This is a genomic window from Myxococcales bacterium, assembly GCA_012517325.1.
In the GTDB taxonomy this organism is placed as follows: domain Bacteria; phylum Lernaellota; class Lernaellaia; order Lernaellales; family Lernaellaceae; genus JAAYVF01.
This window is the reverse complement of the sequence record JAAYVF010000018.1, coordinates 1-55,329: the sequence shown is the minus strand read 5'-3', so window position 1 is coordinate 55,329 and position 55,329 is coordinate 1. Positions and strand designations below refer to the sequence as shown.

Here is a 55,329-nt window from a genome sequence, read left to right as displayed (position 1 = left end):
AGCGGCCTGGAAACTGGCGAAGAATGCGCTCGGCGACGCGGTGATCCGCGCGCCGTACGACGGCCAGGTGACGATGCGAATGGTCAATCTGGGCGGTTACGTCGATGCGATGACGCATCCGGTGCTTTTGGTGATGGTCGACAATTCACGCCTGCGCCTGACGCTCAAGTTGTCGGAAGTGCGGGCGGCATTCCTGTCGCCGGGCGACGAGATCGAGGTTTACCTGCCGTCGAATGAAAAACACCTGACGACGAAAATCGAAGTGCTGACCGATTCCGTCGACGCCGCCACGCACACCCGCACGGCCATCGCCTGGCTGGATAACACCGGCCCCGATGCCGTGCCCGGCGGTGTCTTTTTCGAGGCGCGGATCATGCCCTCGGCGTTGAAGGGCAAAATCCTGCTGCCCGCCAGCTCGATCCGCACGGAAGCGGACGGCTCCTGGTCGGCCTATCTCGCCGAAGGAAACAAGGCGGCGCGGACCGAACTGACCGGAAAATTCCTCGCCGATCACAGCGAGTTCATCGTCGAAAACGGCGTCAAACCCGGCGACCGGGTGATCGCCGAGGCAAGCATGGTGCGTGACGGCCAGGCGATCATCGTCGGCGGCGCCAAGGAATCCGAGGCGACTCCTGAAGCCGGCAAATCCGCCGAGGAGACCAAATAATGAAACTGGCCAATGTCTCCATCGCCCGACCGGTTTTCGCGACGATGTTGATCGTGGCGATCCTGGTCTTCGGCCTCAATGCCTACAACAAGCTGCCGATCGAGATGATGCCGAATGTCGAGTTCCCCGTCGTCACGATCGTGACCGTCTATCCCGGCGCGGATCCGACCGCCGTCGAGGAAAAGGTCTCGCGCAAAATCGAGGAAGCGGTCAACTCGCTGCCCGATATCGACAAGCTGATCTCGTATTCGAGCGAAAGCGTCAGTCAGGTCGCCATTCAGTTCAAACTGGATGTGCCAGTGGACCGGGCCTTGCAAGATGTGCGCGACAAGGTAGCGTCGGTCCGTAACGACCTGCCCGACGACATCGAGGAACCGCTCGTTCAGAAGTTCGACATGGGCGCCATTCCGATCCTGTCCTACAGCATTTCGGGCCCGCCGGACATGAGCAACGTCGCCCTGACGCGGTTCGCCGACAAGGTGTTGAAAGACAACATCCAGAAAGTGTCGGGGGTCGGCCAGGTCAATTTGATCGGCGATCGGCCGCGTGAAATTCATTTGCAAATCGACCCCAACGCGCTGGCGGCCGCCAATCTGTCGATCGACGATCTGATGGGCGCGTTGGCCGCCGAAAACATCGAATTGCCCGGCGGCCGGGTCGACCGGCAGTCGCGCGAACTTTCGTTGCGCGTCGACAACCAGATCCGCGATCCGCGCGAGATCGGTGAAATCGAAATCGTGCGCATCAACGATGCGCCGATTTTCGTCCGCGACGTGGCGAAGGTCGTCGATACCGAAAAGGAAGCGCGCTCGGCGGCCACGACCGACGGCCATCCCGCGGTCCTGGTGCAGATCGTCAAGCAGTCGGGCACCAACCTGGTGGCGACAGCCGAAGGCGTAAAAAAAGCGGTCGCCGCCCTGGGGCCGCGCATTCCGCAAGGTGTTAAGGTGGATCTGGTCAGCGACAACTCGAAGTTCATCCGCGAAGCCATCAACGATTCAGTCTTCGATTTGTTGTACGGCGCGATTCTCGCCGTGTTGATCATCGGCTTGTTTCTGCGGAACCGGCAAATGACGATGATCTCCGCCGTCGCCATCCCGGTTTCGATCGTCGGCACCTTTGCGATCTTCCAGCTGTTCAAATTCTCCTTCAACTACATGACCATGCTGGGCTTGTCGCTCTCGGTCGGTATCGTCATCGACGACGCCATCGTCGTCATTGAAAATATTTTCCGGCACGTCGAGCAGGGCGAAAAAGCGATGACCGCCGCGCGGACGGCGACGGCGGAAATCGGCCTCGCGGTCATGGCTACCACCTTTACCCTCGTGGCGGTGTTCATCCCGGTTTCGTTCATGGAAGGCATCGTCGGCCGGATCATGTACCAATTCGGTGTCACGGTCGCCGCCGCGGTGATGATCTCCCTGTTCGTCAGCTTCACGCTGACCCCGATGCTTTCCTCACGGTTCGTGCGCCATACGGCCAGTCACGGAAAGTTTTTCCTGGCCATTGAACGGTTACTGGCCTGGTTGGATATGAGTTACCGGCGGTTGATCGGTTGGGCGTTGGACCATCGGCTCAAGGTCATGGGAATCGCCACCGTCCTGCTGATCCTGTCCTTTTTCGCCGCGAGTCTGGTGCCCGGCGAATTCATGCCGGATCAGGACGAGGAACGGTTTCAGATCGGGGTGGAAACGCCTCCCGGAAGCTCCCTGGAACACACCAGCATGATTTGCGCCATGGTCGAACAGATCGCGCGGCAACTGCCGGGCGTTGAACTGATTACGACCGCGGTCGGCGGCGGCGCCCAGGAAAAAGTGAATCAAGGAACAATGTACCTGAAATTGAAATCGGTCGATGAGCGCGATATCAGCCAGAAGGAAATCATGCGCTTGGCGCGGCAGCGCCTGGCCGGCTTCTCCGGTGCCATTATTTCCGTCACTCGCGCCGAGGAAATGGGCAGTGGCCGCGCCGAACCGATCCAATTCCAGATCCGGGGCGACGACTTGCCGCTGATGGAAGCGGCGGCGACTCGGATCATGGAGAAGCTCAAAACCAATCCGGGCTTCGTGGATATCGATTCGACGGTGCGCGCCGGCAAGGATGAGCTGCGCATTCGGGTGAATCGCGAAAAGGCCTCGCAACTGGGGGTCAAACCCGCGCAAGTGGCGCTGGTGGTGCGCAACCTGGTTTCCTCGGCCAAGGTGGGCGAGATGGCCCAGGGCGAGGACCGCTACGATATCCGCGTCTGGTTGGCGCCTGAAAAGCGGCAATCGATCGCCGACCTCGACCTGATCAAAGTGCGCAACGCAATGGGACAACTGATCGGCCTGGCCGACCTGGTGACTCTCGAACCGGGAAAAGGCCCGACCCAGATCAACCGCCAAGCGCGCCAACGCGAGGTGACCATCTACTCCAATCTGCAAAATCTCGCTCTGGGTAATGCCCAGAAAATCGTCGAGGAAATCGCCGCCAAGGAAGTGCCGGCGGGTTTTACCTCGGGTTTCGAGGGCGAAGTCGAATACATGCAGGACAGCATGAAAAGCATGCTCAATGCGTTGCTCCTGGCGATCATCCTGGTCTACATCATTTTGGCGATGCAATTCGAGAGCTTCATCCACCCGTTCACCATCATGTTCGCTCTGCCGTTCTCGGTGATCGGCGCGTTCAGCGCCCTGTTGATCAGTGGTTACACCTTGTCGATCATCTCGATGATCGGCGTGATCATGCTGATGGGCCTGGTGACGAAAAACGCGATTTTGCTCGTCGACCGCGCCAACCAGAACATCGCCGCGGGCATGGAACGCAAGGAAGCGCTCGTCGCCGCGGGCGGGGTGCGGTTGCGGCCGATTCTGATGACGACCTTCGCCATGATTTTCGGCATGATGCCCGTCGCCCTGGCGTTTTCAAAGGGCTCGGAAATCCGGGCGCCGATGGCCACGGCCGTGATCGGCGGCCTCATCACCTCGACCTTGCTGACCTTGGTGGTCATCCCGGTGGTCTATTCGTACCTCGATGATCTGCAAAATAAGCTGTTTGGCCATCGCCTGCCGGCCGGGGCGCAGGAAACGGAGTGAAAAAAAAATGACAGAAAACAATGGTTCGATCAGCACTCGTGAGCAGATTCTGAAAGTCGCGCTGCGCCTCTTCGCGGTCGAGGGATATCGCCAGACGAGCATGGAGGATATCGCGCGCGAGGTCGGCATCTCCAAACCGGCCATCTACCACTATTTCAACGGCAAGGAAACGTTGTTTCGGCAGATCGTCGACGACGCGCTGACGTTCCATCGCAAGACAGTCGAGGAGATTGCGAAACAGAGCCTGACCTTGCCCGAATTGATCGAGGAAAGCATCAAAAGCTCGATGACGGTGATTCGCGACACGCCGGATTTGATCCGCATGTTGGTCCGATTGATCTCGTCCAACGAAGGCGTGGAGGAATTCCTGGACGTGCACGGTATCGACTGCGAAATTCACCAAATGGAAGTCGAGATCTTTCGGCGGGCGTTCGGGGCGGAACAACTCCGCCCCGGTTTGAACTTGGAGACCTTCGTCGAGTTTTTCCACGGGGTGCTCTTCTCCTTCATGGCGCGCTGTTTGATGGAACCGACCTTTATCTCCCAGGAAAATATGCCGGCGATTTTGCGCGATCTGATCCTTTACGGCGCATTGGTGCAACCGGCGAAGTAACCCGGACGCGGCGGCGACGGGAAAGCCGCCGCCGATTGAAACCGGCCGCTCTCTCCATTAGATTAGGCGCAAACCCGACCTTGAATCGCGTGCAACCGACAGACAACATTGCCGCCTGCGTTCAGGCGAGGAGGAGAGGCCGATGCCCGTGATGGAATGGAAAAAAGACGGAACCGTGGCGATCGTCACCATGACCAACGGCGAAAACCGTCACAACCCGGACTTTCTCGCCGCAATCTTGCAGACGATGGATGAAATCGAAAAAGACTCCGCCGTCACCGCGATGGTCCTGACTTCCGGCGATCCGAAGAACTGGTCACTCGGCATCGACCTGGCCTGGATCATGGGCGTGGCAGCCCAGCAGGATTTCCCGGCCATCAAAACCTTCATGTACGACCTCAACCGCATGTTCACCCGCATCCTGCTCTTCCCCATGCCGGTGATTGCGGCGATCAACGGCCATACTTTCGGCGACGGTTCGATCATGGCGGCGGCCTGCGATTTCCGGTTCATGAAAGCCGATCGCGGTTTCTTCTGTATGCCCGAGGTGGACATCAACATCCCCTTGCTGCCCGCGATGCAGGCTATGCTGCAAAAAATCATGCCGGCGCACAAATTCATCGAACTGGTGTTGACCGGCAAACGGGCCGGCGCGGCGGAATTGGCGGCGGCGAACATCATCGTCAAGGCCTGCGCCGATAACGACGAGTTGCAAAAAGAGGCGCTGGCCTTCGCGCGGACTTTCACCAAACAGCGGCCGATTTTCGCCGAGATGAAACGGCGGATGAACAAGCACATCCTGGAACTCATGGAAAAAGAGGATGTCGTGTATATCGAAAGCGGCCAACTGATGATGTAGGTCGTCACGCGGATGAAAAAAAGGCGGAGGATGTTGCCCTCCGCCTTTGCTATTTAACGATTTCGCTCAGGCCAGAATATCGTTCAGCCGCGCTTGCGCCTGCTTGGCCTCGGCAATGATGCGCTCCATCAGTTCGGCGACCGTCGGGCAATCCTTGATCAAACCCATGGCCTGGCCGATCGGGTAGACGCCTTCGTCCGTGTCGCCTTCCACCATCGACAGCCGGAAGTTGCGGAACCCCTTGGCGAGGTACATCAGCACCAGGGTCTGCTTGAGGCCGGCTTTCATGGTTTGGAGCAGCAGCTTGTAGTAGGGGGTCTGCATTTCCTTGGCGATCGCGAAGGAATTGACGAACGCCGTCCACAGGCCGACCCGTTGCCGCAGGGCCTTACGCGCCCCCGGCGTGTCCATCACCCGGGCGTCCATGCCGTCGAAGCGGTCGGAATAAAGCGTGTCGGTGATGTCTTTTTGCACGGTCAGTTGCTTGGTTTTTTCGTGGACCGGGCTCTCGACGGTATTGCCGAAACGGCTGCCCATCGCGATGCCTTCCGCGCCCAGCGCCAGGGCCGCCGCCAGGCCGCGCCCGTTGGCGTAACCGCCGGCCGAGATGACCGGGATTTTCAGCTCGTTGACCAGGCGGGGAACCAGCACCAGGGAGGTCGGTTGCGCGCCGTGCGCGGCCGCCTCATGGCCCGTCGCGATTACCGCGTCGCAGCCGTAATCCTCGGCGCGTTTGGCATGCCGTGGATTGACTACCGTGGCAATAACCTTGCCGCCGTAACCGTGGGCTTCCTTGGCGATCCAGTCGCCTTTGCCCAGGGCGAAGTTGATCACCGGAACTTTGGCTTCCAACAGGATTTTCGCGTTTTCGATCGCGCCGGGAAACAACAGCGTGGCGTTGGCGCCGAACGGTTTGTCGGTCAGCTCGCGGATTTCGCGGATCGAGTCGCGGGTTTGTTGCGCGTTCAAGGTGCCGGTAGCCAGAATACCCAGCCCGCCCGCATTGGAAACGGCCGCCACCAGCTTGGGTACGCTGACGAAGCTCATTCCGGAAAGCAAGATCGGGTACCGGATGCCGAATAGTTCGGTAATTCTTGTTTTCATCGACCGCTCCCTTCAGTGTTGAATGGCGCAGTATACTTGAATTCCTTTTCATCTGAAAAGCGGCAATTTGGAAGGAAAACCGGTTTTAATTTCTCGGACTTTTTGTTATTGTTTTCCGCGAATCGCGGCCGGATAAAAGTATGTCCGACGATTTATAAAAAGAGTTGTTGTGAAGTGAAAACAGTCGCCTTATGTTACCCATTCAGGCTTATTCTCTCGGGAGATCGATGCGATGGCGAACCCGGACACCGTCAGCGAACGGCAGAAAGAATTGGCCGCGCTCCGGCGGGAAAATGAGGAATTGCAGGCCTTGCTGACCCGTTGCCGCGGGGAACTCGAATCCGTGCTGGCCAGCGAAATGAAATACCGCTCCCTGCTCGACGATTCCAGCGATCCGATGTTCGTGATCAACGCCGACGGCCGCTATTTCCACGTGAACAAGGCGTTTGCCGACGGCGTCCGCCGCCCCGTCGGGGAGATTGTCGGCCGGCGAATCTGGGACGTTTTCCCCGAAAAAGAAGCCGAACAACGTTTTTCGGCGGTCCGGGAAGTGCTGCAAACCGGCAAGACCAAGGTCATCGACGTGAAGGTGATCGCCGGCGATGAGGCGCACTTTTACATCACGACCGTCAAACCGTTGCGGAAGGAAGAAGGCGGGCCGGCCGATTCGGTCATCTGCATTTCCAAGGATATCACTCAACGAAAAAAGGCCGAAGATGAGCTGCGGTTGAGCGAGGCCCGTTATCGGTTGCTTTACAACCAAAGCCCGGTCATGTTGCATTCGATCGATCGCGACGGCCGCATCGTCAGCGTCAGCGACACCTGGTTGGCCAAAATGGGTTACACGCGCGAAGAAGTCATCGGCCGACCGTCGGTCGATTTTCTGACGGAAGCTTCTCGCCGTTATGCGACCAGCGAGGTCTTGCCGGAATTCCGCGAAAAAGGGTTTTGCGCGGATGTGCCCTATCAATTCGTAAAAAAAAACGGCGAGATTGTCGATATCCTGCTTTCGGCAATCGCCGAACGCGATGCGGAAGGGCGATACCTTCGTTCGCTGGCAGTGCTGATTGACGTCACCCAAACCAAGTTGTCGGAAAAGGCGCTTCGGGAAAAGACAGAGGAACTCAATCAATTCTTTTCCCTGACGCTGGATTTGCTCGGCATCGCCGACTCCGACGGCTGGTTTCACGCAATCAATCCGGCCTGGGAGGAAGTGCTGGGTTACTCCCGGCAGGAGCTTCTGGCGCGAAGTTTCCTGGATTTTATTCATCCGGATGACCTGGAAGCGACGCGAGGTTTGCTTGCCGAGTTGGCCGGGAAAAAGCGGGCGTACGATTTCGTCAATCGCTGTCGTCATCAAGACGGCTCCTATCGGTGGATTGAGTGGCGTTCCGTCTTCGATCCGACGACCCGGCGGATCTACGTGGCGGCGCGCGACATCACCGAACGGATGAAAGCCGAGCAGGCGCATCTGCAACTGGGTTCGTTGATCGAAAACAGCCTGGAGTTTGTCGGCATCGCCACCCTGGACGGTAAAACGCTGTTTCTCAATCCGGCTGCCCGACGGATGGTCGGTTTGTCTCCGGAGGCGGCAATTACCGATCTGTCGATTTTCAATTTTGCTCCCGAGGACGCCCAGATCCAGATGGCGCAAGAGGTGATTCCAGCCTTGCTGGAGGCGGGATCGTGGCACGGGGACGGACAATTACGTAACTTTCAGACCGGCGAAATCATCCAGACCGACATCAGCGTCTTCATCCCCGGTTTTCCCAAAATCGATTCGCAAAGCATCATCGCGACGGTGATGCACGACATCACTGAACGCAAGCGTTCCGAAGCGGCGCTCCGGGCGAGCGAAGAACGATATCGGCAAATCGTCGAGACCTCCAACGAAGGCATCTGGAGTCTGAACGCGAATCTGGAAACGGTCTACGTCAATCAAAAGATGGCGGCAATGCTGGGTTATCCCGCCAGTGAAATCATCGGAAAATCCCCCACCTGCTTTTTATTCGCGGAGGATGTCGAGGCCCATTTGGAAAAGCTGCGCGAGCGGACGAAAGGCGTCGATCAACTATACGAGCAACGCTATCGGCGCCAGGACGGTTCGGAACTTTGGGTGACCATTTCTGCGTCTTCGCTGGTGGATGAAACCGGCAAATTTCTCGGCTCCTTCGCCATGTTCACGGATATCACCGACCGCATGAGATTGCAGGGACAATTGATGCATGCCCAGAAAATGGAATCGATCGGGCGGTTGGCCGGCGGCGTCGCGCACGATTTCAACAATCTGCTCACCGGCATCATGGGTAACCTTGAACTGGCCATGATGGATTTGAATCCCAGCGATCCGTTGTACGAAACCCTGGGCGACGTGAACAAGGCCGCCGAAAGCGCCGCCAATCTGACCCGCCAGCTTCTGGCGTTTTCGCGCAAGCAGATCGTCGAGCCCAAGGTGCTCAATTTGAACGATGTGCTGACGCGCATGAAAAAAATGCTGATCCGGTTGATCGGCGAGGATATTGTGCTGCACACGGTTCTGGCCGCTGATCTCTGGCCGGTAAAAATCGATCCGGGCCAAGTCGAGCAGATCATCGTCAACCTGGCGGTGAACGCGCGGGACGCCATGCCGGCCGGCGGTAAGCTCCTCCTGGAAACCGCGACGATCGTGCTGGACGAGGAATACTGCCGGCTTCATCCGGAGGCTCAAGCGGGTGATTACGTGATGCTGGCGATCTCCGACAACGGCTGTGGCATGAGCGAGCAGGTGAAACGGCATCTCTTCGAACCTTTCTTCACCACCAAGGAAAAAGGCAAGGGGACCGGGTTGGGATTGGCCACGATTTATGGGGCCGTCAAACAGGCAGGAGGCTCGATCGAAGTCTATTCTGAATTGAATCAGGGAACGACGGTCAAGGTTTATCTGCCGCGGGTCATAGGTACGACCGAAACAGTGTCCGAAACGATCCCGTTAACCAATTTGCCGACCGGTCAGGAACAGTTGCTCCTGGTCGAGGATGAGGCGATCGTGCGCGATCTGGCCGTTCGTGTCTTATCCAGACTTGGCTATCGACTGCTGCATTGCGCCAACGCGGAGCAGGCGCTGAACGCTGCCAAGGAGTTCCCCGATAAAATTTCCTTACTGATTACCGATGTCATCATGCCGGGTATGAACGGGAAGATGCTCGCCATGGAATTGCTTAAAACGCGGCCCGAAATCCGGGTTCTTTTTACCTCCGGCTACACCGAAAATGTCATCGTTCATCACGGTGTCCTGGACGAGGGGATTCATTTCATTGGCAAACCTTATACGCCGCAGACCTTGGCGCGAAAAGTCAGGGAAGTGTTGGACCGGGAGAAATAATACCGGCCGATTTCACAATGGCGTCGCTGGATTTTATACATCAATCCGAATATCTGCTGAAAAATCAGCGCTTGGCCGACCGCAAAGTATTCGATTTAATGTTGGAATCCTCATTATATGGATGAAATTACGGAGATTATTTCTGGATTGACAAATGCGATAAATGGCGCATTTTTTGCAATGAATGAGCAGATGACAGGAAAGTTATCCTCATTCGATTCGACGTTCTTTTCGTGAAATTGGGGGCGATGGCATGAAAATTTCAATCCTACCCCTGTTTTTCCTGGTGGCCCTATTGCTTCTCGTCGCTTGCTCCCCGGACGGAAATGAACAAAACGGCGACGATGATCTCTCGCCACTCGACGACGATTCATCCGCTGACGACTTGTCTCCCGCCGATGACGACGATGATGATAACAACGACGACAATGACGACAACGACGACAATGATTCCGCCCCTGACGATGACGATGATGATGACAACGACGACAATGATGACGACAATGATGATGACGACGACAACGATAACGATGATAACGACGACAACGACGACAACGACGACAACGACGACGATGTAACGATCGAACCCTGCGACGAAAATACATCAAAGCCACTGGATGATTTCCCCGAATTGATCGACGGCGGCGCTCCCGTTTACTGGTTGCGGTCGGCGACCGGTCCGGACGGTAGAAAGTACATTCTGATCGTTCGCTCCCGCTACCTTATATTGCTGTCGAGCCTGCCGTCGTCGGCCTGGCAAACCAACGTGATCGCCAACGAAGACGGCTACAACAATCTGGACTTGGCAGTCGATTCCCAAAACAGGGTACGGATCGTTTATCAGGTTTACTACGACGGCCCGATTTATGAAGTGCAGTTTGAGGGCGGAATTATCGGCCGCCGTTGTTTGATCGCCGGCGATGTTTTTCTGATTCGCCTGCGCCTGGATGATCAGGATCATTCTCACTTGTTGCTGACGGGATACGCCGACGATCAATGCTCGCTCTATCATGGTTCCGACGAAAGCGGGCAGTGGACTTATGAAAAAATTGTTCGCGCCCAAGGAGGCTGCGATGCCGCCGATCTGGCGGTCGGTTTGAACAGATCGCTTCACGTTCTTTTTGCCGATGACGGCCCCCGTGTGCTTTATTACCTCAACAATATTGCCGGCGAGTGGATCCAGGAAGCGGTGCCGGATATCGGCATGCCCAACGATATTGCCATGGCAATGGATTCGGCTGGCCGGCCGCATGCCGTTCTCGGTTCTGAATATTATTTATCAAAACTTGAAGACGGTTGGTCGGGCGAAGAGATCGATGAGTATTCAGAATATTTCCAAGTCCATGCCACTCTGGCGATCGACCCGGAAGATCGGGCCCAAGTCTCTTTTTACGGTGAGACCTACTATTACCCGGCTCAAGGCTACGTCTTTTTCGCCGCGCAAACGGCAACCGGTTGGGATGTCCAGCGGATCGACGGCCCGCCGGCGGATTGGTATTGGAAAGCTGGATTACTCAATCAAGTCGGGATCGACGGATCCGGCGAGCCTTGGCTTGCTTACCTGACGGAAGAAGAAGGCGCTCAATTGATGGTGGTCACCGGACTGACCACCAAGATCAGCCGGCAATCGCTGTTGCATACCGAAGGAGACGTCAGCGATCACGCCGCAGCCGTTTTCGACGACGAAGGCTCCTTGCACCTGGCATACAACATCAGGCAATGCCTTCTCCACACCCAGCACGGCGGTTGTTTTTCCAGTTTGAAATACACGCACCTCGCCGCAGGCGAATCCGAATCGACGATCGTCCACGAAGGCGATTATTATTATTACGGACCGACGACCGGCGGTTTTGACATTCACCTGGCCGGCCTCTACCCGACGATTTCCGTCGACGGTTCCGGCAACCCCCGAATTTCCTATGCCCTGCTTTTCAATTCTCATGCCGAAGATCAGCCGGCTTATCCATGGGAAAATTGCTATTCGGTTTACAAGGCCGACAATGACGGCGCTGGCTGGTCTTCTACCGGACGGTACTTCTACTCCGGAGCCAGCGGAATCGGCGCGGCCTGGCGTTCCGATAATGTTCTCTTTCAAGCCTATTATTACACGCCGGATCCATGGTACGGCGATTGTCAGAATTACTTCGATCCGCCGCCCGAAGGGCTGTTGGTCAACGACTATTTAATCGACGGTGAAGCGGAGTCCGGAACGGCCATCGTTTTCGACTCGGCGGATGTTTTGCATGCCGTTTACACGACGGCCACGGAATTGCGGCATGCGTGCGGCGATTGGAACACCCCGCAGATCGAGACCATCGCCGCGGCCGACGGATCGACTTCTTTCGTGACCTTGGCCATTCATGAAGATGTCTTGCACGTCGCCTATTGCCAAGAGGAAAATAGCTGTTTGGGCTACGCGACTAACGCCGGCGGTGCCTGGACGACGGAAACCGTCGATTCCGGTGACGTCAGCCAGTATCCGTCGCTGCTGATCGACGAGGCGGGCGCGGCGCACATCGCCTATTACGATGCCGCGAACCGCGATTTGAAGTATGCGACCAATGCGACGGGCTCCTGGGAAAAACGGACGCTCGATTCCATCGGCGATGTCGGCAAGTCGATCAACCTGTTGCAAGACGGCGCGGGTGTTTTGCACGTCGTCTACACCGGCGAAGGGGCACTCTGGCATCTTGGTTTGTCGGCGGAATGATGATGTCCAGAGGTTATCTCCGCTAGTTTTTACCAAACAGGCGCGCGAGGAAGCCGGGTTGATAATTGGCGTTTTTCCGCGCGAAAGCGGCCACCTTTTCGTCTTTATCGCGCGCCAATTTGCCGAGCGCCGGCGCAGGAGTCGAATGGTTGGCTGCTACGGCGGCGCGAACCGCTGCCACTGAATCGTGAGCCAACTTCGCCAGAATTTCGGGGGCGACATCGGCGCGCGCGGCGATGACGGCGCGGACCGATGCTTCCGGGTCCTCCGCGAGAGTTGAAAACAGTGCGGGCAAAAGAGCCTGACGTCCGGCGATTTTCACGCGCACGGTTTCTTCCGCATCGCTCGCCAGGCGAATCGCCAGCGGAGCGGGCAATTGTTCGTGCGACGCGATTTGCCGCCGAACGCGCGAATCGGCGGCCAGGGCGAGCTTTTCAATCAATTCCGCCGAAAGATTCTTTTTGCCGGCCAACTCGAGATCCGCTTCCGGATTTTGCCGGTTGATGATTTCCAGATGCGCCGGAGTCAGTCGGGTGTCGCTCAAAATCATGTTTCGCAGCGTCGGGTCAAGCTTCTCCGCCATGACTTGTTCGAAGGTCGCCAGATTATCGGGTTTGAGGAAATCCTCCAGCGCGCGGTGCAGCGACACCTCCAGCCGTTTTTTCTTGGCGGCGTATCGCGCTTTGTTCGGACCGAAAAAATACCTGTGCAGTTGAAAATCCAGCCGCGGGTCGACTCGGTAAATCAGATAAAAAACATGGCCTTTTTCCCCGGGGTGCAGTTGTTGCCACAGTTCGTCGGGCAGGTAGTTGTCGCTGCCGCAGTGTTCGCATTTGACTTCGCGGGACTCACCGTCAAGTGACAGATCGGCGCCGCAGGCGGCACAGGACAAGACAACGGGTTTGGCCGCGGCGGGCGTTTCCCGCCGGCGCGGGTCGCCGTTTTCGCCGGCGTCGTTAATGATCAGGTGCAGGCGCGGATCCCATTTGGCGCTTTTTTCATCCGGGATTCGAATCGGTAGGGTATGCCCGCACTCGTGGCAAGTGATCGCCGGCGCGGGGTCGGTGTACTGGGCTTCGCTGAAAGGCTTGTCGCACTCGGGACAACGGGGCTTCCAACGGAAAAATTCGCACCGGTAATCCATTGCCAGTTCGATGCCGGTTCCGGCGTGTCCTTCGTCGAGCAGCACCACCGCTTCGGCCAAGGCATCGTAATGGCCGCCGAACAAGTGCCTCATCCCGCTGGTTTGTCCCTTGAACGCTTCCTTGACCGGGATGTCCACCCGGCAATGACTGCATTTCAGCTGTTGTCGCAATCCCGGTAGCGCATTGCGCAGATTGCAGGTGGGACAAACGATCGAATGAGTCACTTCCAGGCTTACCCACATCATCCGGCTCCTTATTTTGTTTGGCGGCAGTGACTCTAACAGGGTTTTTCCAATGGGCAAATAGAATTGATTCCGGTCGCGGCGGCTACTTTTTCTCCGCCGCATTTCGGATCAGGGCGAGCGATTCGAAGCAGGCGGCGAAATGGCGTGCGATGACCGCGTAGCCTTTTTCGTTGGGATGCCAGCCGTCCGAAGAAAGGAGCCCCGTCATTTTCCAATAAGCATCGCCATGCCCCGGCGGATCGCACACCGGGAGACCGGCTTGCGTCGCGGCCTCGCGGATGAGCGGGTTCATCTGGGACAGATGGTAGAGGCCGATGAGGATGGGAATTCCCGCGGCATCGCCGATCCGGCGGATTTCCGCCAGATCCTGCCTCAGCCAGGTTTCCAGAAACGGCCGTTCCTCGGGCAGTTCCGGATGAAGCACACAGACATATCGGGAATCCTCGGTTTGCCAATTTCGGCTCTGCTCGCCTTCGCCCTTGGTTTCGAGCAGTCGGTTAACCAAAGCTGCTCCCCGCAGGCCGAGCATCGCCGACAACTTGCCGACCCTCGTTGTTTCCAGTTTTGCCAACCACTGCTTACCGGCCGGCAACGAGGCGCTGCCGTTTTTCAAAGGTGTCGCGGCGTGCAGGTTCCACATGTCATTGGTTCCGGCCATGACGATGAGCAGGTCGGGAGCGCGGGTATAGGCGGCCAGACGACTTTTCAGCCGTTCGATTACATCCGCACTATTGGCGCCACAGATGCCTTCGTTCAGTACGCGGACACCCAGGGTGGGGTGCTCTCGCCGAAGCAAGCGCTCGAGCTGAGCCGGATAGGAATATGAGCGGAGCGTGGTATCAATCGGGCCGTAAGTGACGCTATCCCCGAAGCAGGCCGCGAGAAATCCTGACGGCGCGTCGGGATTCGCCGCCGTGTCCAGTGCGATCGTTTTGATCAGGAAATGGCCGGTCAGATGCAGGCCGATTTCAATCGCGACCAGCAGGAAAATGAGCGAACCGATGATCGCCCCAAGGCGAAAGATCAGTTTTCGCAATTGCGGACAGCGGCTCTGTTTCGTGGGGTCGACCATGCCGCCATCATACGCGGCGGAATTTGATCATGGCAACATGCCGGTGCTTCGGCCCACGACTTATTGCGCGAGTTCTGGATTGATCAGGACTCGTGCGGCGGCAGCGCCAGGCGCGAATGCCGGTCCATTTGATCGACGAGAAAACCGCTGCCCAGGGCGGCCAGACTGATGAACACCGGATAGCGTTCGACTCGGGAGGCAAAACCCTTGAGCGCCCGGTCGCAAAACCATTCCGTCAAACTGAATTTCGGCTTGGTAGGGACGAGCGCCGCGCTCTTTGACGCCCGTTCGCGAGCCGCCGGTGGAGTTTCGTCATGTCGCTGCCCTGGTGTCGGCGTTTCGGAGGCGGGCGGAAAAAGTTTGTCGGGTCTGTTGACGCGGGTCAGATACAACTCAAAAACCTGGCTTTCATGCGCCTTCATTGCCATTTCCTCCATTGGGAACTCCTCGTTCAGTCCTGATGCGACGAACGATAGGCGACGGAAGGCTGCCCGGCCATCGGGAGATACCTGAAGACGTCATTCGAAAAACCTGAATGGAGCAGCTTTCACGGCACGAAAACGAGGGCTAAAGGCGCGAACCCTGGATAAATTCGACGGCCTGATGATATACTGATTGCTTAATGCCGGTAAGGAGTATTGGTTGATTCGTTCCGCGCAAACGAAGCCAGGCGAGCAATGGATCTGGGGATTGTCGATTGTATCGATCATGACCGGATTCTGGTTCGTTTTTTCCTCATCCTGGACGGATTTCTACCTGGCGGCTCTTTTTCTCCACCCGCTCGTGTCTTTTATCTGGTGTACAATTTTCAACGCAATCTGGTTGCGTCGAATCGTCGAAAAAAATGAGTGGGGAGGGTCGGCATTCTCGCACGGATTCTTTTTAATCATTTTCGGTGCGGCGATCGCGATGCTGATCGGCAACGAGGATTCCCCGGCCGGCGCCATCGTCGCGATTGGCGGCTTGGCTGTTGTCTATGCGGTTGCCCTGCTTTTGCGGTGGTATTTTTCCGGACGCCGAGGAGTCGACCTTTTCAACACCTGGACTTTCTACCTGATCGTTCTGGCGATCTGTATCGTCATACCCCTGAAAGTCGCGCCGGAAAATCGCGGAGCATTTCTGCTCCTCGGGTCGGCACTGCTCGTGTCGACGATCCGCTTCAACGCCTTTTTGCCGGCCTTTTCCCGGTTGAAGTTGATTCACGCGAAAATTCTCATCTGGTCGTACCTGGTTACCTGTTACTCCGGAGTGATGATTTTCGTTCTACGTTTGGGACGAACGGCACAAGCGGCGTTTTCGCTGCATCGAATCTCCAGCTTCCTACTCACCGCCTCTTTGTTGCTCTGGCTGCTCCGGTGGCTTGCCGCGCCGGGCAATCGATCGGCCATCGGCGTCCACCTGCGGCGTTTCGCCTTTCCCGTCGGGCTTTTTTTTCTTTTGCTGATCGGCAGCCTGATCGATGCGCGCACCGCGGACCCGTCCTTCACGCTTCACCTGTCGACGATACCCATGGCCGAGCGGGAGCCGGCCGAGCGGATCAAGCCGCTCGATTTTAAACAGGCGAATCTGCTCGAACTGACCGAATCCTGCGGCCGCACCGCGGACTGCCACCCGGACATTCTGGCCGATCATCTGAAATCGACTCACAACCGGTCGATGCAGACGCCCTATTTTCAGAAGAATCTGGATCTGATGATCGCGGAGATCGGCGCGGAAAACGCCAACCTTTGCGCCGGTTGCCATCATCCGCAATCGCTTTTCGATTCGTCCCAGAACTATCGGGATTTCGCCGACCGCCACAACATGTCCTGCGTCTTTTGTCATGTCGCCGACGCGGTGCAATTTCCTCCCGACCTGCGCCGGTCGGTGTTGACGCTGAAACCCAACCTGCGGCATCTGGCGCGATTGGCGCCCGACCAAACAGGCGACGTTTCTGTCTTCGGGAAAATGCTGATCAACCTTTTCCCGCCGGGACACGGCAGAGCGCTGCAACGGAAAATTCAATATCGCGACGAATTCTGTCAGGTGTGCCATCGCCTGCAGATCAAACCCACCAACGACATCGGCCTGGAACGCGGCCGCTGCATTGATTGCCATATGCAGTCCCGCGCCGACCTCGGCTTATCCGGTTCCGTGAGAAATCATCTGTTCCCGGGAAGCAACACGGCGACGCCTTTTGCCAATCGGGATTACGAGCAAGTCGAATTCATCCGTTGCTTCCTCAAGGGGCAATTTCCGATTCAGTTGCGCGCCTGGGGGCAGGTGGTCGATCTGGATGAGGACAATGCCCTCCGCATCTGGCTCAAAATGAATTACGAACCCCGCTCCGCCGTAATGCCGGGCGAAAAGTTCAAGTTCATCCTCTGGACGTCAAACATCGGCGTTGACCACGCTTTCCCGGCCGCGCCACTGGATTTGATCGAGGTCTGGATCGAGGTACGGGTGACGGATGCGGACGACGCCCTCGTTTTCCAATCCGGCGGCTTGGATGCCGAACAGCAGGTGCTTCCGGGTTCGCATCGCCTGGGCGGTTACATGATCGGTAAGGACGGGAACATCGTAAAAATGAACCGCGTCTGGCAGATCGAAAAGAAAATCGTCGAACGCCAGATCGCCTTCGGGCAGCGGATCGGTGACGAATTTGAAACTGTTCTCCCCGACCACGCGCCAGGTCCGTTGCGCCTGACCGCCGTCTGGCAATACCGGAAACTTTCGCAGGATTTTGTCGATTGGGCCTATGATCGCGACGGCACCACCATGCCGGTGGCGGAAATCGCCAGGTTCGAAATGATGATTCCTCTCGATCAAGAGAATGCAGCGGAAAAAACGGATCAGACGGCAACGGATGAAATCCCCGGATTGACCTCACCCAGCCGGATTCTGCCGACGGCCCATCCATAGACGCCAGAGCACGAGCAGTAGAATCAACAAGGCCACGTCCGCGGCGACACTGAATCCGACGAAAAATTGCAGGATCTGACAGGCGACAAAACCGATCGCGATGCCGCTGAAGAAGGCATGCCAAGAGGCCTGGCGATCCTCCGCCGCCTCGGAGGGCAGGGCCAGGCGTACCGTCGCACCAGTCAGCCAACCGGTCAAAATCACCGGAATCAGCGCCGGCGCGCCCTCGAGGTTCAGATTGGCGGTCGTCACGGCGGCGATCGCCAGCACCGACAACCCCGCGGTCGGCGCCCAGGAGAGCGCGGCCCGCCGGAGGATGAACAAAGCCGATGCGGCCGCGGTCAGCCAGATGAAAATGAATATCGGCCACGTATAACCAATGCCGATGAGTTGATGCGATTGCCGACCGGCGACATCGATGAACCAGATGATGGCCATGATGCCCGTGAAATAGGCGATTGTCTGCCGCCGCAGCGGATTGAGAAAAAGAAATCGCGGGCGAGTGCGCCAGAGTGGTACCGCGGCTTCGCAAAGCAAAACGGGATAGCGGCGGATGAAAAGCAGGAGCGAATCGACCAATGATCGGCCGGTGGCTGGCAGGCGGCGAAACAGTATCAGCAGGGTGAAAACGGCCAGCAGGCCGGCCACGACCAGCGATAATTGCTTTTGCCGGGACGTTTCCAGCAACGCGGACATGATGAAGAGGACCAAGAGAGCTTCAAAGGACAAAATCACCGCCGCTTTAATCCATGGTTTGATGCCGGAGAGCGCCGTATTTTGCCGCCAAAGTAGGCCGAGTTCCCGACAGACGGCCACGGTCGCGCGCGCGATGCCGAGCATGATCAGGAAAAAGAAAATTGCCGCGCCGATGAGGACGGCCAACAAAAACAAGAAAAACAGCGGCGTCAGGATCATATCGTAACGGCAAAAAGGTCGGTCCCACGAAGTCTTCAAATAGGCATTCTGGTCCATGATCAATGAGTGGAAGTCGCGGAAAATGTCCAATCGCTTGGCCAGTAATTGCGGCAGGGAGAATTCCAAGGTTCTGGCCTGCGGGCGCGGCAGTCGGGTAAAGAAGGACGATTTTTTCAAGTGCGCTTCGAGCGCGTCCAACCGTGCGCTGTCGCGGGAAGCGACAATATAAAAAAGCGGCATGCCGGTAAACGGCGGCTCGATCAGGTCGTACCAGAAAATGCGAACGTCAACGTCCGCCGGAAAGTTGGCGAGCATGTAAAGCGGTTCTTTGCTGATGCTGCCGCCCCAATCCATGATGAAGACGCCGTCGGGGGCCAGCATCGTGTAGAAAAGGCGATTGAGCACTTCGGGCGTCAATAAATAGTATTCCTGAAAGTGAAGGCAAAAGGGCACCTGGTACTGCGCCAGACCGATGCCGTTGTAAAAAACAATATCGTACGACCCCGAATGATCGAGCATGAACCGCGACAAGTCGCCGGCGAAGTAACGGATCTTCCGTTTGCCCGCCGAACGGTCGTCGATGTCGGTGAACGAAAAATTCTTTTCCACCTGTCGCGTGATCTGCGGGTCGAAATCGGCCGTCTGAATGACCTCGGCCCGCGGATTCACCGAAAGCAGGATGTTCGGATACATCCCCAGCGAACGTCCGACGACCAGGGCGCGATAGTTGGATCGTTCGCCGACAAGAAATTTGAAAAAGTAGGTCAAGCCGCGCGGTAAAAGTTCCGGGTTTCGACAGTTGAAGGTAATCGGGTGATAGTTGCTGTCGATGGTGACGCACTGCCGATCGTGATAGGTGAAAAAGTGCGTTCGGGTGTACGGCGAATCAACCTGTTTTTCCAACACCGCGTCCTGCAGACTGCCCAGATAAACCGCGCTGGATTGTTTCAGGTAGATTCCAATAGAGATGAAAACCAGGAGCGTCGCGACGGCGAACCCGGTTCGGTTTCGCGGAATCATCCAGGCGAGCAAAAACAACGAGGTGAACACCGCGACCGGCCAATTGCGGAACAGGATCAGGTTGACCAAGAGAATGCCGAGGCCTAATCCGAAGAAACCCGCGGCCAGGGCATGGCGCGGCGATGGCGCCTGTTCGTAGTAAAACGCGGCGCGGCCGCCGAAAAACAGATTGAGCGCGGCATAGGCGAACACGGCCGTCACCATCGTGAAAAAATGCAGGCCGGCATGGGTCGGCGGCGGATAGGGGTAATAGCTGCCGAGGTAAAAGAAAAAGACTTTGAAATCGAAGCCGAGCGAAAAGGCTAGATAGCCGAAAACGGCGATCCACGGCCAATTCGTCTGATGCCACTTGGCGCCGAACCGACGGTGCAGCCAGACGCCCGCGTAGAACGAAAGCAGGATTCCGAAAACAATATGGATATAAAGCAGGTTTTGCGGGATCATGCGGTAGAAAACGAGAATGCCACAGAAGGAAAACCCATAAACCAGCGGACGATTAAAGGAAGGATCCTTTAAAAAAGAAACGATCCGGTTGATCATTTTAGCCTTATCCGTCCGTCGGCTCGATCTGTTTTTCGCGACTGATTTCGATCTTGGGTCGGCCCGACCCACCGCGATTTTTCTACCGCGAATCACTTCAGCATTGCCAACTTGCTACTGTCAAGGTCACTCGCCGGCGATTCGCGGCAATTCCCTGTTACGAAGGCTACACTTTTTCATTTGACGGCGTCCTTGACGACTGCCGAATCACCTGGGTACAACTGAATCGTAGTCATCATCCCAAGTGTGGTATCCGCTTACCGAGTCCCGAACGGAGGAATGCCATGCGTGCCGTCAAATGCCGCTTCTGGTTCTCGTGCCGGTTATTGCCGATGTTCCTCATCATTGCCTTTGCCGCTTGCGCGAAAAGCGAGCAACCGGCGATTCCCACCGACGGTTCGCAGGCGAAAACCGTCACTATCGGGTTCACCGCTTCGCAGACGGGCAAGCTCAACGTGGAGTCGACCCGCCAGATCAACGGGTTGAGCCTGTGGATCGAGCAGGTCAATGCGGCGGGCGGCGCCCGATTGGCCGACGGCACAAACATTCGCTTCGCCACCAAGTTCTATGACGACGAAAGCAACAAGGACCGGGTGCAGGAGCTTTACACCAAGCTGATTACGCAGGATCACGCCGATTTCTTGATCAGTCCCTACAGCAGCGGTCTGGCCGACGCGGCGGCCGTCATCGCGGAGCAAAACGGCAAGGTCATCATTACCGCTGGCGCGGCGTCGGATTCCACCCACGCCAAGGGTTATAGCCTGGTCTACCAGATTTATACGCCGGCCAGCCGCTATCTGACCGGAGCTTTGGATTTGCTGGCTTCGCTCGATTCGGGCCCCCATGCCGTGGCGCTCATTTGCGAAAAAGACAAGTTCGCCACCGAAGTCTGTGGGGCGCTCGGCAAGTACGCCGGCGAAAAAGGCGTCAAGATACCCATGGCGGAGGGTTATGACACAGGCGCGGCGGATTTCGCGCCGTTCATCAACAAAATCCCGCCGACCGTCGACGTGGTGTTGGGCGGCGGCCACTTCGCCGACGGCACGACTTTCGCGCGTCAATTGTTCGAGAAGAACATCAAAGCCAAATTCATTGCGCTGCTCGTGGCGCCGCCGGAACCGAAATTCGCCGAAATCGGCGACGCGGCCGTGGGGATCGTCGGCCCGAGCCAGTGGGAGCCGCAGGCGAAGTACAACGCCGCGCTGGCCAGCCCCGGCGAGAGCGAATGGTTCGGCCCGAGCGTCGAGGAATTCAGCGAGGCCTATCGCCGGAAATACAACGAAGAACCGTCCTACCATTCGGCGGGCGGATATGCCGCCGGCCTGGTTCTGCAAAAGGCGATCGCGGCGGCCGGTTCGCTGGGTACCGACAAGATCAAAGCCGCCCTCGACAACCTGAATCTCCTGACCTTCTTCGGCCGCATTCGGTTCGAAAACGCGCCGGCGTTGCACGGCCTGCAGCAGGGGCACGAGATGGTTTACATCCAATGGCAGAAGAATGAGCGGCAAGAACTCGTCAAGCAGGTCGTCTGGCCCGCCGAGGTGAAATCCGCGTCGGCCGTCTATCCGATTCACTGAGCGCGAACGGATCGGCGGGTGAGTACACAACTGCTTTCGTCCCTGGTGGACGGCCTTTTGATGGGCTGCGTGCTGGGCGCGGCGGCCATGGGGCTGAATCTCATTTGGGGCGTCATGAACGTCATCAACCTCGGCCACGGGGCGCTGATGACGCTCGGCATGTTCATCGCCTATTGGTTTTTCGCCGCGAGCGGGTTGAACCCCTACCTGGCGGTACCGATCGCGGCGATCGGCGGCGGTTTGGTCGGCCTGGCGATGTACTGGGGCGCCGTTCACCGGGTACTCACCGCGCCGCATTTGGCGAGCCTGCTTTCCACTTTCGCCGTGAACATGATCCTGTTCGGCCTGGGCACGACGTTGCTTTCCGGCACGCCGCGTAACATCGATTTTTCCTTTCCCGCGGTGGTGCTCGGAGCGGTCGTGATCCAGGGCTCGCGACTCGCCGCCGCGTTGGTCGCGGTTCTGATCGCCGCCGCGCTCCATTTCTTTTTGAACCGTACCGCGACGGGTAAAACGATCCGCGCGGCGGCCGACAATCGCCAGGCGGCGGAATTGATGGGCATTCCCACGACGCGCGTGCTGGCGCTGTCGTTCAGCATCGGGGCGATGTTGGCCTGCGTCGCCGGGCTGCTGATCGCCACGGTTTTTCCGTTCACGATCTACAGCGGTGCCGGGTTCGAGCCGAAATCGTTCGTCATCTGCGTTTTGGGAGGCCTCGGCAACCCGCTCGGCGCGCTGTTCGGCGGCCTGCTGCTCGGCGCGGCGGAAGGGCTCATCCCGCTTTTTCTTCCCGTGAGTTGGACGCCCGTGTTGGAGTTCGGGATCTTCATCCTGATCCTCGTGGTGCGGCCGACCGGGCTGTTCGGAGCGAAATGAAATGAGCCGGCGCGAACAACCACCCGTCTGGCTGTATCCGTTGCTGTTGCTCGCGGCGGGCGCGGCGGTTTTTTTCGCGCACGACGACAGCCTGCGCGAGACGGCCTTTATCGTGCTGCTCTACATCGTGCTCGTTTCGAGCTTGAATATCTTTCTCGGCTTCACCGGCTACGTCAATTTCGGCCACATCGTCTTTTTCGGCCTCGGCGGTTATACCGCAATGTATTTTCTCACGGCGCATGCCTGGTCACTGTTCGCCGCGGCCCTGGCCGGCGGGTTCGTCGCGTCGGCGTTGGCGGTCTTGCTCGGCATGGCCGTGCTTCGGCTGCGCGGCGCCTATTTCGCGCTGGCGACGATCGGCGTCAACGAGGCGGCCCGCGCCTTCGTCAACAACTTCGGTCCGTTCGGCGGCGCAACCGGCCTGTCGCTGAATTTTGTCGTATACCAGAAGTATGGCGGCCCCGCGCAGGCGTTGTGGTTCGTCTACGGCTTGATGCTGGCCGTCGCGCTCGCGGTGGTGATCGTTTCGCTGGCGATCAAGCGCTCGCGCTTCGGCCTGGGCTTGCTGGCGATCCGCGAGGACGAGGACGCGGCGCAGACGATGGGCGTGGATGCGCCGCTGTTCAAGACGCTGGCCTATGCCGTGTCGGCGTTTTTCCCGGGAGTGGTCGGCGCGCTTTACTTTTTTAAAAACGGCAATATCGAACCGGGCGACGCCTTTCGCCTGCACATGTCGATCGAATCGCTGGTCATGATCATGCTCGGCGGGCAGGGCACCGTGCTGGGGCCGCTTGTCGGGGCGCTGGGTTACGAACGCTTGCGCGGACTGTTGCTGACGAGCGATCTGTTCAAGAACATGCACCTGGTCTTCGCGGGCGGCGCGCTGCTGTTGATCGTGTTGTTTATTCCCCAGGGCATCGTCGGGGCGTTGCGCCATCGTTTCACGCGGCTGCGGAGGTATCTGGAATGATCCTTCGCCTGGAAAAGTTGGGCAAGTCGTTCGGCGGTGTGCGCGCCATTCAAGACGTGTCGCTCGAAGTGCCGCGGGGCGCGATCATTGGCATCATCGGACCGAACGGCGCCGGCAAGACGACGCTCTTCAACCTCATCAATGGGGTCTTGCGTCCCGACTCCGGCCGCGTGCTTTTCGCCGACCGCGATATCACTGGCCTGCCGCCGTACCGGATCGCCCGGCGCGGCCTGGCGCGCACCCACCAGGTCGTTCGCCCGCTGATGGACCTCACCGTGCGGCAAAATGCGATGGTGGGCGCTTGTTTCGGACGCGAACGGCTGCGCGGGCGGGCAGCGGCGGCCGCCGCCGATGAAATTCTTGAATTGGTGGAACTGCGGGCGCGCGGCGGTCAATTGGCCGGGACGCTGAACCTCGCCGAAAAAAAGCGGTTGGAGATGGCGCGGGCGCTGGCCGCGCGGCCGCATTTGTTATTGCTCGACGAAACCCTGGCCGGTTTGAACCCAGTCGAGGTGGCGCAAATGCTGGCGATCATCCGGCGCGTTCGCGCCCAGGGGCTCACGGTGCTGATGATCGAACACGTCATGCAAGCGGTGACCAGCGTTTCGGATACCATCGTCGTCCTCGAGGCCGGCGCGATTATCGCGGCTGGGGCGCCGACGGAAGTCACCGCGAATCCGCGCGTGATCGAGGCATACCTCGGCGATCCACGCGCCTTACAGGAGTTGTTGGCGTGACGAACGGCGCGGCAAATACCGGCGCGATTCTGGAGGTGAAGGATCTCACCGCCGGTTACGGCGAAACCCTCATCGTGCGCGAGGTGAGCCTGCGCCTGTTGTCCGGCCGGCTGACCGCGCTCTGCGGCGCCAACGGCGCCGGGAAGACAACCTTGCTGCACGCGATCGCCGGGCTGATCCGCCACTCGAACGGGCAAGTACTCTACCAGGGAAAAGACATTGGACGCCTGCCGGCGCACGCGCGCGCCCGCTTGGGGATCGCGCTGGTTCCGGAGGGGCGGCGACTTTTCGCCAAAATGACGGTGGCTGAGAATCTGGAAATGGGCGCGTTTGCCGCGCGCGGCCGCGGCCGTGATGCCGACACACTCACCCGCGTCTACGAGCTTTTTCCTCGCTTAAAGGAACGGCAGCGACAGGCGGCCGGGGCGCTGTCCGGCGGTGAACAACAGATGCTCGCAGTCGCGCGCGGCCTCATGGCGCGGCCCGCCGTATTGATCTTCGATGAACTGACCCTCGGCCTTTCCCCGGCGCTGTCGTTGGATCTGTTCCGCGCCGTCCGCCGCCTGAAGGAAGCCGGCCTGACCATGCTGCTGGTGGAACAGAACGTTCACATCGCGCTGGCGATCAGCGACGACGCTTACGTGCTACACGAGGGCCGTGTCTGGATGAGCGGCGAAGCCCGTACGCTCGCCTCTCGCCCCGAGTTCCAGGAAGCTTTTCTCGGTCCGGATTCCACGGTGTCCGATCAGCCTACAATTTGACAGTGCGAATTCGGTTTTTTATTCTGGTCATGACATTTTGGTGCTCTGGAAATTGGGTCGGGGAGGTGAACCAGGAGGGTGATCTGCTGCGACAACTGGATAGTTTTCGGCTTCGCGTTTCAACTCGCTTGGACGGGTGGATGTTTCGTTTGGGTACGAGCCGATCGAAAATCCTGTCTGCGGTCATTTTCGCAATCCTCTTTTTATATACCTGGTTGGTCATCGAACCTTGTCTGATTTTCCACGGGGCCGGAACTATTCCGAACTTTCCGATATTTAAAACCGGATTAGATCCATTTCTCGCCGGCATTTCCCGTCCTGGCGGCACGGTGGAGTACATCGCGGCATTCCTTGCCCAGTTGTTCAGTTTTTCATGGCTGGGAGCGGCGATCATTGTCGGTCTGGGTTGGGCCTTGTTTTTCGTGACGGATGCTTTTATCCGGCTCATCGGCGACTCATCGCTGCGGTTCCTGCGGTTTACCGGTCCCCTGGCGCTGTTCGTCACCTTCGCTCGGTACCGATTCGAATTGTCGGCTTATCTGGCTTTCCTGATATCGATGGGCTTGGCGGTTATCGTATGCCGATGGTCGTTCCGATTGAACGTCTTGTGGCAGTTGGCTGGCACGGTAGCGATTTACCAATTGGCTGGCGGTGCTTTCATTGTTTATGCTTTGTGTTGCGCCTTATATGAAAGACGCGTTCGTGGGCGTCAACAACGATGGCGGGCGGTCGTCCATCTAGCCTCGTTGGCATTAATCCCCTTTGGGATCGGCGTGCTCGTCTACGGTTATGGACCTTGGGAGGCGTACACCCTAATCCTTCCGTTCTCTCCCGGAATCCTGGTTCACTTGTTCGTCCCGGTATCAACCTCCTCGCAGGATGAGATCGGTGGACTGTCCACCCTGATCGAGATTGTCACGGCGATGTTTTTTTACCTCATTGTCGCATTGCCCTTGCTCGCAAAAACGCTCCGCGGTCTCATCGGGACTGATCGGGCCAAATCATGGCATCAAGTTGCGGGTGCAAGGCGACTTTTACGCAACCGCATTTTTCAATCCCTGGCAATTGCGGTGACCATCATTGGGTTGGTGGGTGCCCCTGATTTCTTCAAAAAAGATTTCTTGGAATCCGATTATCTAGCGTATCATGGACGATGGGCCGAGTTGATCGAGCGGGCGCATGGTTATTCCAACAACCCCCTTATACTAAATTCCGTGAACCGGGCGCTTTTCCATACCGGCGCGCTTGCCAATCGTATGTTCGAATTCCATCAAACCGGTGCTGATGTTCTCTTGCTTGGCCGGGAGCCACAGGTTCCGTTCAGCGAGCAAGTAAATTTCAAGGCGCCAAGTCTATGGCGGCGAGCGCAGTTGCACATCGACCTTGGGCTACTGAGTGTGGCGAAATTGGAGCTAATAATTTTAACCGATTGGATGGGTTTCCGGCCATTGATTTTTCGAAAGCTGGCGCTTCTGTCGTTGGCTACGGGAGACAAAGGTTCGGCCCGAATCCTCCTGGGCGAACTTTCACAGAGTTTCCTCGACTCCCAATGGGCGGCCAAGAAACTAACCATGATGAACACCGACGAGCAACTGGCCGCCGATCCGGAAATCCGCTGGCTCCGCGAGCGAAGGTGCGCAACCGATGAAACCTCCTCGATGTACGCGGTCCAAGACATTTTTGACCTGTATATCGACGACGCCGAAACTCTCAACCGCATCCTTGCCGGCTGTCCGAACAACCGGATGGCCGCCGAATATCTTGGGGCGTTTTACCTGCTTGAGCGGCAGCTTGATGCTTTTACCGCGATGTTGGCCAAGCAACCGGAGACGCCGGGTCGAACCTTACCGGTACACTATCAGGAGGCGCTCGCGCTCCGGCAAAACGGCGCCGCGGAAGAGCCGCTCGCGGACCGGTTCGCTGTCGATCCGGCCGTCGTCGATCGGCTGGCGGCGTATCGATCCTGGCGGGAACGCCGCGCGAACGGGGAGAGAAGCGACGGTGGCGCATTCCAAACGACCTATTGGTACTATTATGATCAGGCGAGATCACCCGCGGGAGTGGCACCGTGAATTATCGAACGAAGCACACCGGCTTGCGGTTGACGGTGATTGTTGCCTTATTAGCCGTTTTCGCCGGGTGTAAAAGCGTGGCAACACCGCCGGCGAGTGCCCCTTTGGCCGGGACCGAACCGCGGATTTTCCCCGACTATGCCGCCACGGTGATTCCACCGAATATCGCGCCGATCCGCTTTCGGATCGAGGAACCGGGTGTCGCTTTTCAAACGCGGATTCACGGCGACCAAGGAACCGAGATCACGATCTCCCGATCGGATCCCGCGGTTCCGATCCCGGAAGCGGAATGGCATCGACTGCTGGAAAGTAATCAAGGTGGCGTATTGAAATTCGAGGTCACGATACAGGATCGCCTTGGCGGATGGCGGCGCTTCAAGGAGTTTGAAGTGCGCGTGGCGCGCGAGCGCGTGGACGATTACCTCGTCTATCGCCGAAAAATTCCGGGGCAGGACTGGCGGCAGACCAGCATCCAAATCCGTCAGCGAACGCTCGGCGGTTTTGACGACAAGATTGTCCTGGACAACCAGCGCATTGGGACCTCGTGTATCAATTGCCATTCGTTCGTCGGAAATAAAACGCGGTATATGTCGTTGGGCTTTCGACATTTTATTTTCGATACGGGTACGATTCTCGTAATCGATGGAAAGATCGAAAAAATTCCGCTGAAGTTCGGCTACACCACCTGGCATCCCGGCGGCGATGTCATTGTCTTCCAACAACCACGCCTTACACCACGTGGCTCTCGGGCGGAGGAATCCGATCTGTTCTACTACCGGCGCTCGACGCGGACCGTGCGCCCGATCCCGGGCCTCGCGCGCGAGGATTGGCTGCAGGACGGTGCGACCTTCTCGACGGACGGGCGTGAACTCTTCGCCTCGGCCGCACCCAAACCTTGGGGGGCGACGCCGACGAAGGACGTGCCGAGTGAGGTCCTGCGGCAGATTGTCCCATTCGATCTGGTCCGCGTTCGCTTCGACATCGACAAGGATGAATGGTCGGAGCCCGAGGTGATCATTTCGTCCCGCGAGACGGGAAACAGCATTTTATTCCCGCGCACCAGCCCGGACGGGCGTTGGCTCACGATCCGCATGATGGATTACATCTATCTGGTCGATCTGCAAAAGGCGCGGGAGACCGGACGGTTCGAACCGCGTCAATGCCCGGAACTGCAAACCGGGGAATCGCGGGGGTGGAACTCCTGGTCAAGCAACGGCAGGTGGCTTGTTTTCAGCAGCAGCCGGGAGACGGGAATCTATATTCGGACCTACCTGACCTATGTCGATCCCGAAGGACAGGTGCACAAACCCGTTCTCATCCCCGCCAGGGATCCATCGGTGCAAGGCGAGGATCCCTTTATGTACAATGTGCCCGAACTTATCGACGAACCGATCCCGGTTTCGGCGGATGAACTGGCTCACGCGATTCGCAGCATGAAATTCGAAGAGGTCAACGGCTATCCGCCGGCGAAAAAGTAATATCTCGCCTGCGGTGTTGCTTTTAATAACCCCCAAACGATATGCGGCCATTTAGAAAGTCGCCGGAACTCATTTTGAACCGACAACCCTCAGTTTGTGTTAATTCGCTCCGCGCCCTGGGTATGAACTTGGGATAAAAGCGAAAAACCCTCGATATCTTTCAAGATTATCGAGGGTTTTCGTTTTAGCGGGGGCTAGATTTGAACTAGCGACCTTCGGGTTATGAGTACGATCAAAAGAAAGAAATAGCTGTATAACGAATTGTTATTGCTGTAGAAATTGCAAATTATAATGTGTGCAATTATGCTCATTTTTGGTTGCGTTTCCGTACTTTGTGCACACAAATGCACACGATAGGCTCCGAAAGAAAGTCCTTGACCACCTCCGTAAACGATGGTAATTACATAAACGAAAATGTTTATAAGTCGTAAGGAGGAAACGATGAAAGACTTTCTGACTCTTGGAGAAGCAGCGGGGCACCTCGGAGTCTCCCCGGTTACGCTCCGAATCCAGATTCGGAATAAGAAGCTCCGGGCGGTTCGGTATGGGAACCAATGGTTCGTACCGAAGGATGCCATTCGTGAATATGCCGAACGTTTTCAAAACCGAGACCTTGATGATTCATTATTGGCGGATATTTATGAACGCTTCATCGAAGACCATTCCAAGGATACCGTTGACGATGTGCTTTTCAGATTTGAGAAAACTGAAAGAATGGCAAAGTTTCGTAAAGGATTGTTTGAAATCGCTGCGAACGCGCGGCACGAGCAAATTCGTCAAGGTCTCTGTCATTGGGCAAAGGAGAAAGGATTTCCGAATCCGCGAGGGCCTTTCGAGGTTACAAAGCAAGTGAACCCGGATGTGTTCGACTCACTCAGCACGAAATCGGGCCACCATTTTCTTGTGTGTGACGCGAAAAACACGGAACGACCCGGCGATGAAGCGACTCGCATCCGTCTTCACAGGTACTTCCACGTAATGGAATTGGTCGCATCAAGGATTGAGACCCCTGTGGTGCTGACGTTCGCAACAGGGTACGGACGAAAAAACCTCCACAGCGAATGGGAGGCTTTCCTGAAAGAAATGGCGGAGCACTTTGGGTACTCCGGCGGCGTCGCTTATTCCGAGGTTATCGACAAGGAACGCTCTCTTTACGTGACGTTCATGCGGTTCGAGATGTAAAGCGTTACAGACAACCTGTCCAAAGTCGCAGACCATAACCGAAAAAGAAAACGGACGTTTTGTCTGGAACTCTTTGAATTGCCGCGAGAATTTTGTTCTATCACGCAACTTTTTTCTTGACTTGCCCTTGCCATTCCCATAGTGTCGGATTGCTTTTGAATATGCTCTTCTTGTTGGCACGTTCCCCCGGAGACCCATAGGGTCCAAGTCAAGTCGGGCCGCAATAGGCGGCTCCCGCGTGAGGCTCTTCAACAGAGCGAAGCCGAAGTGGTTGCGCCATGCGCGACAAAGCCGGTTTGGTTCTGACTTGAAGATGCGCGCCAAACTTCAAGCCAATCCGATCAACGGCGCTTTCGAGAAGGAAACGTGCGATGGAAACCCATACTAATGAACAGCCCGTGTCGGCCTTGTTGACCTACAGAGAAGCAGCGGCCTTGCTCAATCTCGCCTTGCCTACGATTTACTCAAAAGTCAGTCGAAAGGAATTGCCTCACGTTCGTCTCGGTTCCCGATGTGTCCGCTTCGAGCGGGAACGGCTCCTTTCATGGCTCGAAGAGCGTCGTGTTGAACCGGGTCTCGTGCTGGAAAAGCCATAAGTCCTTTCAGGGGCGGTGTGCCTCTTTACCAATCCGAAAGGAAATCCGATGGGACGCTCAATCAAAAAGCGCAAGGAAGCCATGTGGGGCTTCATGCCCGCTGATTTGAAATACGCGCAAGCCGTGTGCGAAGAACTAAGTCACCATTTGGAAGCGGTCGCTTTCGTTCTTAACGTCCGGGCGAAAATGAAGTGCCTCGCAGACTGCGACAGGGATTTGTCATGGGGCTACGGTGACGGACCGTTGCGGATGCGCCATGAACTCATTGACCGTGCACGCTTCCATGCCATTCGGCTAGGGTTGGTCGAAATAACGGAGGGCAGCACCTTCTACGATGGGAAGGGGAGAAAAACGAAATACCGGCTATCATTCAAATGGAAAGTGTACGATCCTGAAAAACCCGGCCTCTTCCTTTTGCATTCCCCCTTTGTTCATGGAAAGTGGAAAGCGTGTTTTACGGCGGAAGGCAAATGGGCACCGGGAGTCAGTCCCCGCGTCGCCCCTTATGAATCGAGAAAAAACAAAATCCTCGTTCGGACGCCGAACAACAATACGTCCGACATGCGGACGGACGCGGTTTTCTCTGAGAACGGCAAAAACTCTGTCAGTCCGACAGTCGGACGGACAGAGCCACCTTCCGTAGTTCGCACGGCGGACGAGTTTAATAAGTTACCAAGTATAGAGGGACGCAGGAATGGACCAATGGCGAAACGGGAATTCCGAAAACCCTAATTTTCGATGTTTCCCAAAACGGGTCCGATCCACCCGCGATTACAGCGAAGAAAAATGGTTTCCCCTTTCCGGGATGATTTGTGAGGAGGCGACGGCATGAAGGAAGTTGAAAGCCCCGGCAAGCTGACTGCGAAGCAGGAAGCCTTCTGTCGGGAGTACATGATTGATTTCAATGGCGCGGCGGCGGCGCGGCGGGCCGGATACAGCGAGCGAACCGCAAACCGGATCGCACACGAAAACCTGTCAAAACCTGACATTCAGTATTTTCTTTCCGGGATGCTGCATGACGCCGGGGAACGCGCCAAGGTCACGGTTGACGACGTGGTAGCGGGTCTTCGGCGCGAAGCGGAAAACCCGGAAAACAGCGGCTCCGCTCGCGTAGCGGCATGGGTTCACCTTGGCAAGTACATTGGTCTTTTCCGGGTAGCACCTGAGACAGTCACGCCGGAAAACGAATTTGCTTCCTACACGGATGAAGAATTGAACGAGTGCTTACGAACCGGAAAACGACCTGCAAGGTTTCGAGCGATGCTCGCCACGTCGGATCATTGATCGTTTCCGAGATAGTCCACGAAGACACCGGCTCTTTTCTCGAACAAATCGAAGTCCGTTTTTCATTGTTGATCCGTTGCTTTCCCTTTGATACTCTTGGTTCGAGCTTCAATCGCAAACTGCGACTTCTGCCCGAAAAGGCTGACGGACTAGTCACCCGTGAACGAGGAAGCGGAAAACGGTTGAAGTGAAATCCAGCCTCGCACGACGCCGCCTACACGCGCCGTGCTGACTACACGACGCCTCTGTGGGAGGGGCGCGCGTTGTGGCCGCGAGGCTGGGCAGCGTGTCGCCCCTTTTTTTATGGGGCAGCGGGGGCGTCGTATGAACTATCGTACTTTTTTGTTTGTCCTTTCGTTGGTTATCGTTTTTCATGTCTTGAGTTTGACGGCTCTTGCAACCGACCCGCCTGTAACGCCGTCGCCCGACTGGTCCGCCTACGGTACGGCTGAAAGCACCTATCTCGGATACTCCGTCGCGTCCGGGGACTTAAATGGGGATGGATTCGTTGACCTCATAGTAAGTCAAGGGGACCCGTTCTATGCGTGGACCGGGGGCATGGTGTCCGTTTTCTACGGTTCGGCGTCCGGGTTTCCGTCGAATCCAAGTCTGACCATGACAGGCACTCAGCGGTACGGCGATTCCGTCGCTGTCTGCGACGTTGACAATGACGGGTACGGAGACTTGTTGATCGGGCAACCGCTCGCGGGTGGGTACGGCGTGGTCTATCTCTACTACTGGTCCGCGTCCGGCTCCGTCTTCGAGAGCATCATTTCCGGGGACGGGTACAGCGGCGGTCGCTTTGGAACGGCGGTTGCCTGTGCGGGCGATGTGAACGGCGATGGATACTCGGATGTGGTGATAGGCGGGGACCAGGACAAGGACCCGATGAATCCGGGCGGGACGCAAGGCGCGGCCTATGTGTTCTACGGCAAGTCGCCCCGTGAAGCCTATTGGGACGAATGGGACTGGGTTTACTACGGGGAAACGACGTTCACGGAATACTTCGGTCAGGTCGTCTCTTCGGCGGGCGATTTGGACGGCGATGGAGTTGACGACGTTGTTGTCGGCGCACCCGCGAACTTCGCAAGCGGGGGACGCGCGTTCGTTTTCCTCGGTTCGGTTTATGGCATAGGTTGGTCGCCCCCGATCACCTTGTCCCTCAATCCTGACGAACCGGGCGCAAATTTCGGGAAGAGCGTTGCAGGGATCGGCGATGCAAACGGAGACGGCTTTGACGACCTCGTTGTCGGCTCTCCCGAATATGACATCGCGCCCTATCTAGGGCACGTTTACGCTTACTACGGCAACCTCTCCGGGGTTTCGACAACGCCAAGTTGGATCGGTCCCCCCGCCTATTTGTGGGGCGCGGTCGGTTCAAGTGTCGCGTCGGCGGGGGACTTCGACGGGGACGGATACGACGACCTGCTTGTCGGCGCGAAATGGTACGACCCCGATGAAGACGGTTTTGAAGAGGGCGGTGCATTCATCTTCCGGGGATCGGATTCGGGCTTGCAAGTGCATCCCTCTTGGGAATTCCTGTTGGATCAAACGGATTGCGAACTCGGATACGCCGTCGCCAACGTAGGCCACATGAAAGCCGACGTGGAAACAAGCGTCGTGGTGACAGCGCCCTACTACGACGGGACCGATACCGATACGGGCGGCGCGTTCGTCTATTACGGCCTTCTTTCCGGGGACGATGACACCTCGGATGACGATACAGCCGATGACGATTCAAGCGACGATGACACGGGGGATGACGACACCTCTGACGACGATTCGGCTGACGACGACACATCGGACGATGATTCGGCGGATGACGACTCAGGCGACGATGACACAACTCCGACCGACGACGACACTTCCGACGACGATGATGACGATGATGATGACGACGATAACGATACAGAACCGGATGACGACACTTCCGACGATGATGACACTTCCCCTCCCGATGACGACTCAGGAACAGATGACGACGGCGCGTCCGATGACGACGACAATAACGACTCCCTTGACGACGATGACGTGTCCGGGTCCGAGGGAAGCGACAGCGGGAACGGCGGTTGCGGATGTTAGGCGGTGCTTCAAAATGAACAATGGCAAAGAAATCACCGAAGAGCGTCCATCAAACCAACAGGTAGGCAATGCAGGTCTTTACTGGGTTTGCTACAAGCTCACACTACACGGGTGGAACGTGCTTCCGACTTCGCGCAATGCGCGCGGCGTGGACATCGTGATTTACAACGAAGACGCGAGCGTCAAGCGCACCGTCCAAGTAAAGACGCTCTCGAAACGGAACGCCGTTCCTCTTGGCGGGCACCTTGGAAACCTCATTGCCGATGTAATGATAATCGTCCGCAAGCCAGCCGTGGAACCGGAAGCCTTTCTTCTCACGCCGTCCGAAGTGCATTCCATTGTTCATCGCATGGAAAAGGACGGGCGGGTTAGTTACTGGCTTGAGCCGAAGGCATACGAGCGGGCGGATTTCCTTGATAACTGGGATAAGGTTTGGGGCGAAGAACGCAAGGCGGGAGATTCAACGTCAAACACCTGAGACGGTCGGAGAAAAGGCGCTTCATGTCCAGTAAGAAAAAGCCCCGTAATGTCCAAATCAACACGGACTACCCGGACACCGAATTTGTGTTCACAGAGGTGGACGTACCGGAACTCCCGACCGTTCCCGCTCCGGTGTATCAAACGCTTGTTGACGGAACGGCGGTCGGACTCGTGGCGGAAATCAGTCCGGGGAATTGGGGTTTCTTTTGGGGAAGCGACAAGAGGGGCGAAGGCTACGCGAGTCGTGAGGAAGCCGCCTTAGCCGCGTTCAATTCCATCATTCACGACCGGCCCGGACCGGACATCGGCTCATGATCCGTCGCTTGATTTGACCTCAATCCGGTGCGCCCAACAGATTTCAGCCGCCTTTTCGCGTGTCGGGATGTTTTCCTGTACGAGCGCAAAGCCTATCCAAAGTTCCCACTTTCCGGGAGAGGCTTCCGTTATGACGCCCCCGAAGTCCGTTCCTTTCGCCTTCATGTAGTAAACCGGATTTAGAAACGGCTTTCCGGTTTCCTCGCGTAAGGTGCTCAGGAAATCCTTTGAGACTTCGATGAATTTCAGTTTTGGTTCACGTGTTGTCATCGCGCCACACCTACTTTTTCCCCCCGATGCGTCGCCACTTTTCCAAATGTTTTTCCGGTTCCCCGAAATGTCCGAGGAAAATTAGTTTGTCTTCCATGAGTTTCTGGGCTACTGCGATTACTCTAGGCTTGCTGATAACAGCCGGGTCAAGCTCTTCCTCAATCCGCACAACAATCTTAGAGGCATCGTATGTTTTACGTCCCTTTTCGTCAGTCGGAAGATTGTTGCAGGAGTAAATAATATCGGCTATGGAGCGTGATTGAATATGAGGGACCAATTCTTGATAGGTTATTGAGCCTTGTTGCTCTACCTTGTCTTCTGCAAGGTCGAATGCCTCAAAAAAGACAGAATATCGCCAAGCATTCTCTTTGGGGAATGATTGGAATTGCCCGTCAACGCAGCATTGGAAATCCACCTGTGGGCCAAAATCACGAACAAAAATCCCCTTATCTTGAGAATCCCTGTCATATATCGCCCGAAATGTGAGACCAGGACGAAGTAGGAAATTGCATTCATCCCATAGCACAGTTCTCAAACCGCCGATCATGTCGTTAATTCGTATTTTGAGGTTTGTCTGGCTCCTGTCGTTGTCCTCGTGGATTACCCAAACAGCACCATCTCGGAACCGAGTGAATCGAACTGCAAAGAGAAGCGGGACTCCTATGATGTCCGCGACCGCGCGATAACGATTGAGGTATGAACGGCCAATATCGTACTGGGTTTTGTCCGTTGTTTTGACTTCTACAAGGCACTTGTATTCATCAAAGTCATCCGAGGTGAAGCCCTGAGCATAGTAACCTGGTTTGAACCTTGCGAAGAAATCCGGTGCGATGTATTTGCCGGGGATATAGTGACGTTGCTCAAGACGGATCAGGTGAGTTGTGGTGCCCATGAGAAGACACATGAGAGCGAATTCGTCTTCCTCAGAAAGCCCTAAGATAGAGGTTTGAATTTCTTTGGCCTCATTCTGAATCCCAAGAGCTTCAACGACTTTCTGAAACTGTTCCGGCGTTGAAATATCTCGTACTCCCTTGAGAGCCTTTGCCCATTCCATTTTTGAAGATTGGGAAATCATTCAGCCTCCACTTTCGTCGGATTAGGGAAGGGCTTCCTAGCATCCTCGCGTAATGTACTTGAGAAAGCCTTTGAAGCCATGACGAATTTCAAAGTCACATTGTCCCCGGTTCGCAGCTTACAGGAAAACGCTCGTTTTCGGTTCATAGTGCCTTTGCCTCTCTCGTTCGGCGTTTCTTTTCCGCTGGGAACTTGTGTATCCGTGTCGGCTTTGAAGCTTTCTTCCCGAAAATCGCGCGCTCTTTTTCATAGGCTTCCGGGGCAAGGTGTGCGTATCGTTGGACCATTTGTTGATCGGCATGGCCTAGAATTTTTTGCAGCTTGAAAAGATCGCCCCCGCGCATGACCCACTGCGAAGCGAATGTGTGTCGAAGATCGTGAAAACGCATCCGGGGTAGTCCGGCGGCTTCCAGGATCGCGCCGAACTCACCCTTGACTTCCTTCAATCCTTTTTTCGTCGTGAACCTGTGCGCGTACTTTATCACGCGAGGATTCGGCGTGTGCATGTTTCCCGCCTCATTCGGGAATACAAGGTCATTCTGGTTCTGCAAGTGCCATTCCCGAAGAATCGGTCGGAGCACGTCAACAATCGGGACGTGTCGCACTTCCCCGGTTTTTGTCGGTTTGTCGAAACTGCGTTGCACGGTAATCAGGAGCTTCTTGAAATCCACGTCCGACCAACGCAGACCGAATAACTCCCCGGCCCGTAGGCCCGAATAAACCGCCGTAGCAAAGAGGGCGAATAGAGGAAGGCTCCTTTCCCTTGCCGCATTGAGAAAGGCCCGTATCTGGGCGTCTGTGCGCAAATAGATGTAATCCCGCTTGGGGATGCGCGGCTTCTTGATCTTCGGCAACCGGAAAATGAAATCCAAGTCGTAGGCATAGCGCATGATCGAAATGAGGAGCGTCAAGACGTTGTGAACCGTCTTGACGCTCAGGTTGCTTTCCGCAAGGTGCGCACCGAATTGCTCAACTTTTTCGGTCGTGATCTGGTTCAAAGGGAAAGCGCCGAAAAATGGAACGAGGTGTTTTCTCAGGATTGACTTGTCATCCTTCGGCGAACGCTTGTGCTTTGTGCGGTTCGGTTCCCAATACTTGTCAATGAAATCCTCGAAGATTGGGACAGCCTTTTTGGGCGGCAAGCGTCCGTCCTTAATCGCCTGCAACTCGCCCTTGATCCGGGCAAGGTCCGCAACGGCTTCATCATAGGGCCGTTCGTACTGGGTATCCGGGAAAACCTTTGAGCGGCGCTTGCCGTTCGAGTCAACCCACTGAATGCGCCAACCCGCGTGGTAACGGTACGGAAGCCCTGCATGACGCCCGGAACGCTTGCGCATGCCGTTTTCTTTGCTCGCCATGTCGAAGCCCTCCTTTGCCTCGAAACATAGCACAAAACAAGGCTCAGTGCACACGAATGCACACAAAAGCAGGGCGGGGGAATGCGCGCAAAAGAAAAGCCCCCGAAATCCCTAGCAATTTCGAGGGCTTATTGGTAGCGGGGCCAGGATTTGAACCTGGGACCTTCGGGTTATGAGCCCGACGAGCTACCGGACTGCTCCACCCCGCAGCACAACGGTGCTCTTATATAAAGGGTGAAGGGCCAACTGTCAAGCGCTATCGGCGATTATTGAACTTTTCCGCCCATTTCGAGGGTGTCCTGCAATTCCTTGGTGCCTTCGGCCTCGAATTCCTTGGGGACAGTGCCGGTTTCCAGCATGGAAGCAATGTCGTAAGCGCCGGTCAGGGCCGCGATGGCGTGCTGGTTGTAGTCGATCCGGATTTCCGGATCGATCAGGCCGCCGCGGAAGGCGCCGCGCGTTTCCTCCGGCCGGTTCACATAGTAGGTATTGTCGCGGCGATATTGATTCTGCAAGACGAAATGCGTCGCCGCGAGGATCGCGTCGGCATATGGTTTGGTGTCCTTTTGCAGCTTGTAGGCCAACCAGTGCGCCGCCAGCAGCGCTTCCACCTGCAGCGCGGCCGTGGAGGTGCGTGGCGGGTAGGCCGAGGCGAAACCGCCGTAGTAGTCGGGATAAACCGGATTCTTGTACGCCGGGTTGCCCCATTGGTTTTTCAGCAGCGTGTCGGCCATGGCCAGGCAGCTTGACGCCACCTGCGGGTCGGGATCGACATCGAAAAGCTCGGCCAGCCCCTGAATGGTCCACGGATCGGCGACGCCGGTTTTGGCGAAGAGCGCCATTTGCTGCTTGGCGGCGAGGCGGGCGGCGTGCAGCCATTCCACGTTCGGATTGATCTTGTAGTACCGCGCCAGAGCCAGCAGCGCCTCGCCGGCGAAACCCTTGATCGCCTTGCGCGGCATGTAGCCGATCAGGCGTTGCCAATAAAAGTCGTAAAAACGGCCGTCCTCCTCCTGCATCTCGACCAGGAAGCGGGCCAGCCGGTTGATGCGGTCCACGCCGGTTTTCTTCAGCAGGCGGTCGGGCAATTCGGTGACCGCCAGCAACGTGAAGGCCGCGGCGCCGAGTTGCTCCACTTGCCAGCGCTTGACGCCGAGCAATTCCGGTTCGAGCAGCGGCGGTTCGATGTGTTTGGTCAGAAAGTCGAACGATGCCTGGCAGACATCCACCAGATCGTCTTTACGGCTGGCCTTGTAGAGCTTGAAGAGGCTGTAGACCGTGCCGGCGTGATGAACGGTGTCGTAATCGAGGAAGCCGCCCTTGTCCAACGTGAGCGGGTTGAAGACGTAGCGGAATCGCTGCTGGCTGAAATCGAAAGTCTTGTTCAGGTAGCGTCCGGAGTCGATCGCGGCGCGGCCGATCTCGCGGGCGCCGAATTTTTTAATGAGCGGCGCGTCGCGCATGACGAACAGCGGCACGAAATCCGGCCGGTGCTGCAGGATGCTCAGGCTGGTGAACCGGTAGAGCGGATATTTCGACCAGCTTCCCTTGGCGAGATCGGCGCTTTCGGCCAGTTTTTCCAACTGGAGACGCAGCCGATCGGCGCTGCCGCGTTCGTCGGTCTCCCAGGAATAGGTAATGTAGGCGAAGGGCGGCTGGAAGGTCAATTGCTTACCGTTTTGCAGAATCAGCCCGTGTACGCCCGGCTCCACATGGTCGCCCTTCAGAGAATTACGGGAGACGCGCAAGGGGCGCATCTGGTTGACGATGTCGAACCGGACCGCCACTTCGTTGAGCTTGACCATGTAGAATTTTTTGTAAGGTGCCTGCCGGGTGATCTGATAAATCGCGCAGAGCGTTTCGTCGCGGAAGCAACTGGTGCTCGACGGCAGATTCAATTCGGTCAGGCACTGCGGCGTGCCGACGCCCCATAGCGGCGGCGCGTTTTCGCGGTAGATCGAAACCATCACCGGCCGGTCGCAGACTTCCGGCAGGTCCGGGTCGATCGGAATTTCGGCCGCTTTTCTCAGGTCGGGGTAGGTGGCCAAACTGCTGCGCACCAGGCTGAACATCGCCAGATAGGCGTTCAGATTTTTCAGGTTGAACGATTCGGTGATTGGGGCTAGGGGTTGAGAGCGGGGCGGACCGGAAAAGAACTGCCGCCAGGCGAACCAGGCAATCACCATCCCAGCCAACAGGCCGACAAGCAGCCAGCGTTTCTTGACGTGTTTCATTCTCGCACCAACTTGCGAAGTTGCCGGATTTCCCATTCCTCGAGGTGGCGCCAATCGCCGAGTTTGAGGTTGCCGACTTCCAGCGGACCGAATTGGTCGCGGATCAATTTCAGCACGCGGTGGCCGACGGCCTCGACCATCCGCTTGATCTGCCGGTATTTGCCTTCGGTCAGGGTGAATTCGAGCCACATATTGGCGGGGCCCGAACTGATGATGTGCACGCGGGCCGAAGCGGTGACGTAGCCGCCGATGTCGACGCCCCGCCGCAGGCGATCCAGTTCCGGTCGGGTGATCTGGCCCTTGATGCGGGCGCGGTAGATCTTGGTCACTTTGGAATCCGGGCTGGTCAGGGCGTGCGCCAGATCGCCGTCGTTGGTGAACAGCAGGAGCCCCTCGGTGTCGTAATCGAGGCGGCCGATCGACTGCACCACCTTACCGTATTTGCCCAACAGGTCGTAGACCGTGCGGCGGCCGCCCGGATCGAAGGCGGCACACAGGGTTTTTTCAGGCTTGTTCATCATGATGTAGAGCGGCGGCCAGAGCGACTTGATGAGCTTCTCGTCGACGCGCACGTGATCCTTGGCGGGAACGATTTCCAGCGCGGCCGCGGTGACGATTTCCCCGTTGACCTTGACGCGGCCGGCGGCGATCAGCCGCGCCGCTTCCCGCTTACCGCCGTAGCCGGCGCGAGCCAGAAAATCGGCGAGGCGGGTCGGTTTGGTTTCCGTGATTTTCATTTCGATCCGTTTTCGTCGAATTCGTCGTCGCCGGGTTCCTCGTCTTCCGAGGGAATCCCGTCGTCATCGAGGGGGACTTCGTCGCCTTCCTCGTCTTCGTCGTACTCGTCTTCTTCGTCGCCTTCTTCGTCCTCGTCGTACTCGCCTTCCTCGTCTTCGTCGTATTCCTCGTCCTCGTCGCCGTTTTCGTCTTCGTCTTCTTCGTCTTCCGGTCCCCGCGATTCGGCGTCGGGATCGGCGGATTTTTTCGTTTTTTCGGGCGGCAACAGCAAATCCACATCCTCGCTTTCGACCGGCGCGGCCGCGTCATGCCCGACCTGTTCCAGGTCGAGCAATTCGTCCGGGGTATTGTCCTCGGTTTCGGGCGCCGATTCAACTTTCTCTCCGGCCGCTTGGCTGAGCTTGTCGGTAAAGGCTTCGATTTCGCCGGGATTGAGGTCTTCGATTTCTTTCAGGCTGGGCAGGTCGGCGAGCGTGGCGAGATTGAATACTTCGAGGAAATCGGGCGTGGTGCCGTAGATGAACGGCCGACCGGGGATTTCCTTGCGCCCGAGGATTTTGATCAACCCCAACTCCAGCAGCCGGGCGACGCCGCTGGTCGAATCCACCCCGCGGATGCTTTCGACGTCGGTCTTGGTAACCGGCTGCCGGTAGGCGATGATCGCCAGCGTTTCCATCGCCGGCCGCGACAGGCGCATGGGCTTGTATTCGACCAGCATCTTGATCCAATCCTGGTTTTCCGGGGGCGTGCGCATCTGATAGCCCTCGGCGACTTCCTCGAGGATGATACCGCGGCTCTGCTCGCGATACTGGCGGCTCAGGTCCTCGATCATGGTTTGCAAATCCTTGGCGGGCACGCCGTCGAGGATCGCCCGGATTTTCCGGAAACTCAGCGGTTTCTCGGAAACGAAAATCAGGCTTTCCAGAATGGACAGGATCCGCGAACGGTCAACCGACACTTTCGTCCTCCTCCGCGCTGATCAGCGAAACCACTCGAATCGGACCGAATTCGTCGATCTGCGTCAGTTTGATCATCGCCTGCCGGGTCAGTTCCAGAATCCCGAGAAAGGTGACGATGACGTCGACCCGCGTGGCGTCGCCCTGAAACATTTCGGTGAACAGCATGCTGGAGCGGCTTTTGATCGTTTCGAGAATTTTCGACATCTTTTCGGCCAGGCTCATGCCGGTCAGTTGAATGCGGTGCACTTCCTCTTTCGGCAGGTTCTTGATGACGTCGCGCATCGCCTGCAGGAGTTGAAAGATGTCGACTTCGAGATAGGTGTTGTCGAGCATCGCCTCGGCCAGTTCCTGGCTGGGAAAACCGCGAGTGAACACGTCGCGGCCGAGCATGGGCCGTTCGGCGATTTCCAGCGCGGCTTCCTTGAAGCGCTGATACTCGATCAGTTGCTGCATCAGTTCGGTGCGCGGATCTTCCTCCTCGCCGTCCTCGTTTTCGGTCAGCGGCAACAGCAGGCGGCTTTTGATCCGCATGAGGGTGGCGCTCATCACCAGGTATTCGCCGGCGATGTTGAGGTTCAGCTCGCGCATCAGATCGAGATACTCGTTGTACTGGTGAGTGATTTCCGCGATCGGGATGTCGAAGATTTCGTATTCGTTGACCCGCACCAGGTGCAGGAGCAAGTCCAGCGGACCCTCGAAAATGTCCAGATGAATCCGCAGATCGCTTTGGCTCATGGTTCAGCCGATCCGCACGGCCCGGCGCACCAATTGCATCGTCGCCTCGGCCTCTTCGCACGCCCGGCAATTGCCTTCGGTCAAAATCCGCTCGACCAGCGCGGGATCGGCCTCCAACTCGCGCCGCCGCGCCTGAATCGGGGCCAGTTCCGCGTTGATCGCCTCGAAGATGGGCTTTTTACATTCCAGGCAGCCGATGCCGGCCGTGGTGCAACCCTCGCGCACCCAAGCCCGGGTTTCGGCGGTCGAATAAACTTTGTGCAGATCGAACACCTGGCAGATGTCCGGGTTGCCCGGATCCTTGCGGCGTTGCCGCGCCGGATCGGTGACCATCGTCTTGACCTTTTGGGTCACGATATCGGGCGGGTCGGTGAGCAGAATGGCGTTGCCGTAGCTTTTCGACATTTTCCGGCCGTCGGTACCGGGAACCTTGGGCACCTCGGTGAAGATTTCCTTGGGCAGCGGGAAAATATCACCGTAGAAATTGTTGAAGCGCTTGGCGATGTCGCGCGTCAGTTCCACGTGGGCGCTTTGATCGACGCCCACCGGCACGCCGTGCGCCCGGTAGATGATGATGTCCGCCGCCTGCAGCACCGGGTAACCGAGGAAGCCGTAGGTGTTCAGATCCTTGTCGGTGATCTGCTCCTGTTGCTCCTTGAACGACGGGCATTTGAGGGCCCAGGGCAAGGGCGTGATCATGCTCAACAGCAGGAACAATTCGGCGTGCTGCTTCACCCGGCTTTGCACGAAAATGGTGCATTTCGCGGGATCCAGGCCGGCGGCGATCCAGTCGATGATCATGTCGCTGGTATTTCCCTCGACCCGGCTGGGGTCGGCGTAATCGCTGGTCAGGGCATGCCAATCCGCCGAAAAATAAAAACATTCATTATCTTGCGAGAGTTTGATCCAATTTTTCAGCGCGCCGTGCAGGTGTCCGAGGTGGAGTTTCCCGGTGGGGCGCATGCCGGATAAAACGCGAGCCATGGCTCATCCTCCCAATAAGGGCCGAAGCAAATCCGGCACCATCAGGGTTTCCAGAAAACGAACGGGCAGCATGAGGTAGGAGAACAGGGGAATCGCCCGATCGATCATCAGCAAACCGATCACGATAAAGAAGCCGAACGGCTCGATGGCGGCCACGGCGGCGGCCTGCCGGTAAGGCAGCAGCCCGACGAGAATCCGGCCGCCGTCGAGGGGCGGAATCGGGATCAGGTTGAACATCATGAGGAATAAATTGAATTTGATCATGAAGAATAAAATCATGATCAGCGGGAAAAAGACCGTCTGGGATACGGTTTCGTTGAAATGCACCGCCGAGATCAATGCCGCGATCAAATAGAGGAAAAGCGAGGCGATGACCGCCAGGGACAGGTTGGCGCCGGGCCCGGCCACGGCGACCAGGGCCATGTCGCGTTTGGGATTGTTCAAATTGCGGATGCTGACGGGCACGGGTTTGGCCCAGCCGAACATCATCCCGCCGAACAGGTAGAGCAGGGCGGGCACCAGAATCGTGCCGATCGGGTCGATGTGTTTGAACGGATTGAGCGACAAACGGCCGAGCATTTTCGCGGTCGGGTCGCCGAGACGATTGGCTACGAATCCGTGCATCGCCTCGTGCAGGGAGATCGCCAGGATCGCCCCCGGCGCGAGGAGAATCAGGAAAAGAATTTTGGTCGTCTCGATCATGCTCAATCCATCGTTTTTGAAGGACAAGTTCTAACAGCCCCGAGACGGCATTGTCAATCGAAGAGCCGCCGGGACATCCGCTCCCGACAGGCGCGCGCGCCGTCGCTCGGCAGTCGATAATTCCTAATAATTTTCGTGGTTTATTCGTATTTTAAAGCCTCGCGAAGGGGCAGGTTCGCGGCGCGGCGGGCCGGGAAGACGCCGGCCAGCACGGCCAGCAGGGTCGTGGCGGCGACAATCAGCACGATCAGTCCGATCCGGTAGTGCAGGCCCATCGACCAGCCGGACATCAGCACGCTCAGGCGGGTCAGGTGGGTTTTGGCCAGACTGTAGCCGACCAGGCCGCCGATGGTCGTCCCGGAAATCCCGAGCAGGCCGGATTGCATGATGTAGATGAGCGCGACCTGACCACGGGTGGCGCCCAGTGAACGGATAACGCCGATTTCCCGCGTGTGGTCCATGACGTTGGCCATCAGGTTGTTCACGATGCCGATCAGGGCGATGAGCAGGGTCAGGATTTCCAGCGAAACCGAAAGGGCGAACACCTGGTCGATCGCGTCGAGAATGGAGCCCTTGAATTCCCGGTTGGTCAACACGAACAGATTGAACTGGTCGCCGAGCAGGCGGTCGATATCTCGGCGAATGGCGTTGAGGTCGGCTCCCGGCTTGGCGTAAACGTGGAAGGTGTCCACCAGGTTGTCCCGGAAAGTTTTGATGAACAGGCCGCGATTCATCAGCACCGTGCCTTTTTCGTTCGTGTAATCGACGATTTCCCGCAGAATCGGCAAATCCACCGGGCCGCTGGGCGTCTGGAAGCGGATGGTTTTAGCGTTTTTCAAACTCGGATGAAGCGCCACGAGGTTGGCGGAAACGAGCACTCCCCGATCGGTGATGAAGTCGCGGACGACCTGCAAATCCTGCGTCTCCCGGGAACGAAAACGCGCCCGCTCCTCGCGATCGGTGTAATTGACCGACAGCACCATGATGCGGCTGCCCTCGAAATCGAGCCGCAGCACACGCAACTGGATGACGTCCTGTACGCCCGGAATCGCGGCGAGCTGCGCCGTCAGGTCGTCGCTCAAGGGCATGCTGTCCTGATTGGCGAAACTGGACGAGGACGTGATCAGCAGGTCGGAGGTCAGGATGTCGTCCATCCAGGTTTTCAATTCGGTTTTCATCGAATTCATGAACAGGTAGATCTCGAACATGACCGCCAGGGCGACCATGAACGCGGCCACGGTCATCGCCGTGCGGCCCAGGTCGCGCAGGACGTTTTCCCCGGCCATACGCAGGAGCGGATTTTTCATCCGTTCGGTCAGGCGGACGAGCAAATGGAAGAAGATGTACATGAAAATCGGCGTCACGGTGATGCCGGCGATGATCCACATGACCATGACGGTCTTGATGCCGCTGGCGGTGTTCATGCCCGGATACAGCAGGCCGAAGGCGATGAACGAGAAACTGGCCGCGGCCAGGATGCACCAGCGCCACAGCGACGTTCCCTTGCCCAGGGCGAACGACGGCTTGAAACGGACGACTTCCAGCGGCGTGATGCGCGTGGCGCGGATCGCCGGCCACATGCCGCCCGCCAGGCACACGATCAATCCGATCAAGCCGCTGTGCAGCACCATGGCCAGGTTGAACGTGGCGTGATCGGCGTTGACCGGCACGAACAGGCTGGTGACGCCGCCGAGGTAGCGCATGATGGTGAGGCGCCCCAGCCAGTACCCGCCGAAGATGCCGCCGACCGACCCGACGAGCCCCAGGCCGATCGCTTCCAGCAGAAACAGTGTCAGAATACCCCGGCGCGTCACGCCGATCATGCGCAGCACGCCGATTTCGCGGAGCCGCTGGTAAACCTGGGTGGTCATCGTGTTGTAGACGATGAAAATGCCCATCACCAGCACCACCAGCGACATCAGATTCAGGCCCATGCGGACGTTCTGCAAGACCGAATCGACGCCCTCGTTGCGCTGCTTCGGCCGGTGAACCTCGTACTTGCCGCCGAGGTGGGCGGCGACGCGGGCGGCGACCGCGTTCACGTCCGCGCCGGGCTTCAGGTAGATGTCGACGGTGTCGAACCGGCCCTGGCGGCCGTAGAGGATCTGCGCCGCGTAAACGTCCATCATCGCGAAGTTGCCGCCGTAGACGGCGGTGTTGTTGGTCGACTCCAGGTAACCCTTGACGACGAAAGACTTGACGCCCTGGCTGGTCAGCAGATCGATGCGCGTATCCAGTTCGATGTTGAAGCGTTTGGCGAAATCGCGGCTGAGCAGCAACGAATCGGTCGAATTGAGAAATTCGAGCGGGTCGGTGATTTCCGCGCCGCCGGCGCCGGTCAGCTTGAAGTCGGCGAAGGCCTTTTCGTTGAGCGTGTCGGTGGCCAGGATGAGCACCTGGGCGCCCTGGTAGCGCGTGATCGTCTGGATCGTCGGCAGGATATTTTCGATTTCCGGCACCGGGTAGCGGCCCTGGTCGTCCTTGGTGCGCAGTTGCTCGAAGACCGCCTCCTCGACGCCGGTGTTTTCCTGGCTGATCTGCAATTGCGCCTTGCCCGAAATCGCGTCGATCATCGAGGAAAAGGAATCGGAAATAGTGTGCAGGATCATTTGCACCGAGACGAACGACGCTACGCCCAAGGCGATGCCGACGATCGTCAGCAGGGTCCGAATCGGGTGTTCGCCGAAGCGGCGGAGCGAAACGGTGCGTAAGAGGGATTTCATGAGGCGGGTTCCGCCGCCGCGCCGGCCGTCCGCCGGTCCTCGATCGATTGGATGTGGCCGTCCACGAGGTGCACGATCCGATCGCAGTATTGCCAGCAGCGCGGATCGTGCGTCACCAGCACCACCGCCTTGCCAAATTTTTTGGAAAGCGAGGTGATCATTTCCATGACTTGCGTACCGGATTTGGAGTCGAGGTTGCCGGTCGGTTCGTCGGCGAGAATCAGCACCGGGTCGAAGACCAGCGCGCGGGCGATGGCGACGCGCTGCTGTTCGCCGCCGGAGAGTTCGTCCGGCCGGTGTTTGACCCGGTGGCCCATTCCGACTTGCTCCAGGATGGACTCGGCCCGGGCATAGGCGGCGCGGCGCTTCTGGCCGGCCAGCAGCAGCGGCAGCGCGACGTTGTCGGCGGCGCTCATCGTCGGCAGCAGGTTGAAAAACTGAAAAATGAAACCGATCCGGCTGCGCCGCATGCGGGTTCGTTCGGCGTCGGAAAGACGGATGAGCGATTCGTTTTGCAGGAGCACATCGCCCGACGAGGGGTCGTCCAGGCCGCTGATCAGATTCAGCAGCGTCGATTTACCGGAACCCGAGGGGCCGGTGATGGCCAGAAATTCTCCCGCCTCAACGCGGAAGGAAACGCCGTCGACGGCGTTGACGGGGATTTTCCCTTGCAGATAGGTTTTGTGCAGGTCGACGATTTCCAGCATGGCTTACGGCTCCGCGTTAAGGGCGGATTTGGCGTTCCGGTCCGGTTCCGGTCCGCTTTTCGCTCCTCATTCGTTGGTCAATGAGTGTGAACAAAAAATCGAATAAGTCAATCGACGGCAAGGGAAAAACGCGGCGTGAAAACGCTATCGATCGCCGAATTCCGCCGATTCCCGGCGGCGAGCCAGGAATTGGTTGACGAAATTCAACTCGTCGTGGCGGGTGGCGATCAAGCCGTCGAGCCGGGCGTCGCGTATACGGTCGAGCAACTCGCCGAATTGCGGCCCGGGTGTCAGGCCCAGGCGCCGCAAGTCCTCGCCGCCGAGCAGCGGTTTGACGGCCTGCAATTCCGCAAAAAACCGGCGAATGGTCTCGTCGACGGCTTTGTCGTCCGCGGTGACGGCCGCCAGCAAAGCGGCCTCGGGCGGCACGGGGCGCAGCCGGCCGGCGATTTCGCTGCTCGCGGCGCGCGGGTGGGTGAGTAGCCAATCCGTCAGGTCGGATGCCGCTTCGCGCCAGGAGGCGAGTTCCTCGCCCCAACCCGAGGGCATCCCCATCCGTGCGGCGGCTTCCGTCAGCGCGGCGTCCGTCAACCCGATGGTCAGCACGGCGAGGCGCAGTTTTTCGGTCGCCGGTGGCGTGGCGGGCGAACAGTCGCGATACCAGGCCATGATTTCCTCGGTCAGGGCAAGCCGGCGCGGACAATCGGGCTCGGGGCGCAATTCCGGATGCAGGCGCGCGCCGATCCGTTCGCGCAGGATCATCTCCAGCGGCACGACGGGCTTGTCTTCGTTCAGGATGAGGGCCAGTTCCTTCCACCAGCGGCCGCCTTCGAGCCGATCGAGGCAGCCTTCCTCGATGGCGGCCGTAAAGGCGATGCGCGTGCTGTCTTCCAGCGAAAAGCCGAACCGGCCGGCGAAGCGGACGGCGCGCAGTACGCGGGTCGGATCTTCGATGAACGACAGGCCGTGCAGAATCCGCAAGAGGCCGAGGCGCAAATCCGCATAGCCGTTTTCAAAGTCGATCAACTGTCCGTACTGATCCGGCCGCAAATCCAACAGCAACGTGTTGACGGTGAAATCGCGGCGCCGGGCATCGTCGCGCAACGTTCCCGGCTGCACGCGCGGCAATTCGCCGGGGCGGTCGTACCATTCGCGTCGCGCCATAGCGACATCGATGCGGTAAGGCCCGAAATCCAATGTCGCGGTCTGAAAATCCTCGTGCTCGACTAGCTTTGCCGCCAAACGGGTCGCCAGCGAGCGCGCCACACCCAGGGCGTCACCCTCCACGACGAGGTCCACGTCGAAATTCGATCGTTTCAAAATCAGATCGCGGACCAGGCCGCCCACCAGGGCGGATCGATATCCCATTTCCCAGGCCAGGGCTCCGACTTGCCGCAAAACAGCGTCCAGATCGGCGGGCAACGCGTCGCGCAGGTTAAAATCCCGCTGCGTCCGCGACAACGAGGGAAGGTCGGCGGTCGATTGTTTGGCGCGGGCGAGCAAAACGTCCTCGCGCCGGACGATCCCATGGCGCCGGTTCGGGTGTTCCACGAAAAGATAGGGCTGCGGATCATGCTCGACGGTTGCGACGAGTTCGGCCAGGCCGGTTTCCGGAGCGCACAAGAGCGGCGGCCGGACCAGCAGGCGTAGCAAGGGCATTCGCTGCAATCCGAAACGCGAAGCGCGCAGAAGTTCCGCGACCTGCACGATGCCGGCGGGCTTTTCCCGGTCCGTCACCGGCAGTGCATCGAGGCCGGTTTCGGCGATCCGCTTCACGGCGTCGGCGACGGTGTCGGTCACGGTAAGGGTCGGCACGGTCGGATCGGCCAAATCCCGGGCCAGGACCGGCAAGCGGGCAAGGCCGGCGATTCGTTCCGGCAGTTTTTCGAGCAGTTCATTACCAGCGGCGTGCGCGACGGTCGCCTGGAACCGGTCGGATTCGCCAACGCCGCCTAATTCCTCGGCCAGAGCAACCAGATTCAAACGCGGCAGCTTGGAGAAGCAAAACACCTGTGTTTGCGTCCCTTGGCGAATGACGGCGATCGTCACCTGGCCGTTGTGCGATTCGTGCAATCGGGCGGCGCATTCCGCCAAATCGGGCGTGTTTTCCGGTGCATTTACCGCCGCGGTGACGATCCCCAGCCAATCGAGTTGTCGCCGGGTCGCGGCCGCGTGCAGATCGCGCAATACGGCCAATTGATCGGGGCGCAGACGGCCTCGGCCGGTTTCGATCGCCAGCGGCAGATCGGCGCCCCAATCCAGCAGCAAGGCGGCGGCGCGCAAATCCTCGGCGGTGGTGCCGGGCAGGGTGAATCCGGCGGTTTTGTCGAACAGGCCGACCAGCGCCCAGGTCGCTTCGTCGGCCATCAATTTACGGCCCTGTTCGGCCACCAACTGGGTCAGGATGGTCACGCACGCGCCGGTTTCACGGACCAGTTCGAGGGTGCCGGTCAGGCTGTCGGGCGCGGCGGGATGGTTGTCGTACAGGTGGATTTCCAGCTTCCGGTCGGTCAGCGCCTCGATCCACGGACCGATCTCCACGAGGCGGCGCGTGCCGATCAACACCAACCGTTTCACGGCTTGCGGATCGATTTGCGTGATGTCTCGCAAGGGCAGCGAACGTAAAAACAGCGCGGCGGCCTCGACCCCGAAGGCGGTCTGCGCGTTGGCGGGGAGCGCCAGAACGGCATTGGGATACAACCGGCGGGCGGCGATCATGCTGCCCAGGGCGTCCCAATCGGCGTTCATCCGGCATACGATGAGATCCATGAAATATGTCTTTACCTTTTCTTCTCGGCCAGGGGAAGAGGGCGAAATATCACGCCTCGGCGCGGTATTTCGATTGACGCGCGCGGGGCGACGCACATACATATAGGAGGTCTCAGGAAATTGCCGCGAAAGGACCGCCGAGAGTGCCGACGATCGAACGCCGCCGTCACGATGGCTTTTCCGGGCTTGGTGTGGCATGGATCGTGGCCTTTTTCGTGCTCGCCTCCCTCGGCGCCCTGGTTTGCTGGCATGCCGCGAACCGCCTCACCACCGGCCACGATTCGCAAACCCACCTGATGACCACCATCCGCTTTGCCGCCGCATTGCAAACCGACTGGCGTGCTTTTGCCGATCTGATCGTCGGACAATCGGTCCGCTACCTGCCGCTGACGTATCTACTCGGCGCCTCCGCGTCATTGTTGGCGCCGACCTTTTACGGATCCTATCTGTTGCCGATCGTCTGGTTTTACCTTCTGACCCTGCTGGCCCTGTCCGTGATCGGAATCTCCTTGGGGCGCCGATCGTTCGCGGCGCTTTTGCCGTTGACGGTTTTTCTCGCCAACCCGATCTCCTGGGGAGTCGGATTTTCCTACAACCTGGAAGCGGGCGTTCTGGCGGCCGCGTCGGTGATCCTGGCGGTTCTGCTGGTTGGCGCGGAAATCAAAAACCGTCTGATCATGGTCCTCGGCTTTTTTCTGGTGGGCGTGCTCTCGTTGACCAAGGCGGTCGTCTTGCTGCCGCTCGCGCCGGCGGCGATTTATCTCGCCGTGGCGGGAAGCGCCGAGGCCAGACGAGTCCGCCGACTCTCGTGCGCCGCGCTTTTTCTATTCGCCGGCCTTTGGTTGCTGTTTCGGTACGACACGATTTTCGCGGAATTGAAGGGAGTGGCTTTCGATTACGCGTGGCTGTCCGGCGAGCCGAGACCCGCCTTACTTTACTACCCGCGAATCCTACTAGTCGAGTATCGCGGCCTGCCGTTGTTCGCCGGATTGCTGGCGTTGCTGTTCGTTCGCGCGCGCGAAAAACGATTGAATGAAACGGATTACGCACTGGCGTTGTTCTTTCTGGTGCCGTTTGTCTTTTTCATGGCCGTTCCGACCCAATGGCCCTGGTTTCCGCTGGCGGCGTTTCTGGGATTACCCGTCTGGCTGCTGCACAACGCGATGGATTTGTGGGATCGACGCTGGGCCCGCCGGCTTTCCCTGGGATTGGTCGGGCTTTATTCCGGCCTGGCGCTGTTGAACATCGGGCTCGTGACGACCATGAGTTTTCGGCCCATCGCCGGACATCGCTTCAAGGTCATGGAATTGTGGAAACCCAAACCGCCGACCCCGGCGGAAAAAGAGCTGGTCGGATTCTTCATTGCCCAGGCGACGTCACATCCTGAACGGCGCCTGACCATCGATCTGCAAAACGCACCGATCGGCCGGCATCGCTTCGGCGATCTGCTTTACCTCGCGGCGCCGCGACTGGCGATCAACCACCAGGTGGTGTTCACCGAAACGCTTCATCCCGGCAATCGGGTTTTCGCGGCGGCGCTGCCGCAATCCTCGGTTTTCTACACTTTCGGTGATGCCTGGCCGGTAGTGCCCCTCGCCGGCGATGCCGCCGCCGATCCGGAGTGGGCGGAATTCGTGCGGCTCATCGAGGACACGAGCGGCCTTTTCCCCGAAAAAGAAACGATCGCTCTCGCCGACGGCCTGCGGGTGACTGCTTATTATCATCGGGAAATGGCGCGCACCTTCCGAAAGGAAAGTGAAGCGGACTTTTACCGCGAGCCGATCGGCGAGGATTGGTACGCGCGGCTGCGGGAAAAAGGAATGGCGGCTTTTAATGCCGGTCGATACGCGGAAGCGGCGGCATATTTGCGAATCGTCTACCGCCATGGGCGCGACGGTGATGATGACGAGGTCCGCTACCGGCTGGCTCTCAGTCTGGCGTCTGCCGACCGGGAGGCGGATGCGGCGCCCGTCTGGGATGAATTTTTTCGACACGGCCGTTCGTTCGGCCAGCAGGTGCAGGCGTTGGAACAGTTGGCGATTCTGGCCGGGACAGGGAAGGTGGCCCCGGAATTGTTCGACCGTTATCGGGCGGACCTGGAGGCGCGTCATTCGGCCGATCGCCTGGAAAGGTACACGCTGCGGTCGCTGACGGTTTTTGCCGCGCAACAAAAAAAAGACTGGCCGGCGGCATTGTCAGCCGTCAGCGCGCTACGCGAAACGCTGATCTCCGAACAAATCCCGGGCGTCAATCTGGTGGAAGCTCAGATTTTACGGGAATTGAAAGAATATGCTGCCGCCGAAAAATTACTGACGGAAAATCTGCACGCGACGATCAAAGACGAGGTTTTTGCCAACTCCGCACAGGAATTGGCACGGCTGCAAGCCGGACAAGGCCGCCTGGCCGCGGCGAAAGAAAGCCTCGCGCTTTCCTTTACCGCGCCGTTCGATGCGAATGCGGCTGTTAATACGATTCTAATCGTCGATCGGAAAATCGCCGTGGTGGAATCGGCGGAAAACGCCATACGATTTCTGCGTGAAAACCTGTCCCGGGTTCCGGATGCCGATACGGCGCTGTTGTATGTGGAGCTGGGGAACCTGCGGCTGTCCGGCGGCGATCGTGCCGCCGCGAAAGAAGCCTTTCAAGAAGCCGATAAGAGAACGAAAGACGAAAAGTTGCGCGCCTGGTTGCGGACTTCCTTGACGGAATAAAGACAAAAACCAAGCGATTCCATTTGTTCGGTTGACGAATGTCGGACCCTGTACCTAAATAATATGAAAAAATCGCCATTCAATGGGTGAAAGGGCCACCGCGTGCCGATAAACCAGGGCCATGGTTTGAAATCCTTCACCGCCTTTGGGACAAGAATCATTCTTGTCCTGCTTCTTTTTGCGTCGCTCAGCGCACTTGTCGGCTGGCACGAGACAAATCGAGTTATCTACGGGCATGATTCGCAAACGCATTTGGAGACAACCATCCGTTTCGCCAATGTACTGCGGAACAACTGGAACTCCCTGGATGATTTGATCTCCCGACAGTCGGCCCGTTATCCACCCCTGCTTTATTTGATCGGCGGCTCGCTTTCCCAATTGGCGCCAAAGTCATACTGGTCTTACGTGCTTCCGATTACCTGGTTCTTTTTCCTGACCGCGTTCGCGCTTGCTTGTCTGGGGCTTTCGCTGGCGCGCCGATCGGCCGTCGCCATTTTGCCGTTGACGGTTTTTCTGGCCAATCCGGTGGCCTGGGAAATGGGTTTTTCCTACAACCTGGAAACGGCTGTTCTGGCCGCCGCGACAATCCTCTTGGCGCTTGTGCTATTAAGCGAGGAAATCCATAACCGGCTGGTTATTTTGCTCGGGTTCTTTCTCGTGGGAAGCTTGTCGCTGAGCAAGGCGGTGGTTTTGCTGCCCATTGCGCCGCCAGCCGTTTTTCTCATGTTGTGGGGTGGCGAAAAGGCAAGGTCAAACCGCACGATCTTCACTTCCGCCTTTATTATCGTTGCCGGCGCTTGGCTGATCTTCCGTCAGGGGCTGCTACTGCCGGAATTCAGCGCTGATTTTCTGGGTGATTCCCAACAGATCTCGTTTGGGAGCGGATACTATCTCCGACAGTTGCTGGTCAGTTATCGTGGCGCGCCGCTGCTGGCGGGTTTGTTGGCTTTATTGGTTGTTCGCGCTCAAGAAAAAAGACTCAATCCAATCGATTTGGCTTTGGCGCTTTATTTTTTTGTGCCGATTCTCTTTTTCACCATGCTCTTTACCAAACGCCCCTGGTACCCTTTGGCGGCATTCATGGGTTTGCCGATCTGGATGTTGCACTGCGCCAAGGATCTCTGGGAAAGGAAATGGGTCCGCCGGTTGTCTTACGGACTGACCGGCATTTATTTTTGCCTGGCGCTTGCGAATATCGGCTTGGTGGTGGCGATGATTGGCCACCCGATCAGTGATCGTTGGTTCGCCCTCGTGGAAATGCACAAACCCCAACCGCCGTCATTGATCGAAAAAGAGGTGAGTGAATTCTTCGTCAGGCAAGCCGATGCGCATCCGGAAAGACGATTGGCGATCACATTGGGAAATGGTCCGATTACCAATCTTCGCTTCGGCAATTTGCTCTTCCTTGCAGCACCGCGCCTGGCGATCGATCGCCAATTGATTTTTACCGAAACGCTCAATCCCGACAATCGCTTCTTTGCCGAAGCCTTGCCGCAATCCTCTGTTTTTTATACTTTCGGCGACGCTTGGCCGGAGGTGCCGCTCGCCGGCCGGACCGCGAAGAATCCGGAATGGATTGACTTCAGGCGATTCATCGCCGCGACCGCCACGCTTTTTCCCGAAAAAGAAACGATCACGATCGCCGACAACGTCCGAATGACGGCTTTTTATCATCGAGACATCGCCAACACTTATCGGAGCAAGAGCGAGGCGGATTTTTACCGGGAATCGATCGGCACGGACTGGTTTGTCGGGCTCCGCGACAAGGGTCTGTCGGCATACCGGGAGGGACGGTATCGGGATGCAGCGGCCGACTTGCAATTGGTTTACCACCATTTCCGTGCCGATGACGAAGTCCGTTACCGGCTGGCTCTTAGTCTTTCCCTGGACGGCCGGATGGAGGATGCGCGGCCGGTCTGGACGGACTTTTTTTCCAACGGCCGGTCGTTCGGCCAGCAAGTGCAGGCATTGGAACAATTGGCGATTCTGGCCGGGACGGGGAAGGTAGCCCTGGAGTTGTTTGAACATTATCGGGCGGATCTGGAGGCGCGTCATTCGGCCGATCGCCTGGAAAGGTACACGCTGCGGTCGCTGACGGTTTTTGCCGCGCAACAAAAAAAAGACTGGCCGGCGGCATTGTCAGCCGTCAGCGCGCTACGCGAAACGCTGGTCTCCGAACAAATCCCGGGCGTCAATCTGGTGGAAGCTCAGATTTTACGGGAATTGAAAGAATATGCGGCCGCCGAAAAATTACTGACGGAAAATCTGCACGCGACGATCAAAGACGAGGTTTTTGCCAACTCCGCGCAGGAATTGGCGCGGCTGCAAGCCGGGCAAGGCCGCCTGACCGCGGCGAAAGAAAGTCTCGCACTTTCACTTACCGCGCCGTTCGATACCGCAGCGACGGTTGAAACGATCCTGACCGTCGATCGGAAAATCGCCGCCTTGGAATCGTCGGCAAGCGCCATTCGATTTCTGCGTGAAAACCTGTCCCGGATTCCGGATGCCGATACGGCGCTGTTGTATGTGGAGCTGGGGAACCTGCTGCTGTCCGGCGGCGATCGTGCCGCCGCGAAAGACGCCTTTGAAAAAGCCTACCGGCAAACGCGGGACGCCAGCCTGCGCTCCTGGCTTGAGGATTCCTTGCGCGATTTGCGATGAAACGCGGCCAGTCTAGCCGCGCGGATGATGGTGCGCATGCACTTTCTTCAGCCGCTCGCGGTTGATGT

General features: G+C 57.9%; 40 protein-coding genes and 1 tRNA gene. 23 read left to right on the top strand and 18 right to left on the bottom strand.

Features of this window, described 5'->3' with window-relative positions; genetic code table 11:
* The 4 genes from GX444_04070 to GX444_04055 all read left to right on the top strand — a co-directional run.
* Positions 1-667, top strand: a 667-nt coding sequence (locus GX444_04070) for an HlyD family efflux transporter periplasmic adaptor subunit (protein NLH47764.1), incomplete at its 5' end; no start/stop codon positions are given.
* The gene (locus GX444_04065; protein NLH47763.1) at positions 667-3,741 is read left to right on the top strand and encodes an efflux RND transporter permease subunit; all 3,075 of its coding nucleotides are present in this window, start codon (positions 667-669) and stop codon (positions 3,739-3,741) included. The genes GX444_04070 and GX444_04065, both read left to right, overlap by 1 nt.
* 7 nt (positions 3,742-3,748) lie before the next feature.
* A complete protein-coding gene (locus GX444_04060) occupies positions 3,749-4,354 on the top strand; it encodes a TetR/AcrR family transcriptional regulator (protein ID NLH47762.1) in 606 nt (201 codons plus the stop codon).
* Positions 4,355-4,496: 142 nt separating this feature from the next.
* Positions 4,497-5,213, top strand: coding sequence for an enoyl-CoA hydratase/isomerase family protein (locus tag GX444_04055; protein NLH47761.1), 717 nt, complete (start codon positions 4,497-4,499; stop codon positions 5,211-5,213).
* A gap of 66 nt (positions 5,214-5,279) precedes the next feature.
* Here GX444_04055 and GX444_04050 read toward each other — a convergent pair whose 3' ends face one another.
* Positions 5,280-6,317 (bottom strand): nitronate monooxygenase, encoded by a 1,038-nt coding sequence (locus tag GX444_04050; GenBank protein NLH47760.1) that lies wholly within the window; start codon positions 6,315-6,317, stop codon positions 5,280-5,282.
* A 232-nt stretch (positions 6,318-6,549) separates the two neighbouring features.
* On the opposite strand from GX444_04050, the gene GX444_04045 reads away from it, so the two are divergent.
* Entirely contained in the window at positions 6,550-9,678 is a 3,129-nt protein-coding gene (locus GX444_04045; protein NLH47759.1) for a PAS domain S-box protein, read from the top strand.
* A gap of 253 nt (positions 9,679-9,931) precedes the next feature.
* The gene (locus GX444_04040; protein NLH47758.1) at positions 9,932-12,388 is read left to right on the top strand and encodes a hypothetical protein; all 2,457 of its coding nucleotides are present in this window, start codon (positions 9,932-9,934) and stop codon (positions 12,386-12,388) included.
* A 22-nt stretch (positions 12,389-12,410) separates the two neighbouring features.
* Here the strand turns inward: GX444_04040 and GX444_04035 are convergent, their stop codons facing one another.
* From GX444_04035 to GX444_04025, 3 genes are all read right to left on the bottom strand, one after another.
* Entirely contained in the window at positions 12,411-13,775 is a 1,365-nt protein-coding gene (locus tag GX444_04035) for a hypothetical protein (protein NLH47757.1), read from the bottom strand.
* Positions 13,776-13,860: 85 nt separating this feature from the next.
* Complete coding sequence (locus GX444_04030) at positions 13,861-14,850, bottom strand: hypothetical protein (GenBank protein NLH47756.1); 990 nt, start codon at positions 14,848-14,850, stop codon at positions 13,861-13,863.
* Positions 14,851-14,933: 83 nt separating this feature from the next.
* Positions 14,934-15,272 carry a hypothetical protein gene (locus GX444_04025; protein NLH47755.1) on the bottom strand — a complete coding sequence of 113 codons (339 nt, stop codon included), beginning with the start codon at positions 15,270-15,272 and terminating at the stop codon, positions 14,934-14,936.
* A 220-nt stretch (positions 15,273-15,492) separates the two neighbouring features.
* Here GX444_04025 and GX444_04020 point away from each other — a divergent pair, with 220 nt between their 5' ends.
* Positions 15,493-17,751 (top strand): hypothetical protein, encoded by a 2,259-nt coding sequence (locus GX444_04020; protein NLH47754.1) that lies wholly within the window; start codon positions 15,493-15,495, stop codon positions 17,749-17,751.
* Here GX444_04020 and GX444_04015 read toward each other — a convergent pair.
* The gene (locus tag GX444_04015) at positions 17,716-20,226 is read right to left on the bottom strand and encodes a non-structural protein NS4A (protein ID NLH47753.1); all 2,511 of its coding nucleotides are present in this window, start codon (positions 20,224-20,226) and stop codon (positions 17,716-17,718) included. The genes GX444_04020 and GX444_04015 overlap by 36 nt on opposite strands.
* A gap of 284 nt (positions 20,227-20,510) precedes the next feature.
* Between GX444_04015 and GX444_04010 the strand changes: the two genes are divergently transcribed.
* The 14 genes from GX444_04010 to GX444_03945 all read left to right on the top strand — a co-directional run bounded on the left by GX444_04010 (position 20,511) and on the right by GX444_03945 (position 34,636).
* Positions 20,511-21,803 (top strand): ABC transporter substrate-binding protein, encoded by a 1,293-nt coding sequence (locus GX444_04010; GenBank protein NLH47752.1) that lies wholly within the window; start codon positions 20,511-20,513, stop codon positions 21,801-21,803.
* Positions 21,804-21,821: 18 nt separating this feature from the next.
* A complete protein-coding gene (locus GX444_04005) occupies positions 21,822-22,679 on the top strand; it encodes a branched-chain amino acid ABC transporter permease (protein ID NLH47751.1) in 858 nt (285 codons plus the stop codon).
* 1 nt (position 22,680) lies between these two features.
* On the top strand, positions 22,681-23,649 hold the full coding sequence (locus GX444_04000; GenBank protein NLH47750.1) for a branched-chain amino acid ABC transporter permease: 969 nt from the start codon (positions 22,681-22,683) through the stop codon (positions 23,647-23,649).
* Positions 23,646-24,386 (top strand): ABC transporter ATP-binding protein, encoded by a 741-nt coding sequence (locus tag GX444_03995; protein NLH47749.1) that lies wholly within the window; start codon positions 23,646-23,648, stop codon positions 24,384-24,386. The genes GX444_04000 and GX444_03995 overlap by 4 nt, the downstream gene beginning before the upstream one ends.
* A gap of 26 nt (positions 24,387-24,412) precedes the next feature.
* Complete coding sequence (locus GX444_03990) at positions 24,413-25,147, top strand: ABC transporter ATP-binding protein (protein ID NLH47748.1); 735 nt, start codon at positions 24,413-24,415, stop codon at positions 25,145-25,147.
* Positions 25,148-25,287: 140 nt separating this feature from the next.
* Positions 25,288-27,219 carry a hypothetical protein gene (locus tag GX444_03985; protein NLH47747.1) on the top strand — a complete coding sequence of 644 codons (1,932 nt, stop codon included), beginning with the start codon at positions 25,288-25,290 and terminating at the stop codon, positions 27,217-27,219.
* Positions 27,216-28,697: a hypothetical protein gene (locus GX444_03980; protein ID NLH47746.1), complete on the top strand. Its 1,482-nt coding sequence runs from the start codon at positions 27,216-27,218 to the stop codon at positions 28,695-28,697. Before GX444_03985 ends, GX444_03980 begins: the two co-directional genes overlap by 4 nt.
* 441 nt (positions 28,698-29,138) lie before the next feature.
* The gene (locus GX444_03975; protein NLH47745.1) at positions 29,139-29,879 is read left to right on the top strand and encodes a helix-turn-helix domain-containing protein; all 741 of its coding nucleotides are present in this window, start codon (positions 29,139-29,141) and stop codon (positions 29,877-29,879) included.
* Between the two features lie 371 nt (positions 29,880-30,250).
* Positions 30,251-30,475: an excisionase family DNA-binding protein gene (locus tag GX444_03970; protein ID NLH47744.1), complete on the top strand. Its 225-nt coding sequence runs from the start codon at positions 30,251-30,253 to the stop codon at positions 30,473-30,475.
* A 48-nt stretch (positions 30,476-30,523) separates the two neighbouring features.
* Positions 30,524-31,207, top strand: a complete 684-nt coding sequence (locus tag GX444_03965; protein NLH47743.1) for a hypothetical protein — start codon at positions 30,524-30,526, stop codon at positions 31,205-31,207.
* Between the two features lie 96 nt (positions 31,208-31,303).
* Complete coding sequence (locus GX444_03960; GenBank protein ID NLH47742.1) at positions 31,304-31,759, top strand: terminase small subunit; 456 nt, start codon at positions 31,304-31,306, stop codon at positions 31,757-31,759.
* 324 nt (positions 31,760-32,083) lie between these two features.
* Complete coding sequence (locus GX444_03955; GenBank protein NLH47741.1) at positions 32,084-33,841, top strand: hypothetical protein; 1,758 nt, start codon at positions 32,084-32,086, stop codon at positions 33,839-33,841.
* A 13-nt stretch (positions 33,842-33,854) separates the two neighbouring features.
* On the top strand, positions 33,855-34,319 hold the full coding sequence (locus GX444_03950) for a hypothetical protein (protein ID NLH47740.1): 465 nt from the start codon (positions 33,855-33,857) through the stop codon (positions 34,317-34,319).
* A gap of 23 nt (positions 34,320-34,342) precedes the next feature.
* On the top strand, positions 34,343-34,636 hold the full coding sequence (locus GX444_03945; GenBank protein ID NLH47739.1) for a hypothetical protein: 294 nt from the start codon (positions 34,343-34,345) through the stop codon (positions 34,634-34,636).
* On the opposite strand, the gene GX444_03940 is transcribed toward GX444_03945, so the two are convergent.
* The 13 genes from GX444_03940 to GX444_03880 form a co-directional block, all read right to left on the bottom strand.
* Positions 34,631-34,906 (bottom strand): hypothetical protein, encoded by a 276-nt coding sequence (locus GX444_03940; protein NLH47738.1) that lies wholly within the window; start codon positions 34,904-34,906, stop codon positions 34,631-34,633. The genes GX444_03945 and GX444_03940 overlap by 6 nt on opposite strands.
* 10 nt (positions 34,907-34,916) lie before the next feature.
* Positions 34,917-35,981: a hypothetical protein gene (locus GX444_03935; protein ID NLH47737.1), complete on the bottom strand. Its 1,065-nt coding sequence runs from the start codon at positions 35,979-35,981 to the stop codon at positions 34,917-34,919.
* 142 nt (positions 35,982-36,123) lie between these two features.
* Positions 36,124-37,338: a tyrosine-type recombinase/integrase gene (locus GX444_03930; protein NLH47736.1), complete on the bottom strand. Its 1,215-nt coding sequence runs from the start codon at positions 37,336-37,338 to the stop codon at positions 36,124-36,126.
* A 132-nt stretch (positions 37,339-37,470) separates the two neighbouring features.
* Positions 37,471-37,547 (bottom strand) — tRNA-Met (locus GX444_03925).
* Positions 37,548-37,604: 57 nt separating this feature from the next.
* Positions 37,605-39,572 carry a hypothetical protein gene (locus tag GX444_03920; protein NLH47735.1) on the bottom strand — a complete coding sequence of 656 codons (1,968 nt, stop codon included), beginning with the start codon at positions 39,570-39,572 and terminating at the stop codon, positions 37,605-37,607.
* A complete protein-coding gene (locus GX444_03915; protein ID NLH47734.1) occupies positions 39,569-40,309 on the bottom strand; it encodes an rRNA pseudouridine synthase in 741 nt (246 codons plus the stop codon). The genes GX444_03920 and GX444_03915 overlap by 4 nt, the downstream gene beginning before the upstream one ends.
* Entirely contained in the window at positions 40,306-41,268 is a 963-nt protein-coding gene (gene scpB / locus GX444_03910; GenBank protein ID NLH47733.1) for an SMC-Scp complex subunit ScpB, read from the bottom strand. Before scpB ends, GX444_03915 begins: the two co-directional genes overlap by 4 nt.
* Positions 41,258-42,004, bottom strand: a complete 747-nt coding sequence (locus GX444_03905) for a segregation/condensation protein A (protein NLH47732.1) — start codon at positions 42,002-42,004, stop codon at positions 41,258-41,260. The genes scpB and GX444_03905 overlap by 11 nt, the downstream gene beginning before the upstream one ends.
* 3 nt (positions 42,005-42,007) lie before the next feature.
* A complete protein-coding gene (gene trpS, locus GX444_03900; GenBank protein NLH47731.1) occupies positions 42,008-42,988 on the bottom strand; it encodes a tryptophan--tRNA ligase in 981 nt (326 codons plus the stop codon).
* Between the two features lie 3 nt (positions 42,989-42,991).
* Positions 42,992-43,690, bottom strand: coding sequence for a site-2 protease family protein (locus tag GX444_03895; protein ID NLH47730.1), 699 nt, complete (start codon positions 43,688-43,690; stop codon positions 42,992-42,994).
* Positions 43,691-43,830: 140 nt separating this feature from the next.
* A complete protein-coding gene (locus GX444_03890) occupies positions 43,831-46,413 on the bottom strand; it encodes an FtsX-like permease family protein (protein NLH47729.1) in 2,583 nt (860 codons plus the stop codon).
* On the bottom strand, positions 46,410-47,120 hold the full coding sequence (locus tag GX444_03885; protein NLH47728.1) for an ABC transporter ATP-binding protein: 711 nt from the start codon (positions 47,118-47,120) through the stop codon (positions 46,410-46,412). Before GX444_03885 ends, GX444_03890 begins: the two co-directional genes overlap by 4 nt.
* Before the next feature lie 144 nt (positions 47,121-47,264).
* Positions 47,265-49,889 carry a CBS domain-containing protein gene (locus GX444_03880; GenBank protein NLH47727.1) on the bottom strand — a complete coding sequence of 875 codons (2,625 nt, stop codon included), beginning with the start codon at positions 49,887-49,889 and terminating at the stop codon, positions 47,265-47,267.
* Positions 49,890-50,032: 143 nt separating this feature from the next.
* Here GX444_03880 and GX444_03875 point away from each other — a divergent pair, with 143 nt between their 5' ends.
* Together GX444_03875 and GX444_03870 are read left to right on the top strand one after the other, a co-directional pair.
* The gene (locus GX444_03875) at positions 50,033-52,600 is read left to right on the top strand and encodes a hypothetical protein (protein ID NLH47726.1); all 2,568 of its coding nucleotides are present in this window, start codon (positions 50,033-50,035) and stop codon (positions 52,598-52,600) included.
* A gap of 252 nt (positions 52,601-52,852) precedes the next feature.
* Entirely contained in the window at positions 52,853-55,261 is a 2,409-nt protein-coding gene (locus tag GX444_03870; protein ID NLH47725.1) for a hypothetical protein, read from the top strand.
* Positions 55,262-55,329: the final 68 nt, after the last annotated feature.

Excerpts from the sequence above, each read along its gene's own strand:
- GX444_04065 (NLH47763.1), top strand. The coding sequence starts at position 667 with ATGAAACTGGCCAATGTCTCCATCGCCCGACCGGTTTTCGCGACGATG.
- GX444_04060 (NLH47762.1), top strand. The coding sequence starts at position 3,749 with ATGACAGAAAACAATGGTTCGATCAGCACTCGTGAGCAGATTCTGAAA.
- GX444_04055 (NLH47761.1), top strand. The coding sequence starts at position 4,497 with ATGCCCGTGATGGAATGGAAAAAAGACGGAACCGTGGCGATCGTCACC.
- GX444_04050 (NLH47760.1), bottom strand. The coding sequence starts at position 6,317 with ATGAAAACAAGAATTACCGAACTATTCGGCATCCGGTACCCGATCTTG.
- GX444_04045 (NLH47759.1), top strand. The coding sequence starts at position 6,550 with ATGGCGAACCCGGACACCGTCAGCGAACGGCAGAAAGAATTGGCCGCG.
- GX444_04040 (NLH47758.1), top strand. The coding sequence starts at position 9,932 with ATGAAAATTTCAATCCTACCCCTGTTTTTCCTGGTGGCCCTATTGCTT.
- GX444_04035 (NLH47757.1), bottom strand. The coding sequence starts at position 13,775 with ATGTGGGTAAGCCTGGAAGTGACTCATTCGATCGTTTGTCCCACCTGC.
- GX444_04030 (NLH47756.1), bottom strand. The coding sequence starts at position 14,850 with ATGGTCGACCCCACGAAACAGAGCCGCTGTCCGCAATTGCGAAAACTG.
- GX444_04025 (NLH47755.1), bottom strand. The coding sequence starts at position 15,272 with ATGAAGGCGCATGAAAGCCAGGTTTTTGAGTTGTATCTGACCCGCGTC.
- GX444_04015 (NLH47753.1), bottom strand. The coding sequence starts at position 20,226 with ATGATCAACCGGATCGTTTCTTTTTTAAAGGATCCTTCCTTTAATCGT.
- GX444_04010 (NLH47752.1), top strand. The coding sequence starts at position 20,511 with ATGCGTGCCGTCAAATGCCGCTTCTGGTTCTCGTGCCGGTTATTGCCG.
- GX444_04000 (NLH47750.1), top strand. The coding sequence starts at position 22,681 with ATGAGCCGGCGCGAACAACCACCCGTCTGGCTGTATCCGTTGCTGTTG.
- GX444_03995 (NLH47749.1), top strand. The coding sequence starts at position 23,646 with ATGATCCTTCGCCTGGAAAAGTTGGGCAAGTCGTTCGGCGGTGTGCGC.
- GX444_03985 (NLH47747.1), top strand. The coding sequence starts at position 25,288 with ATGTTTCGTTTGGGTACGAGCCGATCGAAAATCCTGTCTGCGGTCATT.
- GX444_03975 (NLH47745.1), top strand. The coding sequence starts at position 29,139 with ATGAAAGACTTTCTGACTCTTGGAGAAGCAGCGGGGCACCTCGGAGTC.
- GX444_03970 (NLH47744.1), top strand. The coding sequence starts at position 30,251 with ATGGAAACCCATACTAATGAACAGCCCGTGTCGGCCTTGTTGACCTAC.
- GX444_03965 (NLH47743.1), top strand. The coding sequence starts at position 30,524 with ATGGGACGCTCAATCAAAAAGCGCAAGGAAGCCATGTGGGGCTTCATG.
- GX444_03960 (NLH47742.1), top strand. The coding sequence starts at position 31,304 with ATGAAGGAAGTTGAAAGCCCCGGCAAGCTGACTGCGAAGCAGGAAGCC.
- GX444_03955 (NLH47741.1), top strand. The coding sequence starts at position 32,084 with ATGAACTATCGTACTTTTTTGTTTGTCCTTTCGTTGGTTATCGTTTTT.
- GX444_03950 (NLH47740.1), top strand. The coding sequence starts at position 33,855 with ATGAACAATGGCAAAGAAATCACCGAAGAGCGTCCATCAAACCAACAG.
- GX444_03945 (NLH47739.1), top strand. The coding sequence starts at position 34,343 with ATGTCCAGTAAGAAAAAGCCCCGTAATGTCCAAATCAACACGGACTAC.
- GX444_03940 (NLH47738.1), bottom strand. The coding sequence starts at position 34,906 with ATGACAACACGTGAACCAAAACTGAAATTCATCGAAGTCTCAAAGGAT.
- GX444_03935 (NLH47737.1), bottom strand. The coding sequence starts at position 35,981 with ATGATTTCCCAATCTTCAAAAATGGAATGGGCAAAGGCTCTCAAGGGA.
- GX444_03930 (NLH47736.1), bottom strand. The coding sequence starts at position 37,338 with ATGGCGAGCAAAGAAAACGGCATGCGCAAGCGTTCCGGGCGTCATGCA.
- GX444_03920 (NLH47735.1), bottom strand. The coding sequence starts at position 39,572 with ATGAAACACGTCAAGAAACGCTGGCTGCTTGTCGGCCTGTTGGCTGGG.
- GX444_03915 (NLH47734.1), bottom strand. The coding sequence starts at position 40,309 with ATGAAAATCACGGAAACCAAACCGACCCGCCTCGCCGATTTTCTGGCT.
- GX444_03905 (NLH47732.1), bottom strand. The coding sequence starts at position 42,004 with ATGAGCCAAAGCGATCTGCGGATTCATCTGGACATTTTCGAGGGTCCG.
- trpS (NLH47731.1), bottom strand. The coding sequence starts at position 42,988 with ATGGCTCGCGTTTTATCCGGCATGCGCCCCACCGGGAAACTCCACCTC.
- GX444_03895 (NLH47730.1), bottom strand. The coding sequence starts at position 43,690 with ATGATCGAGACGACCAAAATTCTTTTCCTGATTCTCCTCGCGCCGGGG.
- GX444_03890 (NLH47729.1), bottom strand. The coding sequence starts at position 46,413 with ATGAAATCCCTCTTACGCACCGTTTCGCTCCGCCGCTTCGGCGAACAC.
- GX444_03885 (NLH47728.1), bottom strand. The coding sequence starts at position 47,120 with ATGCTGGAAATCGTCGACCTGCACAAAACCTATCTGCAAGGGAAAATC.
- GX444_03880 (NLH47727.1), bottom strand. The coding sequence starts at position 49,889 with ATGGATCTCATCGTATGCCGGATGAACGCCGATTGGGACGCCCTGGGC.